Origin of the sequence: Geminicoccus sp., from assembly GCF_036263595.1 — a bacterium.
Classification (GTDB): domain Bacteria; phylum Pseudomonadota; class Alphaproteobacteria; order Geminicoccales; family Geminicoccaceae; genus Geminicoccus.
Window position 1 is genome coordinate 1 of record NZ_DATAGQ010000068.1, and the last position, 57671, is coordinate 57671.

Here is a 57671-nt window from a genome sequence, read left to right on the forward strand (position 1 = left end):
CCCCATCCGAGCTGTTCTACCAGCGTATGCTCGCCGGTGATCCGCTGGAGGCGACGGAGAAGGCGGTGGCCTATCTCAAGGAGCGGTCGTTGACATCGTACTATGACGAGGTAGCGCTTAGGGGCCTGGAGCTTGCCCAGAAGGACTATGCCCGCGGAGCCTTGGACGACGAGCGGGTCACGCGGATCCGGACGAGCCTGGACGAGCTCATCGACGATCTTCTCGATCATGACGACAAGCCGCGGACGCCGCCGCCAACCAACGACCCCGAAGCAGAGGCTGCGGTCGAGTCGTCGGAGCACGACCATCCGGCACAGCTACCCGTCCTGCGACAAGAGGAACTGCAGCCGGCCTGGCAGACGGAAACGCCCATCCTGGTCATCGCGGGACGCGGGCCACTCGACGATGCAGCCGCCCGTATTCTGAGCCAGCTGCTGCTCAAGCACGGCCTGAAGTCCCGCGTGCTCTCCTGGGACGCGTTGAGCACCGCAAATCTGTTCCGCCTGGATTCCGCTGGGGTTGAAATGGTGTGCTTCTCCTACCTCGACCCTGCCAGCGTCATCCCGGCCCGGACCGGCGTGAAGCGGGTGCACCGCAGGATCCCGAATGCCCGCACCCTGGTCGGCTTGTGGCGATCCAGCGCGCCGCCGCAGCAGGTAACCCCGCCCGTCGACATCCTAGCGGATCACTATGCGTCCACCTTCAACGAAGCCCTGAAGATCTGCATCGAGGAGGCGACCGGACAGCCGAACCCACAGGTCCCAAGTCAGGTCCAGCCAGCGCGAGAGCAGGCTGCTTGATCAACAGCGACAAGGGCCCGGCTTTCGCCAGGCCCCGATGAGGCTATCCCGGCGGAACCCTGTTCAGTCCGTCGGGGGCTTCGTACCCTGGTTGTTGTCGTCGCCCTGGTCGGCCAGGCTCGGGAACTCGCCTAGATTCTCCTGGATACGCGACTCCTCGACCGGCTGATCAAGGCCAGCCTCATAGGGGAGCAGCGACGAGCGGTGCCCATCCTCCTCAGCCACGAGCTGGGCGGCGAGGTGCCAATGGTCCTCGGACCGTCCGTGCATGCCGCCCTCGGACTCCCATAGCTCGTACGCCTTTCGGCGCACGCGCTGTTCCCACGGATCCTCGTCGGCGATGTCCTCGGCGGCATGGCGAGCCTCCTCGTCATAGGCGCCGAGCCCATCGACAGTCTCCTCGTACAGGTCGGGCCGCGATGCGTCCGCGACGGCCCAATCCTGTACTGTCGCATCTTCGCTGTTGGCCGTTTCCCCCTGGCTATCATACGAATCCACATCCCGACCAAAGATCGCCAGTGACGGGTCCATGCTTGGAGAACGCCGTTCGGCTTCTGCCAACGCCTCGATTTCCTGCCGCTCAACCGACGACGAGCGCGTCCTTGCCGCCATGTTCCTCTCCTGCCCTGCCCCGGTCATTCGATCAGACGTTGACCGCGGGGCCACCCCTGGCAGAACTGTTCCCGCGGATCTTCGTTCCGGCCGCCCAAAAGGCTGGCAGATGCGCCCCGCGCATCGGATCCCATGGGGAACCACGATATGGTGACTAGTGGGAGCACGGGTGATGAGCTGGACAAGGTGAGGAGGGCGGCGTGAGCGAGCGTGACGCCGCCATATCGTCTGAACCCTCGCTGCTGGCGACGTCGCGCCGTCCTGCGCTGGACCGTGACAACAGCCAGCTTTCGCGTGACATCTTCCTCATCCTGCTCCTGGCAGGCCTGTTCATGGTTGCCCTGCTCGCGATCGGCTGGACTGTCTATGTCGACAATCTTGCGCAGGATCGTGCGGTACTGCTTCGGGAAGAGCAGATTGTCTCGAGCCGGATCGGGGATCTGCGCACCAATCTTTCGCGCAACGTGCTGGACTACGCAAACTGGGACGATGCGGTCGAGAACCTGAGTCTTGCCTTCGACCAAGGCTGGGCGTTGCGGAATGTCGGCACCACGATCTTCTCCGACCTCCACTACGAGCTTAGCCTAGTCATCGCCCCAAACGGCCAGCCCGTTTTTGGGCAGGTCGATGGGGAGGAGGATGTCGAGCGCGTCTTGCAAGAGCTCGGCAACGGGCTGCCGGCCCTGGTGGCCGCAGCCCGAGCAGGCGCCGGATCCCCACCGGACGTCGCTACTGCCATCTTGCGAGGCGGCGAAGGCCTGACAGTCGTCGCGGCGTCGGCGATCGTCCCGGAAGCTGGCTCCCCGCTGCCCCTGCCCAAGGAGGGACCCGGCGTCCTGCTGTTCGCTCGCCGGCTGAGCGATGCCTATCTCAAAGGCCTCGAAACAGCGCTAAGCGTGACAGACCTGCGCATCGTCGCCCCCAACGTGCTACTCGACGGGCTTGCCTCCGTCGATCTGCTGGATCCGCAAGGGAGCGTGGTTGCGCGCCTTGCCTGGACCCTGCACGAGCCTGGCCGCGAACAGCTGACCTGGCTCTTGCCCACGATCATGGCGATGGCGCTCGCCATTGGCGTGTTCACTTTCCTCGCGCTGCGCGGCGTCCAGCATTCTCGGGCATTGCATGCCAGCGAGGCCCGGCTGCGCGACTTCGTCGACATATCGTCGGACTGGCTCTGGGAGGCAGACAAGGATCTGCGCATCACATGGCTCTCATCGGGGTCCACACGTCCTGGAGGCATGGATGTGGCGCGGCTGCTCGGCCAGAGTTTGGCTACACCCAACGCGGATGAAAGTTTCGCGGCAGATTGGCCCGGGTTTCGGGAACTGCTGCGCACCCGCCGGCCGATCCGCGACTTCACCTACGGTGTCGGCAATATCACCACGGGCACGTTGCGCGTCCTGCGGATCAGCGCCCAGCCCAAGCTCGATCAGCAGCGGAGGTTTCAGGGCTATCGCGGCACTGGGCGCGACGTCACGGCTGAATGGGATGCGAGCCAGCTCCTTCGCAGGAGCGAGAGCCGCTTCAAGTCGCTCGTCGAGAACCTTCGTGGCATCGTGTTCATGCACGAGGCTACGAGCGATAGTCCACAAGGCTACGATCCCCGCGGCGTCCGCTTCTTCGGTGCCGACACGTCCTGGATCATCGCCTCCCCGGATGCTCTCACGGGCAACGACCCGGACGGCTGGACCAGCACCATCCATCCCGAGGACCGCCCCCTTCATGCTTCCCTGCAGCGACGCCTGCGCCAGGAGGGCAAGCCGTTTAGCCTGGAGTTCCGCTTCCGCCATTCGATCACCGGCGAGGAACGCTGGGCACGGCAGGAGGCCTGGGCAGTCGGGGACGAGCGGGAAGGCAGGATGTCGCTGGACGGCTTCATCATCGACGTTACCGAACAGCACCGCCGGGAGGATGCGCTGGCGGCGGCCCATGACCAGTTGCGGCGGCAGAACGAGGAGTTGGAGACCGCAAGGCTGGCTGCAGAACAGGCGAACCAAGCCAAGTCGGAGTTTCTGGCTGCCATGAGCCACGAGATCCGCACGCCGATGACAGGCGTGCTAGGCATGGCCGACCTGCTGGTGCCTGAAGGATTGACGCCGACGCAGCGTCACTACGTGGACACGATTCGCCGCTCTGGCGCCCATCTTCTGAGCATCATCAACGACATCCTGGACTTCTCGCGGATCGAGGCAGGACGTCTCGACCTGGAGCAGCTGGACTTCTCGCCACAGGAGATCATGGAGCAGGTCCGCTCGCTGATGTCGCCGCAGGCGGAGGAGCGTGGCCTGTACCTCAAGCTGGACATCCAGCTGCCGCCGGATGCGATCCTGTGCGGTGACCCGACCCGCGTGCGGCAGGTCCTGGTCAATCTTGTGGGCAACGGCTTGAAGTTTACGGCGAAGGGCGGCGTCACGGTCACGGTCACCGACCGCACCCCCGCTGGCGAGAGTGCACGTCTCCTGTTCGAGGTCCAGGACACGGGCATCGGTGTGGCCCAGGAACGGCGGGCGGAGCTGTTCGAGCCTTTCGTCCAGGCGGACCGGTCCACCAGTCGGCACTATGGAGGGAGCGGCCTGGGCCTGGCGATCTGCAAGCGGCTGGTCGACGCGATGGGTGGCGAGATCGGGGTGGAGAGCGAGCCCGACAGCGGCAGCACCTTCTGGTTCGAGCTCTCGCTCGGGCGCGGCTCGCCGGAAAGGGCAGCCAAGCGTAGCAGCTCGGTCTCCAACCATGTGCGATCCCTCAAGGTGCTGGTGGTGGACGATGTAGTGGCCAACCGCGAGCTGCTCGCCGCGATGCTTGGCCGGTACGGCCACCGTATCGATCTTGCCGAGAACGGTGTCTTGGCCGTCGAGCTTGCCCAGCATGCCGAGTACGATCTCATCCTGATGGACATCCAGATGCCCGTCATGGATGGCCTCGAGGCGACAAGGCGCATCCGGCAGCTGCCGGCACCTGCGTGCAACGTGCCGATCTTCGCCCTGACCGCGAACGTCATGGCCAATGAGCGGGCGCGCTACCTGACGGCCGGCATGGACCGCTGCCTCACCAAGCCGGTCATATGGGCCGACCTGCTGGCGGCCCTGGCCCTGGTGGCCAGTGGAGAGCCGCTGGCGCAAGCCGCAGATCAAGTCACGCCGCCGGAGACACGCCCGGACCAGCTGTCGTCCGGTTCGTCGTTCATGCAGCAGCCCCTCCTCGACCGGAGCAGGCTCTCCATGGGCGGCAAGGTGTCGCCTGAGATGTACGCCAATCTCCTGGCCCGCGGCATTCAGGGTGCCGAGGAGAGCTGCCGGCGCCTGCGTGCAGCCTTGGGGGAGCCGGACGCCATGGCCAAGGAAGCGCATCGGCTGCGCGGCACGGCGGGCACGTTCGGCCTGCTCAGGATCTCCGCGTTGGCGGGCGCGATCGAGAAGCAGCTGGAGACCGGCAGATCCCCTGCGGATCTGATCGACCAACTGGAAGAGGCGTTGGCAAGGACCCGGGAAGAGGCGGCGGGCGCCTGAGATCCGTTGGCTGATGCGGCGCCCGCGCCGTGCGAGCAGCCAACCCGCCGGCAAACGCGACCACATGTCGTCGGCAATGGATGGTGGTTCACGCCTGCCGCCGGTGGAATGATCCGTGACTTTCTGCGCAATCTCCGTCTCATTCCACGCACGGTTCGAGGGCAATGATCCGGCGTGCCGGCGGCTTGCTGCGCCCGCCCCATTTCACCCACCGCGAGGTTGATGGTGCCCAACAGGCTTCGACCAAAGAAGAAGAGTCACATCTGCACTGAGCGGCCGCCATTCGAGTGCATCGCCCTCTTGCTACAGGGCGGTGGCGCCCTGGGCTCCTATCAGGCGGGCGTCTACCAGGCACTGGCCGAGGCCCGGCTGCATCCGGATTGGGTCGCGGGCATCTCGATCGGCGCGATCAACTCGGCGCTCATCGCCGGCAACCCACCGGAAAGACGGGTCGAGCGCCTGCGCGAGTTCTGGGAGGCGATTACCTCGCCGCCTTTCGGGATCCCGACCTTCGATCAGGTGGAGATCAAGGGCGACTTCAACCGCACCGTCGTCAACCAGATGCGTGCCTTCGGGATCCTGCTGGGCGGTGCCCCGTCTTTCTTCGTGCCCCGCCCGCTGCCACCGGCCTTCTATCCCGCCGGCTCAGTGGAAGCGCTGAGCTACTATGACGTCGCACCGTTGAAGTCCACGCTTGAGCGCATGGCGGACTTCGACCGGATCAATGCCTGCGACATGCGCTTCAGCGTGGGTGCGGTGAACGTGCGCACCGGCAACTTCGTCTATTTTGACAACACGCGGCAGGCGATCAAGCCCGAGCACATCATGGCGAGCGGCGCCCTGCCCCCTGGCTTCCCAGCCATGGAGATCGAAGGGGAGCACTACTGGGACGGCGGCATCGTGTCCAACACCCCCCTGCAGTGGGTACTGGACAAGCAGCCCAGGCAGGACACGCTGGCCTTCCAGGTGGACCTGTGGAGCGCCCGGGGCGACCTGCCGCGGAACCTGACCGAGGCGGACGTCCGGCAGAAGGAAATACGGTTCTCCAGCCGGACCCGGGCGATGACCGATCGCTTCAAGGAGGCGCAGCATCTGCGTCACGCCCTGAACCGGCTTCTGAAAAGCCTGCCGCCGGAGCGCAAGGATGACCCGGACGTGGCGATGCTGCGCGATGCCGCCGATCACAAGGTCCACAACATCATCCAGCTGATCTACCGCTCCAAGCGCTACGAGGGAGCGGCAAAGGACTACGAGTTCTCCAGGCGCACAATGGAGGAGCACTGGCACGCCGGCTACCATGACGCCGTGCGGACGCTGCGCCATCCGGAAGTGCTGGAGCGCCCGAAGACGCCGGACGGCGTGTTCACCTTCGACTTGGCCATCCAGGGCCGGGAATGACCTGCATCTCCCGCAACGACCTGCACGAGGTGACGATGAACGAGGACGACGTTCGGCGCCGGGCCTATGCCATGCCGCTGACCAGCCCGGCCTTCCCGCTCGGGCCCTATCGCTTCTACAACCGTGAATACCTGATCATCACCTACCGGACAGATCCGGCCAAGCTGCGCGATCTCGTTCCGGAGCCGCTCCAGATCGACGAGCCGCACGTCAAGTTCGAGTTCATCCGCATGGCCGATTCGACTGGCTTCGGTGACTATACCGAGAGCGGCCAGGTCATCCCGGTGTCGTTCGACGGCCGCAAGGGCGGCTATACCCACTGCATGTTCCTGGACGACCACCCGCCCATCGCGGGAGGCCGCGAGCTTTGGGGATTTCCGAAGAAGCTGGCCAAACCGGTGTTGCGCCATGACATCGACACGCTGCTGGGCACGCTGGACTACGGCTCCGTGCGCATCGCGACGGGCACCATGGGCTATAAGCACAAGGTGGCGGACCATGACACCGTGCTGGCGTCGATGCGCACGCCGACCTGGCTGATCAAGATCATCCCGCATGTCGACGGGACAGCCCGCATCTGCGAGCTGGTCGAGTACTATCTCGAGGACATCGACCTGAAGGGTGCATGGACCGGCCCTGCAGCGCTTGACCTGGCCTCGCATGCCCTGGCACCGGTGGCCGAGTTGCCCGTGCTGGAGATCATCTCGGCCACGCATATCGTCGCCGACCTCACGCTCGGACTGGGCAAGGTCGTTCACGATTATCTGGCCTGAACCGGCCCGACCCAATTCTGCGGAGTTCCGATCCATGCGCCTGCAAGACAAGGTCGCCGTCGTCACCGGTGCCGCCAGTGGCATCGGCAAGGAGATTGCCAGGGTCTATGCCCGTGAGGGTGCCAAGGTCGTCATCGCCGATCTGAACTTCGAGGCGGCCGACTCCACCGCCAGGGAATTCGACCCGTCCGGAAAGCGTGCCATGGGCGTGGCCATGGACGTGACCGACGAGGGACAGGTCGACAGCGGCATGCAGAAGGTCATCGACACGTTCGGCTCGCTCGACGTGCTGGTCAGCAATGCCGGGATCCAGATCGTGGCGCCGGTCGTCGAGTTCGAATTCGCGAAGTGGAAGAAGATGCTGGCCATCCACCTGGACGGCGCCTTCCTCACCACGCGCGCGGCACTTCGCCAGATGTACAAGCAGAAGAGCGGCAGCGTCATCTACATGGGTTCGGTCCATTCCAAGGAAGCCTCAGTCCTGAAGGCGCCTTACGTGGCGGCAAAGCACGGGCTGCTGGGCCTGGCCAAGGTGGTTGCCAAGGAGGGTGCCCCTTACGGCGTGCGCTCCAACGTCATCTGCCCGGGCTTCGTGCGCACGCCACTCGTCGACAAGCAGATCCCCGAGCAGGCCAAGGAACTTGGCCTTTCCGAGGAGGACGTGGTCAGGAAGGTGATGCTGAAGGAAACATTGGATGGCGAGTTCACCACGGTCGAGGATGTCGCCAACACCGCTCTGTTCCTGGCCTCGTTTGAATCCAATGCGCTGACCGGTCAGTCGATCGTCGTGAGCCATGGCTGGTACATGAATTGAGCGGATCCGGCGCTCAACAGATCCAGCGGCTCATTGGACGTCCGTCTGCTCATGCCGACCAGGATTCGACCGGTCGGTGGACACCAGGCCGGACACTCCGTGTCCTGGGACCCGTATGCCGCATGGAACATGATGTTCAGCTCTGCCAAGGCATTTCTTGGGAGCGGAGTTCTGACATGTGCCTGTCGCTCTGCCGAGTGTAGCGGGCCTGACGCCGTGCGCATGACTTGGGCAGCCGGTACCGCCACCAAGCCCTGGAGCAGCAGGTCGTTGGGCTCACGCTCTGGCACGATCCGCCCGATCGGGATGTCCTTATCCTGTTTGTTTGCGGGCTTGGTCCCCCGCACGGCGCTAGGTTGAACCACGTAGAACGTGACATTGCTCAGCCGGTGGCCGGCTCCTGAACGGTTGGCTCCTCAAGGCATGAGATGCGCCGATCGACGGCTTGCCGGATGCCGGTGACGAGATGATCGGCCAGGAGGGTGCCGGCAGCGGACAGGCCCGTCGCCCGATGCAGTCGGATGTCCGCCGCTGGCAGGTCCGGCAAGCCGTCGTTCGCAGAGAGCCGACACAGGCGTGCCGGGAGCGTTCCGGCCTTGACCACGGTAACCGCCAGCCCTTCGGCAACGACCGCTTCCACGGCCGCGAGGCTGTGGCTGACGAAGGCCAGCCGCCAGGGCCGCTCGATCCGGTCCAATGCCTCGATTGCCCAGCGGCGCAACAGGCAGCCGGCCGGATAGAGGGCCAGTGGCAGGGGATCCAGCTCTGCCGTCCCGTGAGAGTGGCTACCAGCCCAGATCGCCCGCTCCCGTCGGACGAACGCTCCCGCCCCCTCACCCTTCTCGTGCATGGCCACCACGATGTCGAAGTCCTGCCCTAGCCGCTCGGGCATGTGGGCAGTCAGGCCGGTCTCCATCCCGAGGCGGACGCCAGGATAGGCAGCGGCGAACCCCGCGAGCAGTGGCGGCAGGATGATGGATCCATAGTCGTCCATCATGCCCAGCCTGACATGGCCCTCGATCTCGTGCGCACGCAGACGGCTGACAGCCTCCTGGTTCAGCGCGAGGATCCGGCGCGCATAGCCGACCAAGCCCTCGCCTGCCGGGCTCAATTCCACCTGGACGGTGCTGCGGTGGAACAGCACGACCCCCAAGCGATCCTCGAGCCGACGGATTTGCATGCTGACGGCGGACTGGGTCCGGTTCAAGGCGCAGGCCGCCCGGGTGAATGATCGGTGCTCGGCTACCGCCACGAAGGCCTTCAGCAGATCAGGATCGAGGTCGGGCGTGGTCATCTCGAATCTTGATCAGGTTGATCACATCAATGCCATTCCCTGATAGGAAAGCCTGCTGTCAGCTTGGGCGCAAGCATCGTCATCGAGGAAAAATGGAAGTAGTTGGTGTTGTCGCTGCCGTGCTCTCCAGCACCTTGGGGGGGACCTCCATCGGCGCTACCCGCTATCTGGCCGGTATGCTGGACCCGCTGGCCATCGGCGTGTTTCGCTTCGGGATCGGTGGCGCACTGCTGCTGCCCTTCGCGCTGCTGCAAGGCGCCGGCTGGCCAAGGCGGCAGGACTGGCCGGGCGTGGTGGCGCTGGGCCTGCTGTTCTTCGGGTTGTTCCCGATCCTCTTCAATGCGGCTCTGATCTATACGACTGCCGCGCGTGGTGCGCTGGCCCTCTCCACCCTCCCGCTACTGACCATGCTGACGGCAGCCTTGCTCCGCGTGGAACCGCTTGGCTTGCGCAAGGCGGCGGGCGTTCTGATCGCCATGGCAGGCGTGGCCATCGCGCTGGTTTCCGGCTTAGCCGATGCACCCGTAGGTGCCTGGCGTGGCGACCTGCTGATGGTGACAGCCGCTTTCTGCATGGCCCTCTACAGCGTGTGGTCGCGCCCTTTCATCGCGCGCTCCGGGCCGATCCCGTTCACGACGATGGCCATGGCCGCCGGTGCGGCCGGCCTGACCGTCGTTTCCCTGCAGCAGAACAGCTTCGCGCCGTTGCACGGGTTCGGCCCAGGACCCTGGATCGCCCTGTTCTATCTCGGCCTGTTCGGCGGCGCGCTCGCCTTCTGGCTCTGGGCCTATGCGCTGCGGCACACCACTCCCACCCGCGTGGCTGTCTCCGTCACCGTTAATCCCATCGCGGCTTCCCTGGTCGGAGCGACAATCCTGCGCGAACCGCTGCACTGGCAGGTCGGCCTGGGCTTGCTGGGCGTGTTCGGCGGGATCTGGATTGCCATGAGTGAAGGCGGCGCCCCGCGAAGTCCAGGCGCGGTTCAGAAGGTGCTGGTGACCTTGGACAGCGTACGGGGACGATCAGGATCCCGCTGGCGCGCTTGAGCCGCACGCGCGATGGCTGGATAGGCCAGTTGCAGCGCTGCCAGCGGTGCACTTACCGGATCGACGGTCGGCATCCGCCAGGTATCGTCCGATGCACAGCCCAACATGATCACGGAAGCCCCCTGGGCCGCCAGTTCCGCGGCCGCTGTCCGGACGTCACCCTCCGTGGGCCCGGGCAAGGCCAGGGCAACCACCAGGAAGCCGGGTCCCACCACTTCGCGCGGCCCATGGCGCACCTCCGCGGCCGACAGGGCCTCGGCTGACAGGCCGCAGGTCTCCTTGAGCTTCAAGGCGATCTCGGCACCCGCGGCAAGACCGGCCCCCCTGGCCAGCACAAACGCATGCTCAGCACCTGCAAAGGGGCCGATCTCGAGGCCGCCACCCGCAGCTGCGGTAGCGTGCAGCTCGGACGGCAGTCGCCCCAGCACTCGATGCAGATGGTCATCGTCGCTCAGATCCGCAGCCAGTGCCAGCACGCCCGCCATCGAGCAGATCACCGACTTGGTCGCAGCCACGCTCCGTTCCGGCCCGGCCCGCTGGTCGAGCACGAACTCGGCCGCGGCCGCCAAGGGCGACGCCGGATCATTGACCAGTGCCACGGTCCGGGCACCCGCCGACCGGCCCCAGGCTGTCACGCCAATCACGTCCGCGCCTTGCCCGGACTGCGAGACCGCCAGCATGAGCGCCCGCTCCACCCGTGGCTCGGCTCCGTCTCGTGTCACAAGCGAAGGCTGCAGTGACATGGTCGGCAAGCGAAGACGGCGCAGGAAGGTCCATGCGGCAAACGAGCAGACATGATCGGAGCTTCCGCGGCCGACGGTCACTCCGAGCGCGGGCGGCTCGGCCAGCAGGGCAGCGACAAGAGCGCGCCGCTCGGCCACCCCTTCCTCCAACACAGCCGCGACCCTGTCCGGCGCGGACAGGGCCTCTTCCTCCATCAGGCTGGCGACGGGCACGGGCGGCTCACTCCTAGAGACTTCGGTTGCGCTGGCGCCAGACAGCAGCCAGCTGGTCATTGTGCTCGTCCGAGCCGGCCAGGGCCGAAGCACGCCAGACAGGCGGCGGCAGGCCATGTTCCAGCAGCATTTCGGCCACCCTCGCAGCCAGAACCTGCAAGACGATCGCACCGCTCACGCTGGACAGCGCGCCCACGCGCATATCTTTCCCGAGCGGCACCACCGCATCGCCCTCCGGCGCGCCATTGTCGAGCACATGATCGGCCAGGGCGAACAGAGACGGCTTCTCCGGTCTGGTCCTGGCGCAGGCTGGCGAGCCTAAAGCCAGGACGCTCAGCCCCCGCTCCTTGGCCTGCCGTGCGACCTCGACCGTCAGCGGCGTGGTGCCGCTGGACGAAATTGCGATCAGGACGTCGCCTGTCTGCCAATCATGCCGGTCGATGACGGCCGGCGCGAACTCTGCCATCCGCTCGAGCGCAGTCTCAACCGCCGCCCCTTCCGAAAACGCCAGCACCGGTGAGCTCATCGGAACGAAGCAGGCCGACGTCCCCGCCCGGTGGTGCAGCTCCAGCGCGAGGCACTGCCCATGTCCGGCACCGAAGAGCCAGATCGTCCGGTCTGTCAGGGCGGCCTGGACGCAGGCCGTTGCGGCGGCTTCCAAGGCCGGCCGGCCGGCACCCGACAGTCGCGCCACGAAGGCGGAGACTTCGGCAAGGTAACTATCGACGACGTTGCTCATGAAGACAGCCTATCAGCATCGCACCGGGCCGTCATCGACCGGTGCCCGTCATGGTGCTAGCCGGCCGGCTGGGTCATCAGCAGGATCGAGATCCGTCGATTGGAGGGATCCTGGGGCTGGTCGGGCAGACGCGGTTCAGTGTCGGCCTTGCCGATCACTTCCGCCACCCGGCCCGGTGGCAGCTCCATCTCGACCAGGGCCAAGCGTGTTGCATTGGCACGGTCCGCCGAGAGGCGCCAATTATCCGATCGGGATCCGCTGGCGAAGGGGCGAGAATCGGTATGCCCGCGAATCGACAGCCTGTTCGTACCTTGCGCTACCGCCGCCAGGACGACCTCGAGAAGCCGGCGCGCTTCGGGCGAAAGCTGGTCGCTGCCCGAAGCGAACATCGCCACGCTCTCGCGATCCAGCAGTTCGATCCGCAGGCCGTCCTTGGTCCGAGTCACCTGGACCTGGTTCTTCAGGGCAGCAAGATCTTCGCTCGCACCGAGTGCTGCCTCGATCTGCCGCTCGACCTTGTCAAAGCCTCTGGCTGCATTGTCCGCGTCGGATGCCCAGTCGCTCCGCATGTTCTCGGCGACCTCGTCGCCCACGGGGCCAAAGGCTTCGGCGACCCGGTCGGCGAGTTCGCTCTCAACCTGTTCCCCACGCGGCGGGGTCGGCGACATGTCGAACGGCGAAGACGGCGGCTGCTGGATGAACGTCGGCTCCAGCAGGCTGCTGCCCTGCAGGATTCCGCCCTCGCCCGCGGGCTGCAGCCGGCTGGCCGAGCTAGGGTCGGTGAAATAGTCGGCCAGACCTTCCAGCTTCGCCTTGTTGGTCGTGCCGAGCAGCCAGAGCCTGAGAAAGAACGCCATCATCGCCGTCACGAAGTCGGCATAGGCAACCTTCCAGGCGCCACCGTGATGGCCACCATGGCCGCCCTCGATGATCTTCTTGACGACGATCTTGCCGTCGCGCTTGCGGGCCATGGCCTGTCAGGCCGCCAGCGGGTCGGCGGGGAGCTGCTGGAGGAACTCGTCCACCGCATGGAAATTCGGCTGGAGATGCGTTGGCACGCTGCCGCGAGCCAGTTCGATCGCGACTGGCGCCGAGTGGCCCTGGAGATAGGCTACCAGACAGTCGCGGATGATCGCGTAGAACTGCCCGTCCTCCTCGAAGGTCTGGGCCATGCGTGCGGCCATGGGCCCGAAGATGCCGTAGGACAGGAAGATCCCGAGAAAGGTGCCCACCAGCGCGCCGCCGATCATCTTGCCTAGCACGTCGACCGGCTGATCGATCGCCCCCATCGTCTTCACGATGCCCAGCACCGCAGCCACGATCCCGAGGGCCGGAAAGGCGTCGGACATGGTCTGCAGGGCACCCGAGTTCATGAGCTGCTCGGTGTGGTGCTTCTTCAGCTGTCGGTTCATGCTGTCCTCGACCTGCATCGGGTCGTCCAGGCTCATGGTCATCATCCGGACCGTGTCCGCGATGAAGTCGCAGGCGAAGTGGTCGTGCTGGATCTTGGGATAGCGGCCGAACAGGGCACTCTCGTGGGGCTTGTCCACATGCGGCTCGAGGGCCAGCACGCCCTTGGTCTTCAAGAGCTTCACGATGGTGAACATCAGGCAGAGAAGGTCGCGATAGTCGTCCTTCTTCCACTTGGCGCCGCCGAATACCCGCTTCAGGCCACCCAGCGAGCCCTTGATTACCTGCCCGCCATTGGCCACCAGGAAGGTGCCAGCGCCGCCGCCGCCGATCATCATCAGCTCGAAGGGTGCGGCCTTGATGATCAGACCGAACTTGCCGCCTGCCAGGGCATACCCGCCGAAGATCATCGCGAAGACGAGAACGAGCCCGATTATGGCGAACATGGACGGCCGACGCCTCCGCAAACACTGCCGGAGGCCAATCTAGCCAGTTTCCGTTGAAGAAAGGTTAAGGCAGCTGCGCAGACAGCTATGGCCGGATGGGCATGCTCAGCCCTTGTGGGTCTCGCGCAGGAGGCGCTGCTTGTCGCGCTGCCAGTCGCGCTCTTTCTCGGTGTCCCGCTTGTCCACCAGCTTCTTGCCCCTCGCCAGACCGAGCTCGACTTTCGCCCAGCCTCGCTCGTTGAAATAGATCGACAAGGGGACCACGGTCAGCCCCTTGCGCTGCACGGCACCTTTCAGGCTGTCGATCTGCCGACGACGCATCAGCAGCTTACGGGGCCGCCGGGTCTCGTGATTAAACTGGTTCCCGCCGTGGAACTCGGGGATGTAGGCGTTGAACAGCCACAGATCGCCCTGCATCTCCCCGGCATGGGCGTCACCGATCGTGGAACGCCCCTCCCGCAGCGATTTCACCTCGGTGCCGCTCAACACGAGGCCCGCTTCGTAGCGCTCGTCGATGAAATACTCGTACAGCGCCTTACGGTTCTGCGCGACGACCTTGCGGCCTTCTACCTTCTTGGCCAATGGAGCCTTCTCAGTTCTTCAGCCCGACGGCACGCAAGGCCCCGGCTATCCGCTCCTGCGAGGATGGCAGGGGCTCGACCAGGGGCAGGCGCAGCTCCGCGCCGCAGCGGCCCAGGAGGGAAAGCGCGTACTTGGTCGGGGCGGGGCTGCTTTCACAGAACAGGGCCTGGTGGAGCGGCATGAGCCGGCGATGAATGGCCAGAGCCTGCTCGGCCTGGCCCGCCGCCCACGCAGCGTGCAGCTCGGCACAGAGCTTGGGCGCCACGTTCGCCGTCACGGAGATGCAGCCATGGCCGCCATGGGCCAGGAACGCCAGGATGTTCGCATCCTCGCCCGACAGCTGGAGGAAGTCTGGTCCGCAGGTCTCAGTCGTCAGGAGCGGGCGGACAATGTCGTTCGACGCGTCCTTCACGCCGATGATCCGCGGCAGCTGGGCCAGCCGGCCCATGGTCTCCGGCGTCATGTCGACGATGCTGCGCCCAGGAATGTTGTAGATGATGATCGGAATGCCGGTCGCGTCATGGATGGCCTTGTAGTGAGCATAGAGCCCGGCCTGGGTAGGCTTGTTGTAGTAGGGGGTGACGACGAGTGCCGCGTCGGCGCCGGCCTTCTCGGCGTGCTGCGCAAGGTTGATGGCCTCCCGGGTCGAATTGGAGCCAGCCCCGGCGATCACCGGCCGACGGCCAGCTACAACACGGATGCACTGTTCCACCACCCGCTCGTGCTCTGCATGACTGAGTGTCGGGCTTTCGCCGGTCGTTCCGACGGGAACGAAGCCGTCGGTACCCTCGGCGATGTGCCACTCGATCAGGTCGCCCAGCGCTTTTTCGTCGATCGCACCGTCGCGAAACGGAGTGACTAGCGCGACGATGGAACCACGAAACATAACAATCAACCTTTTGGTTCTTTTGGCTTGGAGCTCAGCCGTGCTTCAAGGATAGTCGCGGGCACGTACCCTGGGCAAGCCGGGGACGACCTTTGCCGGGACGATGACTTGATGCGCAGTGCTTCAGCGTTCAGCTCGAAGTTCCGGTCGAAACTGCTCGACCACCGCCCGCGGATTCGTCTGCACGGCCAAGCCGCTGCCCGTCTCTGTTGCGTCGTCGGCATGCTCGCCCTGGCACTGCCGGCTCCCGTGGAGGCGGAAACGGTCAAGGACGTGCTGCGTGCCGTCGAGAACGGCGATTATGCCTGGGCACGTGCGAAAGCGACGGACGCGGGCGGCACGCTCCTGCGCGAATACGTGGTCTGGCGCGAACTGCGGGATGGCACACCCCTGCCGTCATTCGAACGCTTCCAGGCACATCTCGAGGAGCCTCTGGCTTGGCCGGACGGCCGGCGGATCCAGGCTCGTGCCGAGGAAGCACTGGACAGTTCCAAAGACAACGAGACGGTCCTGGCTTTCTTTGCCGAGCGCGAGCCGCTCACGAGGCAAGGACGTACACGGCTCGCGATGGCACTGCTCGATGAGGGCCAGCGGGACCAGGCACAGAACCTCGCGCGCAAGGCCTGGATCGAGGGGCGGTTCTCTTCGTCCGAGGAGGAATTCTTCCTTGGCAGGCTCGGAGACCTGATCGGTCCCGACGATCATCGCGAGCGGCTGGATGCGGTGCTGGCCGCCGGGCAGTGGGCCGAGGCCCGCCGCCAGGCAAAGCGGGTCGATGCCGGCCACCGGAAGTTGGCGGAGGCTCGCATCCTCCTGCAATCCGGTGCGAAAGGGATTGATCGAGCCGTCGCGGCCGTACCCGATGCTTTGAAGGCCGATCCGGGGCTGACGCTCGATCGGATCACAAGGGCGCGCAAGGATGGGCGCGATGTCCGTGCGAGAGAGTTGCTGCTGCTCACCCGCAGCGCCGCCGACCAGCCTTCGGCCTGGTGGAAGGAGCGGCAAATCCAGATCCGCGACCGCCTGGACGCCCGGGCGTTCAAGGAAGCCTATCGACTGGCCACGGCACATCGACAGCCGGCCACCGATTCCAGTTTTGCCGATGCCGAATGGCTGGCAGGCTGGATCGCGCTCAGCTTCCTGGACCGGCCGAAGGATGCGGCCAAGCATTTCGAGGCCATCGCCGGCACCGTTTCTTCGCCGATCAGCTTAGCGCGGGGCGGCTACTGGGCAGGACGGGCCCGCGCCGAGGCTGGGCAGACGGATGCCGCTGCCGTCCGCTGGCAGGAAGCTTCGCAGCACGGCACGACCTTCTATGGCCAGCTGGCCTGGCTGGAGGGCGGGCATCGGCCTTCGCTGCCTCCCCTGGACTTCCCCGCCGCCGGAAAAGCGCTGCGGGAGACGTTCGACAAGGACAAGCTCGTCCGGCTGGCCCGTCTTCTGTGCGAGCATGGCGGCAACGACCAAGCTGGCAGCCTGCTCGCCTTCCTGGCCGATAGATCACTCGGCCAGTCCTCGACACTTGGCCTGGTGGCGGAACTCGCCGCCGACTGCAAGCGGATGGACACGGTTGTCCAGACGGCACGGCTGGCCCAGCGAACCGGCCGGCTGAATGCGGCAGCGGCCTTCCCGGCGCCACCCTTCGCGTCGCTCACCAAGTCGCTGGGTGTCGATCCGGCCCTCGTGACCGCAGTGGCACGCCAGGAAAGTCAATTCTATGCGCGAGCCCAAAGCCCGGCGGGTGCGCTCGGCCTGCTGCAATTGATGCCGGGTACCGCCAAGGCCATGGCACGCCGCCAGGGCGTGGACTATGCAAAGTCCCGGCTGCTGACGGACCCGGTCTACAACGTGTCGCTCGGTCGGACCTATCTGGAGGAGCAGCTGAACAAGTGGGGAGAGCCGGCCATGGCGATCGCCGCCTACAATGCCGGGCCGCAGCGCGTCTCGACCTGGATCGACCGCTATGGCGACCCGCGCGGCAAAGGCCTCCACGAGCTGATCGACTGGATCGAGATCATTCCCTTCACCGAGACACGCAACTATGTCCAGCGGGTCCTGGAAGGGCGCAATGTCTACCGTGTTCGGTTTGGTTGGGATGCCGAGGTGGCCGGCCATCCGTTCGAGCCGCGGGTGATCAACCCTTCCTGATCCATCATCTTCGGAGATCAGGCGTGCCTCCTGCAGATGCTTCGCTGCTGTCCGTTGAAACGATTCGTGCTGCCGCTTTTCGGCTGGCAGGCCTTGCAGTGCGGACACCTCTCCTCGAGAGCCCGTTGCTGAACGCGAAATTGGGCGGACGGCTGCTGGCAAAGGCCGAATGCCTGCAGCGCACCGGCAGCTTCAAGTTCCGTGGCGCCTACAACGCCGTCAGCATGACCGGCGGACGACCAGTGGTGGCCTTCTCGTCAGGCAATCACGCCCAGGGCGTAGCCCACGCTGCCGAACTGCTGAAGATACGGGCAACCATCGTGATGCCGGCCGACGCGCCGCGCACGAAGATCGAGAACACGCGGGCCTATGGCGCGAATGTCGTGCTCTACGACCGGCGGACGGAGGACCGGGAGGCGATCGGGGCAAGGATCGCGCTTGAGGAGGAGGCAGTGCTGGTCCGGCCCTACGACGACCCGTTCGTGATGGCGGGACAGGGTACGGTGGGGCTCGAGATCGTCGAAGATTGCCAAGCGCGATCCATCGTTCCCGATGCCGTCCTGGCACCGGCCAGCGGTGGCGGGTTGATTGCCGGGGTCGCAACCGCCGTGCTCGATAGCTTTCCGAGTGCCGAGGTCATGACAGCCGAGCCGGCCGGATTCGATGATCATGCCCGTTCGCTCGCAGCCGGGGAACGACTGTCCCATGATGGCGGCGTGACAATCTGCGATGCGCTGATGTCGCCGCGCCCGGGCGAGCTGACATTCCCGATCAATCGCCGCCTGCTCGCGGGGGGCAAGGTGGCCGACGAGGCTGCCGTGCGGCAGGCGATGCGGGTGGCGTTCCAGTACCTCAAGCTGGTGGTCGAGCCTGGCGGCGCGGTGGCGCTCGCGTCCGTCCTGAGCGGCGGCGTGCCGATCCACGGCCGGACGATCGTGGTGGTGCTGTCAGGCGGCAACGTCGATGCCGGACTGTTCGCCGAGATCCTGGGTCAGGAAGCCGATACTTGACCGACAGCCGTGAAACGAGGGTCGACTGGCCTGTCGTGGATGGCATGCGCCTGCGCTGCATCAGCTGGCGCAGCGAGGGGCCGCGCCGCGGCACGGTCGTCATCTGTACGGGCCGGACCGAGTTCGTCGAGAAGTACGACGAGGTCGTTCAGCAGCTGCTGGACAGGGACCTGGACGTGGTCGCATTCGATTGGCGGGGACAGGGCCTGTCCGATCGGTTCCTGCCTGACCGCGCGAAGGGGCATGTCAGAGGGTTCGAGGACTATCTCGCGGATCTGGACACTGTCACTGGCTTGATCGAGGCGCGAAGCTTTCCCCGACCGCGCCTCATGCTCGCGCATTCGATGGGCGGCCAGATCGGCCTGCGCTTCGTCCACGACCGACCAGCCTTTTTCGCAGCGGCCGCGATGACGGCGCCGATGTTCGGCATCCAGTTCAACGGTCTGCCCGGCCCACTTGCAAAAGCGACGGCGGACCTGATGTGCCTTGCCGGCCGCAGCGAAGCCTATGCCTTCGGCCAGGGGCCCCGAGCCTACGCACTTGGTCCGTTCGAGGGCAACCTGCTCACCAGCAGCCCCGATCAATACCACAGGCTACGAACCCTGCTCGAAGCCGATCCCGAGCTGGCCTTGGGCGGGCCGACCTTCAGCTGGCTGAGCGCCGCTCTGGGATCCGTCCATCGGACGCAGCGGGCGTCATTTGCGAGGACGGTAAAGTGCCCCATGCTGCTGGCGGTCGGTGGGCACGAAGGGATCGTCGACGTCAAGGCGATCGAGAGGATCACCGGGTGGCTTCCAAACGCCGAGCTGGTCCACATCCCCCACGCCCGCCATGAGATCCTGATCGAACAGGAGCCTCTCCGAGCCCAGTTCTGGTCGGCGTTCGACCGCTGGCTCAGCCAGCCTGCAGGCGCAGCGCCGCCACCTTCGCCATGACCTGGTCGAACATGGCCCGTGTCAGCCGTCCGGTCTGAATGTTGTAGCGGGACGTGTGGTAGCTGGAGACAAGGCTGGTGGCGTCGTCGATGCGATGGACTGTCGCGTGGCCGAATGGGAAGTCGGACGGCCGACAGCCGAAGCCTCGCAAGGTCGACTCGTGTGCGATGCGACCGAGCGCCAGGACGACCTTTGGCCGGGGCGGCATTGTCAGCTCGTCCATCAGGAAGCGCCGACAGGTTGCGACCTCGGCTGGCGTTGGCTTGTTCTCCGGGGGGACGCACCGCGCGGCATTGGTCACGCGGGCATCCAGGAGCCGGAACCCGTCGGACGGATCGGCCCGATAGACCCCTTCGGCTAAGCCATGCGCCGCCAATGCCTCATAGAGGATGTCGCCTGCGAAGTCGCCGGTGAACGGCCGCCCGGTACGGTTCGCACCCCGCAGCCCGGGAGCCAGGCCCACCACCAGCACCGATGCATCGCTCGCGCCAAACGAGGGAACCGGCGCATGGTGCCAGCCGGGAAGCTTGATCCGGTTGGCTTCACGGAAGGCGGCCAAGCGTGGGCAGAGCTGGCAGTCGGCGGGTGGCGTCGCCCGTGGTGGAAATGTCCCGGTCAGGTTTCGACCTGCTCGTCGTCTTCCTCGTCCTCGCCTAGGCCACGTTCCAGATCATCGGCCACCATGGGCCGCGGGTTCTCGCGTGCGATCAGGGGCATGAGGTCAGCCAGATCGACGAAGAAATCGGCTTGGCGGCGCAGCTCGTCGGCGATCAGCGGCGGCTGGATCTTGATCGTCGAGATTACCGTAACCCGCTTGCCGCGCCGCTGCACGGCGTCGACGAGCCGGCGGAAATCGCCGTCGCCGGAGATCAGGACGATGTGGTCCAGGAAGTGCGACTGCTCCATGATGTCGACGGCGATGTCGACATCCATGTTCCCCTTGAACTTGCGGCGACCGGAGGTCTGAGTGTATTCCTTCAACGGCTTGGTCACCATGGTGTAGCCGTTGTAGTCGAGCCAGTCGACAAGAGGCCGGATCGGCGAATACTCCTGCTCGTCCAAAAGAGCCGTGTAATAATAGGCCCGGATAAACCGACAAGAGAGGTTGAACGTCCGCAGCAACCGCTTGTAGTCGATGTCGAACGCCAACGCACGCGCGGCTTGGTAGAGATTGGCGCCGTCGATGAACAGCGACGTCCGGTCGTCAGGGTGAAGGATATCTGAGGGCAGGAGCCCCATCGGGCCGCTCCGGAAAGCGTTGTTGTGTTGCCGCCACTCGGCGGAGACTTCCGTCTAGATCGATCGCAACGCCGCGGCAACCGCCCTGCGACCAGGAGGCACCAACCTGTCACCTTATGGTTGGGAGGTTCTCCACGACACATGGGCGCCAGATTCTGGAGCAGGTTGTTTGCACCTGCGGCTCCGATGCATTAAATGAGAGAACGACGTCGTATTTCCCGGAGTTTTTCATGGCCCGCATCACCGTCGAGGACTGCGTCGAACGCGTCCCGAGCCGGTTCGAACTCGTCATGCTCGCAGCGCAGCGTGCCCGCGACGTATCGGCCGGCGCCGCCTTGAACGTCGATCGCGACAACGACAAGAACCCGGTCGTGGCGTTGCGCGAGATCGCCGAAGACAAGATTGACCTCGATCATCTCCGCTATGAGTTGATCCACGGCCTGCGCCGTCATGCCGAGATCGGCAGCGAGGAGCCGGAAAGCCTGCAGGATGAGCTCGATGCGCTCATGCCGGCGCCCGATCTCGGGCAGATCGGGCAGATGCCCGAGGACGTATCCTACCAGGATCAGGACATCATCGAGGACGAAGGCTTCGAACGCTGATCCATTGGTTGTAGCGGCCGCCTGGCGGGCAGAGGCGGTCGCGGGGGAGTTCAGGCGACTGTGACGCTGGAGCTTGGTGACGAGAGCCTCACGAAGGTGGCTGCCGAAGCACCGGCGGAACCGGCCAAGCCCGTTTCACGACGCAAGGTCCTCCGCCAGTACGAGCTGGTCGATCTCGTGCGCGCCTATGATCCCAACGTGGACGAGGAACTTCTTGACCGCGCCTACGTGTTCACTATGCGTGCGCACGGGTCCCAGCTCCGGGCGTCCGGCGACCCATATTACCACCATCCGGTAGAGGTTGCTGGCATCCTGGCCGGGCTGAAACTGGACACGGCATCGATCGCGACGGGCCTGCTCCACGACACGGTCGAGGACACCGTCACCACCAATGCCGAGATCGCGCGGCTGTTCGGCAAGGAGGTGGCTCGCCTCGTCGAGGGCGTGACCAAGCTCAACAAGATCGAGCTGCAATCCGCCGAAACCGCCCAGGCCGAAAACTTCCGCAAACTCCTCCTCGCCATGAGCGAGGACATCCGGGTGCTGCTGGTCAAGCTCGCCGACCGGCTCCACAACATGCGCACCCTGCACTTCATCAAGAACGAGCAGCGTCGCAAGCGGATCGCCAGGGAGACGCTCGAGATCTACGCGCCGCTGGCCGAGCGCATCGGCATGGAGGCGATGAAGGAAGAGCTGGAGGACCTGGCGTTCTCCGCGCTGTGGCCCGAGCACCGGGAAGGTGTGCTCCATCGGCTGGACATGCTGCGCCAGGGCGACACCGGGCTCATCGAGCGCGTATGCTCCTCCTTGCGCGAGACGCTGCACAAAGAAGGCATTGAAGCCGAGATCACGGGACGGGTGAAGACCCCGTACTCGATCTGGAAGAAGATGCAGAACAAGAACGTCAGCTTCGAGCAGCTGTCTGACTTGATGGCCTTCCGGGTGATCGTGGGAACGGTCGGCGAGTGCTATGCGTCACTCGGCGTCATCCACGGCAAATGGCAAACGCTGCCAGGCCGGTTCAAGGACTATATCAGCCTGCCCAAGCCGAACGGTTATCGTTCGCTGCATACCACGATCCTTGGTCCTGAGGGTCGCAAGGTCGAGATCCAGATCCGCACCACCGAGATGCACGAGGTGGCGGAGCTCGGGGTAGCCGCGCACTGGGCCTACAAGGATGGTGAGCGTCCGCGCGACGGCCGGCAGTTTCGTTGGCTGCGCTCGCTCCTGGAGATCCTGGAACATACGAATGACCCCGAGGAGTTCCTGGAGCATACTAAGCTCGAGATGTTCCAGGACCAGGCCTTCTGCTTCACGCCAAAGGGCCAGCTGATCAGCCTGCCCAGGGGTGCCACCCCGGTCGATTTCGCCTATGCGGTCCATTCGCAGATCGGCGATTCCTGTGTAGGCGCCAAGATCGATGGCCGGATCGTGCAGCTGCGCACCCAGCTCAAGAACGGCGATCAGGTCCAGATCATCACGGCTAAGGGCGCAACCCCTTCCCCGGCCTGGGAACGATTCGTCGTCACTGGCAAGGCGCGGTCGCGGATCCGGCGCTTCCTGCGGCAGCAGCGTCGTTCCGAGTTCATCGACCAGGGCAAGGACCAGGTGATGAAGCTTGCCGAGCGGGAACACCTTCCGTTCGGCGAAAAGCACCTGGACAAGGCTCGCCAGACACTGTCGCTCAAGAGCGTCGAGGACCTGCTGGTCGCCGTGGGTGACGGTACACTATCCGCCAAGACCGTCATCGACGTCGTCCGCAGCGAATTGCAGCCGGCACCTCCTCCCCCTGAAGAAGAGCTTGTCGCTTATCGTTCCAAGGGCACGCCGGTCGAGCAGACCGAGCATGCCGGGCCGATCCGCGGCCTGCCGCCAGGCGTGGCCTTCCACTTCGCCGGCTGCTGTCATCCAGTGCCGGGCGACCCGATCATAGGTCTTGTCCGGACGGGCAAGGGGATCGCCATCCACCGGCTCGAGTGTCGCAATGTTGCTGCCGAAGAAGCCGCCGGCATGATGACGTTGGGTTGGAACGGCCGGCAGGCAGACGCGACAGCTCCTGCGCGACTGGCGGTGATGGTCATCAACAGGCCGGGCGCGCTAGGCACGGTAAGCACCGTGATCGGCAAGCAGGGCGGGAACATCACCGACGTGAGGATGAACCGCAAGGACGAGGAGCTGTTCGAGATCACCCTGGACGTCGAGGTGAATTCACGCGAACAGCTAGATCAGATCCAGGCGGCGCTACGGTCCAGTGCCATCGTCAACGGGGTCGAGCGCCTGCTGACGGGCTGATCTGACGGCGGCACTGGTCCTTCAGGGCCGATCGAGGTCAGGCAGCCCGCTTGAGTGACAGATTGGACCACACGCTCTGCATAGCTGTGACCAAATGGTCAACCAGTTGGTCGTCGTGAAACGGCGACGGCGTGATGCGCAGACGCTCGGTGCCCCTCGGAACAGTCGGATAGTTGATGGGCTGGATATAGATCCCGTGCTCCTCAAGGAGCAGGTCGCTCGCCTGCTTGCAGAGAACTGGATCACCGACGAAGACTGGAACGATGTGCGAGGGATTGTCCATGACGGGAATGCCGGCCGCGGCGAGGCGGCGACGCACCGCCGATGCGCGTTCCTGGTGCTGGATGCGCTCGGCATCGCTCGCCTTGAGGTGCCGGACGCTGGCCAAGGCGGCACCCGTGACGGCGGGAGGCAGCGAGGTCGTGAAGATGAACCCGGGGGCATAGGAGCGAACTGCATCGATCAGAGCGACAGAACCGGCAATATACCCACCAAGCGCACCGAATGCCTTGGCGAGCGTGCCCTGAATTACCGTCACCCGGTGTTCCTCGCCCAGCATCTGGGCAATGCCGCCGCCACGGTGGCCGTACATTCCGACCGCATGAACTTCGTCAAGGTATGTCATCGCGCTGTGGCGTTCGGCGAGATCCAGGATCTCGCGAACCTTCCCGAAGCTGCCGTCCATGGAGTAGACGCCCTCGAACGCGATCAGCTTCGGGCGGTCCGGTGCGGTCTCCTTCAGCATCTGCTCGAGATGCGCCACATCGTTGTGCCGGAAGATCCGCTTGGACGTTCCACCACTCCGGATGCCGGCAATCATGGAAGCGTGGTTCTTCTCGTCGCTGAAGACGATGCAGTCCGGCAGCAGCTTGGCCACTGTGGAGATTGCTGCCTCGTTGGCCACATAGCCCGACGTGAACACGAGCGCGGCCTCCTTGCCGTGGAGATCGGCAAGTTCGCGCTCAAGGGATACATGAAGGTGGTTGGAGCCGCTGATGTTGCGCGTGCCGCCTGCCCCGGTGCCGTGCTGTGTGACGGCCGCAAGGGCAGCTTCCACCATGAACGGCCGGGTTCCCATGCCGAGATAGTCGTTCGAGCACCAGATCACGATCGGCCTTACGCCACGAGCGGTATGGCGCAGGGCCCGGGGAAACGAGCCCACCTGGCGCTCGATATCGCAGAACACCCGGTAGCGACCCTCCACGCGCACGGCCGTCACCGCGTCGCGGAAGATGCGCTCATAGTCCATGATGTCGTTCCCAAGACCTTGCATGACGTCGACCGCGCCAATGTGCGCATGCTTGACGATGGAATCCAGCCTTTCGCTTCAGCTCAGGCCAGGATGTCGCAATCGGGGTCAGGCCGCCCGCGCATAGGCGAAACGCCGGGCGCCACCATGACCGGCCTGATCGAGGGAGCGGCGGTCGAATGCCTCGTCGTGCAGGAACGCTACGGAACCAGTCTCAAAGCCGTTGAAGTTGGTCCGTAGCGCGTTGCTGTAGGCCCCCATCTGCCCGACCTCGATCCAGTCCCCCTCATCCATGTCGGCGGGGAGCCAGTGTGGCCCCGGCATCGAGTCGATGCTGTCGCAGGTCGGGCCGAACAGGTCGAACGCCATTTGCCTCGCATCGGAACGCCGGCCATCCGGTCGTACGGCACGTAAGGGGAACTGGGGCCCAATCCACTTCAGCTCAGCCAAATTCCCATAGACGCCGTCGTTCAAGTAGAGGGAGGAGCCGCGCCGAAGTTCCACCCGGGCCAGAACCGATGCCCCATCGGCTACGAGGGCGCGACCAGGCTCGCACTGGAGCGGGGTACCCTCCAGGCCATGATCGATGACTGCCTTGCGGATCGTCGCCACGAACTGGTCGAAGAGCGGCTCGTCGCCTTTGTAGCGACCGGGAAAACCCCCACCCACGTCCAGCATGTCGACGGGGCCCGTCTCGCGCACGACCTCGCCACACAAGGCGATCGCACGCCGGAATGCCAGCGGGTCCAGGCACTGCGAGCCCACGTGGAAGGTCAGCCCGACCGTGCGGCCATAGGCGCGCGCCGCGCGCACCAGGGGCGGTGCCTCGTCGACCTCGCAACCAAACTTCCCGGTAAGGGTGAGTACCGCTCCGTCACCCGGCACCGCCAGACGCACGAACAGGTCAAGATCCAGTGCACGCTCCGTCACCTGCACGATCTTGGCAAGCTCCTCCTCATGGTCGAGCACGAAGGAGCGCACGCCATGCTGGAAATAGGCTTCCGCAATCGCCTCGGGCGACTTGACCGGGTGCATGAAGTGGCAGACCGCACCAGGGAACTGGCGCCGGACAGCACGAACCTCTCCAATCGACGCTGTGTCGAAATGGCGGATGCCACCCTTCCAGAGCGCGTCGAGAACGGATGGCGTGTCGTTGCACTTTACGGCGTAGAGGGTGTCGCCAGGAAAGGCGGCAACCATGCGCCGTGCCGTCTGCTCGACCACATGAGGCCGAACGCCGACGATTGGGTGCGAATTTCGGAGATGGGAAAGCAACGCCTCGGCGCTGCCGTAGCTAGGGGTCATTTCCAACCTTCCGAGAGACCACGGGGGTCCAGGGCTGATCAGAAAGCCGCCGCCGCGCGCGCCGCAGTGCATGGGCTTCTTTTCGTCGACCCGGTAGATAGGGTCAGACCCCCCGGGGTGCAAGGGCAAATTGACCTCAGGGAAGGTATCGCGCAGCCCTACGGTGCTGCCACGCCCAGGATTTCAGCGCCGAGCCTCAAGATCGGCGCATCGCCGTTGTCAGTCAGTGGCACGGCATTCCAGCCGAACAGGGGCTTTCCCCCAGGATCGGCGTGCAGCATGCGCAAGGTCCGGATGGGCTCGTTGCTGTCCCTGGCGCCGGTGATCTGGTCGGTGGTCGTGACAATGCAGCGCTCGCACGGCGTGACAAGGCGAAGATGCAAGCCGCCGATCCTGATCTCGCAAAGTCTGTCCTCCGCCCATGCGGGAAGCCCTTCGACCACGATGTTCGGCCGAAATCGGTCCATGGGCACGGGTTCCTGGCCGTGCTCCATCAGAACGTCGTTGAGCCGGCCCAGGGAGGCGGTGCTGGTGACGAGGAGCGGGAATTCGTCGGCAAAGGCTGCATGGGCGCCAGGCGGCGAGACCTCCGGACTACACGGCCGATGAACCGTCGGGTCGAACTTCACCAGCCGGACCGGACGCTCGAGAAAGCGGGACAGTGCCTGATCGACGGCTGCAGGCTGCGTAAAGGCGGAAAACCGATCCCGCCAGATCGCGACCTCGATCGGTTCGCCAGCCTGATCCAGATCGATGGCATAGGGCTCTGCGTCCAGCCTGAGCACGAGCTGCCCGCTACTGAACTGCGGGACGATCCTTGCAAGGGCGGGCGCCTCGCGCTGGGTGATGAAGCGGCCATCGGGTCGAACGATCAACCAGCGCCGGTCGAAGGCCAACCCCATCGGCTCGACCTTGACCTCGTCCAGGGTGATCCCCCGGCAGCCCTTGACCGGGTAGACGAACAGCCCCGCTATCCTTCCACGCTCCATCAGCCGATCCTCGTGGCGGCGAGCTTGTCCTCGTCCAACTCGATCCCGAGACCGGGAGTCTCGTCCAGGTTCATGCAGGCCTGCCCGTCGACCTCAATCGTCCGGGCCAGACCGTGGTCTCGCCTTGCCGTGGTCCATTCCGGTGGATCGTAGGGGAACTCCAGCGGCAGCATGGGACCAAGCCCCGCCACCAGATGAGCGTTGCCCAGGAGACCGATGCCATTGCCCCAGGTGTGCGGCGTAAACGCGATCCCGGCTGCCCTCGCCTCACGGAAGACATCCGCCAGGCCGGAGATGCCGCCGCCGCACACCACATCCGTCTGCAGGACATCCACGCAGCCGGCGCGGATGAAGGTGCGCATGCTTTCCAGATCGCGCGCGAGTTCTCCGGCGGCGACGCGAATCGGCGTGGCGTCGCGCAGCGCCTTCATACCCTGCACGTCCGATCGATGCAGCGGCTCCTCCAGCCAGAAAACGCCGAGTGGCTCCAGCGCCTTCGCCACCGCCAGGGCATCCTTGAGTGTCCATGAGGGTGAGGCATCCCACGGCATCCGCCAGCCCTGGTTGCAGTCGACCATCAACTCCATGCGGTCGCCGATGGCGGTCCGCACCGCCTCGATCTTCGCGACGTCCTTTCTCCAGTGTTCCTCGTGGAAGCGTATCTTCATATGGCGGTAGCCGCGCTCGGCGAAGGCGGCCGCCTGCTCGGCCATGGCCCCGGGGTCTCGCAAGGTGCCGGACGAGGCATAGCATAGGATCCGGCCGGAACTGCCACCCAACAGGCGCCAGACGGGCTGGCCGGTGATCTTGCCGAACAGGTCCCATAGGGCCAGATCGAGCGGCCAAATCCGGCCGTAGAAGAACGAGAGGTTGTCGATGATTCGGGCGTGACGGGACAGGTCGCGCGGGTCATGGCCGATGAACAGATGTTCGTTGCCGGCGAGGCCAGGCATCGGATCGCCAGAACCGATGCCGACCAGCCCTTCGTCCGTGGCGACCCGGACGATATCGACCACGAAACGACGACGAGGAACAGGGTCCCAGGATGCAGGGAACGGCGGATCGAGATCGATCGCGTGATGCGTCAATTCGATCTTGGTGATTTTCATCCTGGTTGCTTCTCCGATGCCACTTGCGGCGCTGCCTGTCGTGCGGATAGCACGGGAAGAAGGTGCAGTCGGAGGATTTGCATGTCGTCAAGCTTCGGCCTTGAACGGGGTACACCGGTCGCCTTCGGTGAAGACCGGGTATTGGCGGTGGCTGAGGACGTGACCGCCATGCTGGGATCGGCAGCACGGATCCTCCTCGTCACCGACCGGGCGATTGCATCGCTGGATCGAGTCGTGGCGCTGCGCGAACGGTTGGCGATGGCCGGACACCACGCGCTGATGTATGCGGAGATCGTGGGCGATCCTGACAGCGGCAAGATCGAGGCGGCGGCCGAGATGGGACGACGCCACGCTGCGAGGCTTGTGATCGCAGTGGGTGGGGGATCCGCGATCGACGCCGGCAAGCTTGCGGCCGTCGCGCTCGCCGGCCGGCAGCATCCCGACACCTACGCCCTGTGCGCCGTTCCCCTACCCCGCGACACGCTTCCGATCATCGCGGTACCGACTACGGCCGGCACCGGGGCGGAAATGACCCGCACCGCCGTCTTCACGAACAGCCATGGCCATAAGGTCTGGGCCTGGGGTGAAGAACTGCGCCCGGCGCTGGCCGTGCTCGACCCTGCCCTTTCGGTGTCATTGCCGGCCAAGCTGACGGCGTGGACGGGGTTGGATGCACTTGTGCACGCCATCGAGGCTGCGACAAACCGGCGGGCGAACCCGCTGGTGGCGGCCTCGGCCCTGCACGCCATCCGCCTGGTCTGCCGCCACCTCGGCACCGCGTTGGACGAGCCGGGCAACCTGGAGGCGCGTGGCGGCATGCTGATTGCGGCAGCGCTCGCCGGCACGGCCATCGACAATGCCGGAACCGGCATCGCACATGCCATCGGTCATGCGATGGGGACCTTGGCCCATGTCCATCATGGGCGGGCCGTGGCCCTGGCACTCAGTGCAGCGCTGGAGGCCAATCAGGAAGAGACGCCGCGGCTTCATGCCGACGTCGCCACGGCGATGGGCGTGCTGCCGCAGGACCTCGTCGCCAGCTACGATCGGCTGCTCGACGAGGTGGAGGTAGGTCGAGATCTCTCCGATGTCGACCTGGGCCCAGACCAGATCGACGAGCTCTATGCCACCACCCTGTCTCCTGAGAACATGCCGATGCTGCAGGCGAATTGCCGGCACTTCACCGAGGAAGAATTGCGCGAGCTGATCAGCGCAGTGCTGACAGGCTGACGTTTGGACAGAGGGTCAAGGCGGCAAGGCTACAGCCGTTACTGGACCTCCGTCTCCTCCAGTTCCCGGAGATGGGTAAGCGCCAACCCGTCGGTATCCGGACTGGCCGCCGCAACCTTCAACAGTTCCCTCGCGCGGACGCGTCCCACCTCGCTCACCGAGGCTGGACCAGTCATCAGCAGCTCAGCCAATCGCAGTGACGCCAGCGGATCGCCCTGGCTCGCGGCACGTTCCAGCCAGCTGCGCCCGACCGCTTGGTTCTCCGGCGGTTCACTCGGACGGGTCAGCAGGATCCCCAGCCGCGCCATCGCAATGACGTCACCGCGCTCCGCCGCGTCTCGATAGTTGATCGCCGCTTCCTTCGTGTCTTTCGGCCATTCGGGGAGCGACCTGAAGGCCGGGTCCGCGATCATGCCGGCAAGGCGCAGGGCTTCCGGCTCAGACTGCCGGAGCCGCCGCATGAAACTGGCCATGCTGCCCATCTCCGGCAGCGGCTCGGGCGGCTGGCGGAGCATGGCCTGGCGGTGAAGCGCGACCATATCGCTCGGGCTCAACCGACCTGTGGCAGGCTGTCCGAGGCTGCGCTGGTATCCGCTCACCGTGTCCAGGAGCCACTCCGACGGCTGCCCATCAATGGGACCCTGCCACCAGCCCATCAAGTTCAACGACCGCTGGACAGCCTTCAGTTCGCTCGGTGTCAGGGCCACCAGTTCGATGCCGGCCACCTCCAGCTCCACCGGCATGAGATAGATCTTCTCGCCGTCCAGAGACCCCTGGAAGTCCGGCTGCTGCTTGCCGTCAGTCTCCTGCTTGACCTCGTCATGCACCTTTCTCACGAGGTCGACCACCTCGAGGCCCGGTGTCTTGAGGTAGCGCATCAGCGCCATGGCATAGGGGCTGTTGGTTCCGTCACCGTCATAGGCCACCGTACCGGCCTTGGTGGCAAAGGAAATCAGAGTCTGGGGCGGCACCTCGCTCGGGCTCGCCCAGCCGGTCTCGGAAGTACCGATGCCGCTGGACCGGGACGGCCCGAGACTTCGGGCCAGACGACCGAACGGATTGTCACGACAGGCGTCGATGAACACCATGGCGATCTTCTCGGCATGGCTGGCATCCTCGATCAGCTCGTCCAGGCGCGGAAGCCGGCGCAGGGTCCGCTCCGTCTTCACTTCCGCGTCGATCGGCACGATGTAGTTCTTGCCACCGTGCTGGAATCCATGCCCGGCATAATACACAAGAGCCAGGTCAGCCGATTCGGCCTCCTCCGCGAACTCCTCGGTCCGCTCGTCCATCCCGGTGCCGTCGAGGTTGATACCACGGATGACCTTGTCAAATCCGATCTCCTCCAAGGCATCCGCAATGCCTTCGGCATCCCGTTCCGGATTCACCAGCGGATTGGCATGCTCGTAGTCAGCGTTGCCGATCACGAGCGCCACCCGGCGCAAGTCCGACGTTCCGGCTGCAGCCTGTTCGAACATCTCGTCGTAGATCGCAGGTGAAGGGTCGGCCGCGTTGGCCTCGGCCTCCGGCTCAATGGCGGGAGGCGCCTGCTCGTCCGGCTTGGCGACGGCAGGCTCCTCGGAGAGGCTGACGACCACAGTCGTGGCTGCCGGCACAGCCTGGGTCGTGGGGACAGCAGGTGTCGGAGCCGCGGGTGCAGCAACGTCGGCTGCGGGGGCCTCGGCGACTAACGGTTCGGGCGGCGCGGCGACCGGCGTCTGAACTACGTCTAACGGAGCCTGGCTCGTCGCCTGCTCTGTCTGCCTCGATGCGACTACCTTCTCGAGCCAAGCTACGATCTCGCCGTCAACCTGCTCACGTGCCGGCTGGCCTTGGCTCGCGAGCCAGCTGGTCAAGGCCTGCCTGGAACGAGCCCCCCAGATACCGTCGACATAGCCGATGTCGTAGCCCAGGTCGGCCAAGCTCTGCTGGGCCCGCTGGATCAGCGCCCGCCGCTCTTCCGCGGCCTGCGCCTGCCGTTCCCGTACGACTTCCTGGACAGCCGCGAACATCTGCTCGTCCGGCTCGTCCCAGGGCTCCATCCCTTCACCGTCCGCGAATGCTTCCATGGCTTGTCGGGTCTGCGTGCCGACACGCCCGTTGATGGGCCCAGCGTAATAGCCCAGTTCGCGCAGCCCGACCTGGATCTGCCGGACCAACGCCTCCGGATCGACAGGCTCGGCTGCGGCACCAGTACCTGGAGGCAGGCCATCGATGGCAGCCGGCAGCGTGCTCCTGGTGGCGACTTCGATGGCGGGCTCGACGGCTGGCACGACAGCGGGCTCGGCGACGACGGGTTTCGGAGGCCGCGGGGCCACGAGCGTTCCCAGGTCCTCCAGCGCTACGCGCCAGCGCGTATCCGGACTGATCTCGTCCAGGCGCAGATAGTCGCTACGGGCCAGGTCCAGTTGTCCCATCGCCTTGTGGACCTGTGCGCGACCCTGAAGCGACCACTGGTCGCCCGGATTGATCGCGAGAGCCTGATTGTAGTCGGCAAGCGCGGCGGGCAAGGCCCCTTTGCCCTCCAGGGCCCAACCACGATAGCGGTGGAATAGCTGCTTATCCCTGGCCGTGGCCGCGATCGGCAGCACGCGGGTGCAAGCTTCAATGATCTCGTCCAGGGCAGCGGGAGGCGCGGAGATCGCGGTCACGCATAGCTTTGCATCGGGATTGGCCAGAACAGCCGTGCTGCTCAGCAGCACCATTCCGACGGCAGCAACGACGCCCCGTACCATCCCTGTGTCCACCATGCTGCGGCTGGCGTCCGAACAATTACTGGCGCCGAGCGGCGCGAGTATAACCGGCTTTTTGCCGAATGTCTTCAACATCTATGGTGCCGGCTCAAGTCCGGCGCCCTCAGCCGCTTCAACTAGTCGATCACAGTCCTACGACCGATGACCTGGATATGCCTATTGATAGAAATTGCAGTTACGCCATCGGCTGACAAAGAACGTGCGAGGAATTAGCCGCAACATTCCCAGGAAAGCCTCCGGCCACCACCCAATCTCCCCCTGGCATGTACTCAGCTCGATAGCTTCATCCCTTCTCTATCCCTCTCTCAACTTCGCACATATCCGCCAGCGTCATAAAAAATGACAACATCGACTGAGCAGGCCGAGACGCCGGCCCATGATGGTTCGGCAGTGTCAGGCGTTCTTGATCCACCAGCTGTCCGGCCGGTAGATGCCAAAATGAGCGCCCGGCTCCCAGTTGTAGATACCCTCCGCGGGGATGTTCTGCAGACTGGTCTTGGCGACCACAGGCTGCATGACCCCGGTGATCAGGCCGATCGTCCAGACATTGCGGGCATGGTTTTGCAGGATTGACTGCCAGATCGCGGTGCGCGCGCCGTCGTCCTCGGCAAAACGCCATTCCTTGAAGAGCTTCATGAGCTCCTGCGCCTCAGGCATGTCCGGCGCCTCGCCCGCCTTGCCCTTGGTCTCCAAGTACTGACCCCATTTGGGCCACTGCGCCTGGTCCTGTGCTGTCGGAATGAACTCGTTCGGAGGCGTCTCGGCACGTGGGATGCCATTCTCCATACCGTACCAGATCGACATCAGGCACTCGCCGGAGAAGATGCGGTTGCGAAGCACGTCCCGCTGGGACGGCTTCACGTCGATACCAAAGCCAATTTCCTTCCAGTTCGTAGCGACAAGTTCCAGCACGTCGCTCTGCTCGCTGTCCTCGCCCGCCGTCTCGACGACCAGCCGCATCGGCCCACCGTTGGGCAGCTTGCGGAAGCCGTCGTCGCCCAAGGGCAGACCGATCTCGTCGAGCAGTGCACTGGCCTTGGCGGCGTCGTACTGGGTGTGGGCCGTGCCGACCTCGTCAGTCCAAAGCGGGCTCTCCGGTAGGATCGTGTTGTTGCAGGGAACCGCCAGCCCAAAGTAAAGGAACTGGTTGATGGCATCCCGATCGATGGAGATCGCCAATGCCTCGCGCAGGCGCTGGTCCCGGAACAGCGTGCGCCAGGTTTCGTCGGCCGCGTTCAAGTTGGGAAACAGCGCCAGATGCGCACCGCGTGCCTGCTTCCACAGATAAGTCGCAAGGTGATTGCGCTCCTCGCTTTCCTTCAGGAACGTGTAGTCCTTGAAGAAGAGGCCACGTGCCTGCAGATCGGTTTCGCCGGCCCCGGCCTTGATCGGAATGAGCTTGCTATCGACGACTTCGAGCACGACCCGATCCAGATAGGGTAGCTGAACGCCGTTCTGGTCGACCCGGTGGAAGTGAGGATTGCGGATCGCGATGAACCGCTCTGCCGGTGGCGGGGTCTGCAGGATCCAGGGCTGCACATCCGGCATGTTCGGATCGTCGATCTTGTTCATGCGGTCATGGCGACCGTAGAGGTCGGCCCAGTCCCGTGACTTCTCCGCCTTGATCTTGGGAGCCAGTTCCTCGGCCGTGGCGTACTTTTCGTGATACGGCTTCAGGTAGTGGGCGGGCCGGTAGATGAACAAGGGTGCCGCCGCGGCTAGAGACGGCAGGAAGAAGGGGTTGGGTTTCTTCCAGGCATAGCGCACGGTCAGCTCGTCGGGGAAGCTCACCTCGGGCGGTTCGCCGTCCAGGATCAGCTCCATGTCCGGCCCGGTCGGCATCAATGTCTGGTTGTTGGCCACGTCCTCCCAGTAGAAGCGGAAGTCCTCCGACGTGAATGGATGGCCGTCGGACCATTTGTGGCCCTTGCGGAGATGGAGGGTGAAGATCCGCCCTTGCTCGATCTCGTAGGACTTCAGGAGATCCGCCACGAACTGGTAGTCGAGGTCATAGCCGACCAGACGCGCGTAGCCGTAGGTCGTCAGGAGGCGCGTATCACGAGCACGACCGATCAGCGTGCGCAACTCGCCGCCGCGCTGGCCAGGTTCGGGAATATTGTCCAGAACCCGCGGCTCGTCGGGTGGTCCGCCAGCGACCTCTGCCATGGACAGGCGGGGCAGCATGGCCGTGCCGCCCGCCAGCGCGATCGTCTCGACGAAGTTCCTGCGAGTAATCATGGCTCAGCACATCCATCGAACAGAAATGTCAGACCATCGAATGGCCATCGGATAACATCCGGACGTAGTGGGCCGGTTCCACTTCCATCAGCTGCGTCGGCCGCTCGCCTACCGTGTAGGGTGCTTTCCAGGCGCCGGGCTTGCCGGTGCCGGCTGCCATCAGCGTCTCCAGGTCGAGCGGCCGGTCCGGATCGGGCTCAGGCACGGCCGCCAGAAGCGCCTTCGTGTAGGGGTGCTGCGGATTCGCGAACAACTGGTCAGTGGGCGCGATTTCGACGATGCGGCCGCCGCTCATCACCGCGACGCGGTCGGCCACATAGCGGACCACCGCCAAGTTATGCGCGACGAACAGGTAGGTCAGGTGCAACGCATCCTGCAGGTCGCGCAGGAGGTTGAGAACCTGCGCCTGCACCGAGACATCCAGCGCGGAGACCGGCTCGTCGCATAAGAGCAGGTCCGGCTGGAGTGCCAGGGCGCGGGCGATGCCGATGCGCTGGCGCTGTCCGCCGGAGAAACTGTGCGGATAGCGCCGCAGGTGCCGATTGCCATCCAGCCCTACGGCCGCCAGCAACTGGCGGACGCGCGCCTCCCGCTCCCGCGCATTGCCCACACTATGGATGACCAACGGCTCGGCCACGATGTCCAATACGGTCATCCGCGGGTCGAGCGAGGCATACGGATCCTGGAAGACGTACTGCACCTTACGGCGGAAGATGCGGAGTTCGTCGGCGCTGAGCCTGGTGACATCGAAGGGACCGTCGTCGCTATGGAAAAGGATCCTGCCGCTGTCGGGAGTGAGCCCGCGCATGATCATCTTGCTGACGGTGGTCTTGCCCGAGCCGCTCTCGCCTACCAGTGCGAAGCTCTCTCCCTTGGCGATCGTGAAGGTGATGTCGTCAGCCGCCACAATCTCCAGCCAGTTACCTGAAAAGGGACCACCGCGCCTCGCCATGAACCGCTTGTTCAGCCCCTGGACTTCCAGCAGCGGGGCGCCGCGCGGCACCTTGGACGGTGGCAGGCCAGACTCCAGTGCCCGTGCCTCGCCGACATCGATGCTCCGCAGGCCCTTGAGACGGACATGGCGGTCGGTGGTCAGGCGAGGAACCGCGCCGATCAGGCCCTTGAGGTAGGGATGCCGCGGGTCCTTCAGTAGTTCTCGCGCAGGCCCCCGCTCCACGACCTTGCCGCGGTAGAGCACCACGACGTCGTCCGCCATGTTGGCGACCACGCCAAGGTCGTGGGTGATGAACAGGATCGCCATGCCCAGCGTCGCCTGCAGGTCCTTGAGCAGCTTCAGGACCTGGGCCTGGACCGTCACGTCGAGAGCCGTGGTGGGCTCGTCCGCAATGACCAAGTCCGGGCGGCAGACCAGTGCCATCGCGATCACCGCCCGCTGCCGCAGGCCGCCGGACAGCTCGAACGGATAGGCTGCATAGGCGCGCTCGGCATCTGGAAAGCCGACCAAGCCCAGCATCTCCAAGGTCCTGCCCTTGGCCTCCTGGTCGCTGAGGCCCTCATGGAGGGTCAGGACTTCGTCGATCTGATTGCCGATGCGGTGCAGGGGCGAGAGCGAGCTCATCGGCTCCTGGAACACCATCGACATGCGCTGCCCGCGCATCCGGCGTCGTTCGGACCCGTCCTGGTCCAACTTGGTGAGGTCGACGACCTTACCCCGGTTGAGGAAGCGGATGGAGCCGCGCTCGACCCGCGCCCGGTCGGGCAGGATGCCCAGGATCGCCTGGGAGATCACCGTCTTTCCGGACCCGCTTTCGCCAACCAGCGCCACAGTTTTATGCTGCGGTACGGCGAAGGAGGTTCCACGCACGGCTTCCACACGCCCTTCATCGGCGAGGAAGGTGACCACGAGGTCGTCGACGTCCAGGAGGGGAAGGGTCAAGCGCCGCCTACTCCGCGAACAGGTCGCTTCCGGATACGAATCGAGCCTTATGTCGATCTTGGAGCAGACCGATCGCGCGGTCGAGAGCCACAAAGCCGTCTTCATCGGTAACGGCATGGTGGGTGAGCAGCCCGATCGGACCGTCGGCGCGGACAGACTCGTCCTGGCAGGCGCTGACGATCGCTTCGGCATTGAGCGGTTGCTTGCCATTGCGCCAGCAGATGGCATCGACATGCGTGTCGACCAACCGGAGGTTCGGGATCCGCGGCGCTGCGCGGCGGCCCGCGAACGTCGAGAGGCCGAGATAGCCAAGCGACGGAAGACGAGCGCGCAGGCCGGGCTCGATCCGGTTCCAGGGCGGCGCCATCACTGGCTGGAAGCGGTCACCAAAAAGAATGGCCAGGCTTTCCCGCGCCGCTATTAGCGCTTCATCCTGGTCAACCCGGTCGACCAGCTCACATTTTCGCCCATCCTCGCTGCGATGGTCGGTATGGGCGAGGCCGTGCTGGACCACGCTGGCGAATGGACAGGCCAGGATCTTGCGAATGGTCGCCCCATCCAGGCGTGCCGGGACAACAGCCAGGACAACCGGCACGGATCGCCTTTTGGCGATGGCCAGGAGCTGGTCGAGGCGCGGATCATCGATTTCGGCATCGTCATCGCGCCACCATAGGTTCAAGCGTGCAGCTCCTGGATCAATCTGGCGCTGACCGTAGCACCATCAAACGACCAGTTGCAGCCGATCCGCCGGTCCTGCCGATCCGCACGCTCGATCGCGGCTGCCAAATCCGCTGAGCCAAGTCCGTCTGCCGTCAACGTCACGGCCCGCCCAAGGTCGGCCAGCCGCCGCGCACGCCGCGGCTGCTCGCTCTCACCCCCGTCGGCGAACGGTACGAGCACCATGCCAGCCGCTCCCATCAAAGCCTCGGCGACCGTGTTGTAGCCCGCCTGTGAGACGGACACGCGACAGTTGGCCAGTCGTTCCGGCAGGTCGTCCAGGTGCCTGTCCACCCTTCCGTTCGGGCCCAGCTTTTCGCGCAGCAGACATTGATCAGTCTCGGACAGGGCAGCGCCGCCTATGATGTGCCAAGGCTCGCCGGCTAGTGACGAGTGAACGCGCGCGGATGCGGCAACCTGGAGCAGGTCGCGCCCTACCCTGCCCCCGCCCGCCGAGATCAGCACGCCCGAGCGCATGGCCGCAGGCGTGACCGGTCGATCAAGCACGAAGCCGGTATGGACGAGTCTGCCGGCCAACGCATCCGCATGAGGAAAGGTCGCAGCGAAGGGAAGGAAGTCCGGGTCGCCATGAACAAGGATGCAGTCATACCAAGCTAATGCCAGATCGCGCATGGCCAGAAGCTTCCCAGGATCGGGCTTGTCGACCAGCACGTCGCGCACAGAGCAGGCGATGCGGCCGCCCCGGCTGCGCACCTTGTCGAGTAGTGGCAGCAGCTCGGCACGAAACGCACGCCGGCCGAAGGGAAACATCTCGGTCACGAGCACATCCGGCCGTAGCCGATCCGCCAGATCGAGCAGGACAGCGGCCCGCTCCCGGCGCGCCCGATCATCCCAGGAGCGGCCGTCGGCCTGCCGCAGGTCGGTAAAGTCGCCGGCCTGCGCATGCACCGGGGGAAGCTGCACGACCCGCACGCCTTCCGGCTCGGCGAACCGAGCCGGCGGGCCTCCGGTGACTAGCGTGACCGCAACGGAACGTGCCGCCAAGGCCCCGGCAACAGCCAGTGCACGGCGTAGATGGCCAGTTCCGAGCAGATGCTGGCACCAGATCAGGACGCTCATGCGTGAACGGGCGCGGCCGCAGCGCCCGGCGGCGCCAGCGGAACGATGCGGACATCGTGGCCGTCGATCAGGAGGGCATCGGAATGCTCGAAGGTGACGGGCGGCGGGCCCTTCATGGCCCAACCGGTGCGCACCGCCAGCGCGGCCAGCATCATCCCGCGGTGGGTGACAAGGATGGAGGTCTTGCCCAGCAACGGAGCAATCCGGTAGGCCGCGTCACGATAGGATTCTCCGCCTGGAGCACAAAAGTCCAGGCCCAGCGCTTCACGACGGGCGACTTCGGATGGATCGCCCAGCCGGAGTTCGGCCAACGACCGGCCCTCCCACTCGCCCCAGTCTATCTCGACTAGGTCCGGCTCCGTGACCGCCGGGAGGCCCAACATGGCCGCTGTGGCACTTGCTCGTACCAGCGGGCTCGTGCGCGCCGGCCAGGCACGAAAGCTTTCGGGCAAGCGCCAATTGGCCACGGCATTGATGCCGGCCGGCGACAGAGGAATGTCTGCCCGGCCCTGCAGCCGTCGGTCCGAGTTCCAGATGGTGGGGCCATGCCGTATCAGCAGCAGGCTCAACGCTCGCCCGTTTCCTCGCGGCGCACCCGGCGCGCAGCCGCCAGACCCAGGGCCGCGTCCAGCGCATGGGCAGCGGCCGCCTCACTGTGAACCCGCTCGACATGGCGCAAGCCCGCCTGCCCCATGATCGCGCGCCGTTCAGGCTCGTCAAGCAGGGTCATCACGCTGTTGGCGAACGCCACGGCGTTGCCGCCCGTCGCCAGCAGCCCTGTACGGCGGTGAAGGACCACGTCCGCCACGCCGATGCCGCGTCCGGCCACAACCGGCAACCCCGCCGCCTGCGCCTCAAGGAAAACCATGCCGTAGGCCTCATTCAGCGCCGGCCAGACGAACATGTCTGAAGCGGCATAGACCGGCGGCAGACGTTCTTCAGGCAAGGTGCCCAGAAACCGGATGCGATCCTTGTCGAACCTGGCAAAGGCCGAACGCACCAACGTGCCGGCCGGCCCGTCACCGACGATCAGGAGCTGCCATGGCCAATGCGTGAGGCGGTCCAGCGCGTCGGCCAGCTGAAGATAGGAGCTTCGCTTGGCATCGTCATCGCGCATCATGGCGACGGTGAGCAGCCAGACCGAGGAAGGATCCAGGCCATAAGCGGCTGCGATGTCCGTGCGGTGGGCAAAGCGCCGGGCCGCGGCGGCACGAAACGGGCTCGTGTCGAGAAAGGGCGGCAGGCGCTGGACGACCCCTTTGATCCGGCTGCCCGCTGCCTGCAGCCCCCGTGCATCCACCTTGGTCATGGGCAGGAGCAGATCGGCACGCGATAGGGCACGGATCGAGCCTGCCTGCCCTACCGCCCAGGCCCCCTCGGCCCGCCGGCGCGCGAACGACGGCTCCGCCACGACATAAGGGATACCCAGCCGCTCCGACACGGTCGGCCCCAGGAGATCGGGCGCCTTGTGGTAGCAGTGATAGGTGAACCAGATGTCGGGAACCCAACCCCGGGCGAGCCGGTCGGAAAGTCGTTGTGACAGCTTGGCGGCAGTATGCGCCAGACGAAGTTGGTGGATCTGGTCGCCCTTCCGGTCATAGCTGCGCAGGCGACAGGCCAGATGCACATCGTGACCCAGGCGTTCCAGCACCCGGACGAAGCTGCGGCCCATGCGCCGGTCTCCGGAGGGAACCGGGTGATCAGGCGGCTTCATCGGCGCATAGAACGCGATTTTCACCTTGGTTTCCTTCCACGTTCCTTCATTGGAACGGATGAACGCTCTGGTTTCTACAGTTTGCGGCCAACTCGAGCAGCGCAGCGACACGATCGATACCACGATCTGCATCGAACGCGAGCAACACCTTTTCCCGAGCAGCTCGCCCGAAGACCTCGCGGCTAGCCGGATCACCGATCAGGACGGCCAGTGCTCCGGCCAAGCTGACGGCATCGTCGGGCGGCACCAGGCGTCCGGTTACGCCGTCGGCCACCAGTTCGTCCACAGAGGCGGCGGTGGTGGAGAGAACCGGAAGGCCCGCGGCCGCGGCCTCCACCACGACGTTGGGCAGGCCATCGCGGTCGCCATCCTCGGCCACCCTGACCGGAAGCACGAACAGGTCGGCACGCCGATAAGCGTCCCGAACTGCGTCCGCCGGCTGAGGGCCACGCCAGTCGATCCGGCGATCGAGCCCAAGTCGCTCCGCCTTCGTCCGCAGGTCTGGAAGGAGCGGCCCACCACCAATATGTTCAAGGCGCCAGTGCAGATCTGTTGGCAGTAGTTCCAGGCATTCCAGCAGCAGATGAAGACCCTTCTTCGGCACGGCGCGGGCCACCGCCAGGAGGCGGACCGGGTGAACAGGGTCCGAGCCGTTCAGTACGGAGCGCTTGACCGGAGCGGCGAAGCGGGCGGCATCGACGCCATGGTGAACCAGATGGACCCGACCGGGCGGTGACAGTTCCTGAAGGTGTCGGCTTCCGAGCAACGTGCAGGTCACGCAGAAGCGGGCCTCAGCCAATTTCTCGGCCTTCTCCCAGGACGGCGTCGTCCAGATGTCCTTAGCGTGCGCCGATACGCTGAAAGGAAGCTCGTGCATCAGGGCGGCATAGCGAGCCACCGAGGCCGGCGTGTGCAGGAAATGGGCGTAGATCATGTCCGTGTCGGCCTCAAGTTCGGCGGCCAGAACGCAGGCTTGGCCGAAACGGCGGATCCGGTTCTCGCTGGCGTCGCGGCGATAGTCAGCCAGATAGGTCCGCAGGGCCCTGGGATAGCCTCGCAGCTGGCTGGCTCTGCGTTGAGCTGTCGCGACGCGGGCCGGCTCATCCTCCAGGTACTCGGGGAGATAACGGATAGGCGCTCGCACCGCGCGATGGAGGTCGTGCACCGCCCGGTCGGTCGGATGGCGCAGCGAGATGATCCGAATGTTGAAACCTCTCCGCTCCAGGCCCAGCACCTCCTGGGCGACGAAGGTCTCGGACAGGCGTGGCCATCCCTTGAGGACGACAGCGATCTTAAGCAGGGGCAACCTCGGGTTCAGGCGCGCCGGCGGCTGGGCAGGCGATGGACCACGGCATCCCGCTCCAGCCAGGGGCGCATGAAGTCGGTGATTCGCCCGAGCCCATCCAGCATTCCCTCAGTGGCATCGGCCTTGGGAGCTGGCCAGCCCCCAATGGCATGGAGCCGAGCAGCCATCGTTCTGGGGTCCCGCACGCCATCATCGGGCAGCATGCCGAGCAGGCCCAGTTCCTCCGCCCGCTCGGCACGGATCGCCTGCTCCAGGCGCGGCGTCGTACGCGGTACGATCAGCGACGGCTTGCCGAAGGACAGGATCTCACAGAACGTATTGTACCCGCCCATGGCGACAATGCCGATCGCGCGGTCGAACAGCGGCTCGGTGCGGGCAGCGAAAGTCAGCATGGTCAGCTTGGGCAGACGCTGCGCGCGTTCCAGGAAGGCCGCTCGCGTGTCCCGATTCATGAATGGGCCCATCAGCACGACGGCCGGATTCGGCAGGCTGGGATCCGTCTCATACGCGCTGACGACCCAGTCGATCAATTCTTCACCGTCGCCTCCACCCCCGGTAGTCACCAGGATGTACGGCTCGTCCGGGATCTCGATCGTCGGCTCCAGGCCGACACTCTCGGACACGTGACGACGGAGGTATCCCGTGAATCGGGTCTTGCCGGTCAGCATCCGGGTGCCGGGAATCTGGGCAAGCGGGTTGCCCATCTCGGGCGTCCCATAGATCCAGATCTCGTCATAGAGCTGCTTGAGCGCCGGCACGACATTCTTGCGCCGCCATTCCTCTTCCAGGCTGGCCGGATCGTCCATCACGTCGCGCAAGCCGAGCACCAGGTGCGAGCCCCGGTCCTTCAGCATGCGCAAGGTGCACTCCACCTCGCCCCGCAGTCCCAGTGGCTCCTTGTCGACCAAGAACACGTGCGGATCGAAGATCTCGGCCGCATGCTCAATGATCGAGCGGCGCATTTCCAGAGTCTTGTCCAGGTCGATGTGAAGGCCGAGCGGTGTGTAGTCGCCGTTGCGCAGCTTGATGACGCCGGGAATACGGATGAAGTCGACCCGTGTTTTGAAGTCAAAGCTTCCGATGATCGGCGACCCCGACAGGATGAGTACGGACAGGTCCTTGATCTGCTCCACCAGATGGTGCGCGATCGTCCGACAGCGCCGCAGATGGCCCAGGCCGAAGCTGTCGTGACTATAGATCAGCAGTCGTGCGTTGTCGGTCATGAGGCGTAGGTCCAAGGTCGGCCCGTTGCGACCATGGCAGATTTCCCCGGCGGCGGATACCGGGGGACGTTCATCTGCCAGTCCGGCACGACCGCGGGCCATGACAGCAGACAGTGGTAGAAATGTGGCTGTCGCGCCGCGGCTGGCCGGCCCAGGCGTGATGACAGCCTACATGAAAGGATGCTTGGGCAGGTCGAAAGGCGTGAAGAGGAAACGGCGGAAGACCTCCCAGTAGCCACCGTCATAGACGTAGTGCCCGTTCTCCTGGCGCAGCAGGGCACGGTGCTCACGGTAGTAGCGCGGGATCGCGTACCAGGGCAGGTCGGGGCGCTTGTGGTGAACGTAGTGCAGGTTGTTGTTCAGAAACAGAAAGCTCATCACGGGACCGGCCTCGACCAGAGCCGTACGCTCCTCCGGCGTCTCATGGGCTACATGCTCGCAGTAGGATCGCACCATGCTGAGCGAGGTGCCGGGCAGCACGAACAGGAGGAAGTACTGCCAAAACGGGATGCCACAGACGGCGATCACCCAGAACAGGACCAGACCGGCCATCAATGGATGACACAGCCACGCTATGAGATGGCCGTGATCACCGGACCTGATCGCCTTCGCCTCGTGCAACAGGAACTGCGAAACGTTCAGGAACGGGCCGATGGTCAGCCGACCGAACAGCGTGTGGTTGAAGATCAGCACGGAGCGCCACCATGGAGCCAGCGTCGCCCATTGCTCGGCCGGAACGTAGAAGCTCTCCGGATCCCGATACGGGTCGGTCAGATGGTGGAGCTTACGGTGGTGCGCCAGGTGCAGAGAGCGGTAGACCGGATAAGGCAGCCAGAGCGTCAGGGGCGGATAAACGAACAGGTGATTTGCCCAGCGCCTGGTCGCCATCAGTTCGTGGAGCGCCTCGTGCTGCAACGAACTATAGAGCGCCACGGTGAACGCGCCGACCGGGAGGATGATCCACCATGGAAGACTCTCGTAGAACCATGTGAGGGCCAGCCAGGAACACCAGACACCGGTCAGGCTCACCCAGGAAACCCAACCCTCAGAGACAATCAACTCGGACTTAATCAACCTTGACGTAGAACTTTTCCGCAGGGTGCTCGCCATAGAGGAACCTTTTTCCGAGAGCATGCCTGTTCTACCGACTTCCGTGTCGCTGTCAAAGAGACAGCTGTGGCTCAAAGCGCGCAGAGTCGGCGCGTTGACACGCTCCCTGGAACCGATACGGTTCGCAGGGGAAGAGTCGGGTCGTCGATCCGAAATAGTGCAACTGAACGCATACGGGGGATCTCATGGCGGATCGCGAGAGCAGCATTCATCCGTACATCCCGAAGCTGGTCGATCAGTACGAGCGTCGCCGGGTGGATCGCCGCGAGTTCCTGAGAACGTCGACCCTGCTGGGCCTGTCGGCCGCGACCGCCTATGGCATTGTCGGCAGGATCGACGGGTCTCGGTTCGTGCCGCAGGCGCGAGCCCAGGAGACCCCCAAGAAGGGAGGCATCCTCCGGATCTCGATCCGCGTGCCGGACCTGTCGACACCCCCGACCTTCTCCTGGGTGTACGACAGCATCTCCGTCCGGCAGTGCAACGACTACCTGACCCGCACCGGCGTGGACAACATTACGGTGCCTTGGCTCCTGGAGAAGTGGCAGGCGTCGGAGGACCTGAAGACCTGGACCTTGAGCCTGCGCAAGGACATCAAGTGGTCGAACGGTCAGCCGCTGGTCGCCGATCACGTGATCTGGAACCTGAACCACTGGCTCGACCCGAACACCGGGTCGTCCGTGCTCGGGCTGTTCAAGGGCTTCCTGGTTGAGGACCGGGACACGGGCACCACGGATGCCGACGGCAACCCTGTCATGGCCACAGGCTTCTGGGACGCGAACGCCATCGAGAAGAAGGACGACTTCACGATCGTCCTGAACGGCAAGTCCCCGCAGATGGCCGTGCCGGAGAATCTGTTCCACTATCCGGCTGCCATCCTCTGGCCGGAGGACAACGGCAAGTGGGGCGTGGGCTCCCCAGGTACCGGCGCATTTGATCCGGAAGTGATCGAGGTCGGCAAGCGCGTGGTGTTCAAGCCTCGGGCTGACTACTGGGGTGACGGCCCGTATCTGGACGAACTCCATTTCATCGACCATGGCGACGATCCCTCGGCGCAGGTCGCTGCCCTGGCATCCCGGCAGGCCGACGGCATGTACGAGGCGTCGGTGACCCAGTACGAGGTGCTAAAGCAGATGCCGCACCTGGAACTCTACCAGGGCGTATCGGCACAGACCGCGGTTGCGCGCGTGCATCCAAACAAGCCGTTCGACGATGCGCGCGTCCGCAAGGCGCTTCGTCTGGCCGTTGATACCGAGAAGCTCCTGCAGCTGGCCCATCTCAACATCGGCGCTCCGGGCGAACATCATCACGTCGCACCGGTGCATCCGGAATATGCCGATATCGGCTTGATGAAGCAGGACATCGAGGGAGCGAAGAAGCTCCTGGCGGATGCCGGCTATCCCGACGGCATCGAGGCCGAGATTTCCTGCAAGCAGGACCCGGCCTGGGAGCTGATCGCCGTGCAGGCGATGACCGAGATGTGGAAGCAGGCCGGCATCAACGTGAAAATCAACGTGATGCCGTCCGCTGCCTACTGGGACAATTGGACGAAGGTGCCGTTCGGGTTCACCGCCTGGACCCATCGGCCGCTGGGCGTGATGGTGCTTGGGCTGGCCTACCGGTCCGGCGTGCCGTGGAACGAGTCGCACTGGTCCAACCCAAAGTTCGATGAACTCCTTTCAAAGGCCGAAGGTATCCTCGACGTCGAAGACCGGCGCCAGGCCATGGTACCAATCGAGGAGCTGATGAACGAGGAAGGTCCGGCGGTGATCCCGCTCTGGCGCGGCATGTTCACCTTCTGGGACAAGAAGGTGGGCGGCTTCCAGCAGCATCCGACCAGCTACATCTTTGCCGAGCAACTCTGGGTGAAGGAGGCCTGAGCCTCCCTGCCGGGACGGTGGTGCCGCCACCGTCCCGCGCTCCTTCCGCCAGTCCCAGTCCACTCGAAAATGGCCGACGATGATGAGCTTCGTCCTGCGCCGGCTCGGTCAGATGGCGTTCACGGTCATCGTCGCGTCGTTCCTGATCTTCGCCGTGTCCGAGTGGACGCCCGGCAGTGCTGCCCGGAAGATGCTGGGACCCTACGCCCTGCCAGAGCAGGTAGAATCGCTCAGCCGTGAGCTTGGCCTCGATCGGCCGGTGCTGGTTCGCTACGTCGAATGGGCGGGCAATGTGCTTCAGGGCGATCTCGGCTACTCGACGCTCTACAAGCAGCCCGTGGCCCCCGTCTTCGCTGATCGCCTCAAGAACACTGCCATGCTAGCGGCGATCGCCTTCGCGATCATCGTACCGGTGTCAATCCTGTTCGGCATCATGGCCGGTATGCGAGAAGGATCACTGTTTGACCGGGGCATTTCGGTGGCGGCGATCCTGTGCACCTCGCTTCCCGAGTTCGCCCTGGGCGCCTTCCTGTCATCGATCTTCGTGATCTGGCTGGGCATCCTGCCAGGAACCTCCACCCTGCAGGATAGCGGTGGCTGGAGCGTCGCCAGCCAGCTCGTCCTCCCGGTCGCCGTCATGGTGCTCTATGACGCCGGCTACGTGATCCGCATGGTCCGCGCCTCGATGATCGAGGTGATGCTGGCACCCTATATCCGCACCGCGATCCTCAAGGGCATGAGCTTTAGACAGGTCATCACCAGGCATGCCCTGCGCAACGCGCTGATCGCGCCGTTCACGGTGATTCTCCTGCAGATCAACTACCTGATCACGGGGGTGGTCGTGGTGGAGGCGGTGTTCGCCTATCCCGGTTTCGGTCGCATGATGCTTGATGCAGCACTGAACAAGGACGTGGCCCTGATCGAGGCAGGTGCCCTCGTGGCGGTCGGCATCGCGGTCACTACCCAGGTCGCCGGCGATATCGGCTACATGCTCCTCAACCCACGCATCAGGATCGCGTGATGGCGAGCCTTCCCGAAGAACTCGACACGCGAGCGCCCGCCGACCAGCCGGGCCTCCTCACGACGCTGCTGTCGATCCGCCATTCCTGGGTGGCGACGCTAGGCTTCTGCCTCGTGCTATTCTGGGTCGTCATCGCCCTGATCGCACCCTATGCGGCTCCCTACGATCCGAATGCGCAAGACTTCCTGGCGCTCGCCAACCCACGGCCGAGCAGTACCCATCTCCTTGGCACCGACATGCTCGGCCGGGACATGCTGTCCAGGGTGATGTGGGGTGCGCGAACCGTGCTGACGGTGGCGCCGATCGCGGTGGTCGTAGCCTACCTGATCGGGGCGGTGATGGGCCTCCTAGCCGGCTACTATGGCGGCTGGACCGACGCGGTGATCTCGCGGATCTCCGACATCGTGCTGAGCTTCCCGGTCATCATCCTGTACCTGATCATCATCGCGAACTTTGGCGCCTCGGCCCTGAACATCATCATCGCCGTCACTTTCACAGCAGCGCCTCAGATCATGCGGATCGTCCGCGGCCTGACGCTCGACATCAAGAACCGCGAGTATGTCACCGCAGCACAGATTCGCGGTGAGTCGGCCGTCTACATCATGGCGGTCGAGATTCTGCCGAACGCGCGCGGACCGCTGATCGTCGATGCCTGCCTGCGGATGGGCTACACTACGATTGCCATTGGCGTCTTAGGCTTCCTCGGCCTTGGCCTGCCGCCGCCAGACCCTGACTGGGGCGGCATGGTGAAGGACTCTGTCGGGCTCATGTCCATCTACCCGCATATGTCGCTGATCCCGGCGGCGGCGATCTCCTCGCTGGTGATCGGCTTCAACCTCTTGGCCGATGGCATCCGGGAACTGGCACTACGGGACTGATCGCAAAAGGAATATTATCTTAGATCCATTGCGGATCAATCATTATAGGACTATGATCCAGGACATCTGCATGGGCTTGTCAGCAAGCTTGTGCGAACCAAGATCGAGGTCCTACTGCCATGGCGACGCTCCTGCCGCTCGACGACAACAGCCATCCGATCGGCATCCTCGCATTCCGCCCGAACGGGACCCAAAAGCTGGCAGTCGGCACGACTTCGGTCCGCAGCACGGCGCTGCCGCAGAACGTACGGGTGGTCACCCTGTTCGCGACCGGTCCATGCCGGTTCGAGGTGGGTGGGGCCTCCGTCGTCGCCAGCGCTGCCGACAGTCCGTTCATCGCGGCCGGCTATTATCTGGACCTGCCGCTCGACAAGGATGAGCGGCACGTCGCCTTCATCGCCGAGAGCGGCTCCTGTTCCGCCTATGTGATCGGCAGGACCTGACATGGCGTTGCGCCTTGGACTCTCGGCCCGGCTGAGACTCCAGGCGCCGGCGCCGCCGATCGACACGCCGCCGTCGCCTCCTCCCCCGCCGCCACCTCCGCCGCCACTCAACCTGCTCGTCACCACCGAGGGTGACGTAGTGGTGACCGAGACCGGCGACTTCCTCGTTTGGGAGACCCAGTGACATGGCCAGCCGCCAGATCCACGAACTGCCCTCGACCACGAGCCTGTCCGGCACCGACCGCATTGTCGTCTCGACCGCGTCGGGCAACCTCACGCGTGCCGCCACGATCGACGACCTGCCGTTTCGTTCCAACAGAGCCGGTGCCGTGCCACGCACCCTCGCAGCCAAGCTACAGGAACACGTATCGGTCAGGGATTTTGGCGCGGTAGGCGACGGTGTCGCGGACGACAGCGCCGCATTCCAGGCTGCGGTGGACAGTGCGCTGTTTGTTTACGTGCCGCACGGTCGCTATCGCTTGGCCTCCCGGATCAAGGTGAAGCCGAACCGGACGATCACGGGTGCCGGTCGAGAATGCACGACGATCCTAGCGGAGGCGGCCCTCGCCTTCGAGTTCTTCCGCAACCGGGGAGCGTATCAGATCGACATCGGCGCCACGACCGACTGGAATCGGTCATCGATCGCCGCCATGACGATCCAGATGAGCTCTGGCGGCATCCTGGTGCATGGCCATGAGTTCCGCGCCGAAGACCTGCAGTTCCGCCAGGGCGCGCCCGGCTCCTGGTGCGTCCAGTTGCACGCATCGAACGAATGCTACCTCCACAAGCTTTCGGGCGGCTACGGCGGTGGCGCCCATGGCCTCGCCGCGTCCGCGATCCGCTGGTACGCGGGCTGGGCGGTGACGGACCCGGACGACCCGGCGTTTGCGTCGGACCTGTCGGAAGACGACACGGCCGCCCTGCGCCAGGCCGAGAACACCGTGAACTATGGTGACGGCACGCTGGCGGAGATCGCCTTTAAGGGCAACGCCGTGGGCTGGACAGGGCTGAAGCTGGAGCATCTCTCGCCGAGCACGAGTTCAGGCGTCATCAACAACCTCCACGTCAACCGCTGCCAGTTCCAGGCACCCGGCTCCTCCTCGGAAGAGGCAGCAAGTACCAGCGTCGCCGCGGGCTCGGTCTGGGCGAAGACCGGCTCGATCGGGCTCCACCTCCACAAGGTGTTGCGCTGCACCTTCACCGTCTGCGACATGGAAGGTACGGATACCGCGATCAAGGCGTCCGGCAATGTCAGCGGGCTGGGTGGTGGCGCCACCAAGTTCAACACCTTCATTGGCTGCCAGTCCTTCAACGCGCGCAGCCCGTGGCTCGATTCCAATGCCGAGGTGGAAGGGTCGGTCGGCCGGAACGGCTTTTACGGCGGTCAGTTGACCGGTCCCTTGCAGCCGCGCGGCGACAGCGCCGACGACAGCACGATCAGGGCGGGTCAAGCCGACTTCTTCTTTCCGATGGCGGCGTGGTTCTCGAACATCAACCGGGGCGAGCCTCGCATCAACATCCGTGTCCCGGACGCGGCCACGGGCTTTTCCGACAACCAACTCCTGATCACCTCTCCCGGCACCGACCCCGCCCGGCTGGACGGCTCGGCCCTGGACGACGCTCATCCCAAGCAGCGCCACCCTTCCCGGGGCGTGCGGATCTATACGGGCGGCGTCGACGATGCTGTGATCGGTCGGCCAATCGGCCAGACAATCAAGCAGAACGCACGGCTGGAACTTGGCAACGGCCCGAACACCAGCGACACCATGGGGATCAACGGTCCGCTCAAGGCTGTGGTGGTGCGCGACCCGCTATACCTTACCCCCTGGACGGCCGAGCCCGTCGCACCCTACGACAACAGTGTGTTCTTCGCGTCCACCCGCTCCGCCCTGCCCAACACGGTCGATTGGCGGGGTGCCGGCTGGTACATGAGCTTCGACGACCGGGTCGACGGCGGTACCACTGCCAAAGCCTGGCTGCCCGTGGCGACCCGGCCGGGAATCATGCGGCTGCGAGAGGTCAACGCGTCCGCCACCATCGGGCGCAGCGACTTCGGCTCGATGATCCTCGGCAATCACGCCACCACCACCATCGATCTTGCCATCCCCAGCAATCTGCTGCGCGAGGACGAAGTGGGGGTGAACCTTTGGCAGCCGGTCCCACCCGCAGCGGCGGCGAACTCTGTCCAGATGCGCGCTGCCGCTCACTTTTGGGTCGAGCGTATCGGCGATGCTCGGGTGCGATTCGTGGCCGGCAGCGGCACGACGCTGGTGGCACAGGATGGTGGCGCCGAGGTGCCGATGAAGGGCGGCCTGTCGCTCGTAGTGCTGAAACGGACCGGGATCGGCGCACTCACAGCATACATTGCTCATTTTGGCGCCCGTCTGCCGGGCGCCAGCTACGCCAATCCACAGCGCACCACGGCCTTCGTCATCGCAGCAAGTGACTTCAACAGCTTCATCCAGGTCAACGCCACAGGAACCATCGACGTCACCGTGCCGACCGGATTGTTGGCCGCAGGTACCAAGGCGGCCAGGCTGACGCTGGCGCAGGAGGGGGCAGGCGGGATCAACCTCGTGGCCGGTGCCGGTATGACCGCCAAGGGCGAGACATCGATCGCCGCACAAGGGTCAGTTCGCACGCTCTGGATCACCGAGCGTAACGAGTTCTGTCTGCAATAACCGGCGCTGGATGTTCCAGGAGGTCCAGAAGCGACCTAGAACCAACCACCTGCCCCGGGGCAGGCGGTTGGTTCTAGGCATGCGGGGTGGATCGATGTCGGAGGCGGAGCAGGATGCAGGTCCAGCAATCGTCTGGCTCCACGGAGCGGGAATGGACCGCATGGTCTGGGCAATCGCATCCCGCGATCCGGCTCTCGCCTTCGCTCGCACCTTCCATCCGAAGCTGGACGGCGCCGCCTCGATCGAGGCCTATGCCCGGAAGGTGACCGAGCAGCTTACGGCAGCAGGCATAGAACGGGCTGCGTTCGTCGGTCATTCGATGGGCGCGCTCATCGCCCTCACGATCGTTCAGCAACGACTGCTGGCTACAACGGCACTCGTGCTGACCGGCGCTGCGGCGCGCATGCCGGTCAATCCAGCCCTGCTGGAACAGGCGGAGAACGACCTGCCACGGGCAGCGAGGATGATCGCGGGATTTGCCATCGCACCCAGTCAACGGCGCGCGGCCCCGGCGACGCCCGCCGTCAGCCTGGCCGGGGCTGCCGTGGCCCTGCTGGAGCGGTCGCCGCCGGGCAGGCTGGCGAGCGACCTCAGAGCCTGTGACGACTTCGCGTTCGAGATCCAGCCTGCCCTTGCACCCACGCTGGTGGTTACGGGCTCTGCCGACCGGATGACCTCGCCGCGCAAAGGCCGGGAGCTTGCGGGACTGCTCGGGGCGGGATTGGTAGAGATCGCAGATGCCGGCCACATGATGATGCTGGAGCGGCCACAGGATTTTGCGGACGCAGTGGTCCCGTTCCTGCGCTCCATCATACTGACGAAGACGTGAGGCTGCGAGATTAGCCGAATGATGCGGCCCGCTCGCGAAGTTCGGTCTTCTGCACCTTGCCCGTGGACGTCTTCGGCAGCGGTCCGAACACGAAGCGTCGCGGCAGCTTGTAGCTGGCCAAGTTCTGCTTGAGCCAAAGAGTGAGTTCGGCCGGCGTAGGCTCGGTTGCATCGGGCTTGAGTGTTAGAAAGGCGCAAGGCACCTCGCCCCAATGCGAATCCGGGCAGGCGACGACGGCGGCTTCCAGTACTGCCGGATGACGGTAGAGAACCTCTTCGACCTCCAGCGAGCTAATGTTCTCGCCACCGGAGATGATGATGTCCTTCGCACGGTCCTTGACCTCGACGTAGCCGTCCGGATGGACCACGGCGAGATCGCCTGTATGGTACCAGTCACCGGCGAAGGCGGCTGCCGTGGCCTTCGGGTTCTTCAGATAGCCTGCCATCACCGTGTGGCCTCGCAGCATGATCTCGCCCATCGTGGCACTGTCATGCGGGACGGGGCGCATGGTCACCGGGTCTGCGACCTGCATCTCGGGCATCGACGGCGTGCGGACACCCTGGCGAGCGATCTTGGCGGCCCGGTCCTGCACCGGCAGGCTGGCCCAGTCCGCCTGCGGCACGCCGTAGGTCGCTGGTCCGTAGACCTCGGTGAGGCCGTAGGCGTGATGAACCTCGAAGCCCTTCGCTTCCATGGCCTCGATAATGGCCGACGGCGGTGCGGCACCACCTGTCAGAACGCGTACGGGGCGACCGAGCTTTTCCGAAGCACCGTTGGCGAGCATGTTCAGGACGATCGGGGCACCGCACAGGTGGGTGACCTTTTCAGCCACGATCTGGGGGAAGATCCTGGCTGGCTCCACCTTGCGCAGACACACATGGGTGCCGCCCACCGCGGTTACCGCCCAGGTGAATGTCCAACCGTTGCAATGGAACATGGGCAGCGTCCAGAGATAGACGCTGTCTGACCGCACTCCGAAGAGCAGCGCGTTGCTGAGCGCATTCAGGTAAGCGCCACGGTGGTGGTAGACGACGCCCTTCGGATTGCCGGTGGTACCGGAGGTGTAGCACAGGGAGATCGGTTGCCACTCGTCGGCTGGCAGGATGGGTGACGCATCCGGGTCGCCCTGGTCCAGCAGTTCCTCATAGGTCAGGTGGCCCAGCGGGTCGCCCGGTGGCTCAGGCCCGTCCTCCTCCGCATCGACCGCATCCACGACCAGGACATGTCGGCCGAGCTTGGCCAACGCGGGCCGGACCACCGGCGCGAACGCATTGTCGGTGATCAGCACCTTGCTCTCGGCATGGTCGAGAATGAACGCCACCGTGGCCGCATCCAGGCGATAGTTGATCGCGTTCAGTACAGCACCGGCCATCGGGACACCAAAATGGGCCTCCAACATGGCGGGCACGTTCGGCAGCAGCACCGAGACAGTCTCGCCGGGCCGCACACCGACACGGCGGAGGGCGGAAGCGAGACGGCGGCAGCGGGCACGGATCTGCCTCCAGGTCAAGCGCCTCTCGCCGTACACGCAGCCGACCCGATCTCCGAACACATCGGCCGCCCAGTCGAGAAACGACAAGGGGCTGAGCGACTGATGATTCGCACGTACCCTTTCGAGATCGCGTGCATAGATCGAGGGCGCGTCCTGAACGCTCACCATGACCTGCCTCCCCATCGGCCATTGCTGGCAGCCATGATCCTAGACGGCAGTCGGCTGCGGTGTCAGGCCGCTTGATGCAGCAGTTTGCCGGTTCGTTGACGACCGCCAAAGGACACAAACCACAAGCACCCCAAAGGTTGCGTGATAGACGCTGTTCAGCCAGTTCTGGAACATGCTCTGAGTGATGGCGTCCGCTGCAACGACCACTGCCAATCCCCGGATGGCCTTGTCCGGGTGATCACGACACAGGCGCAGCGCACGGGCAGTTATGGTGCCCAGGAGCACGAGGAGGAAGGCCAGCCCGAACGGGCCGGCTTCCACCCAGAGCCGGATCATCTCGTTGTGAGGCCAGTCAAGAATCGCCTCTCCATCCAGGGCAGGCTTGCCGTCACCTAGCGCCTCCCGCACTGCCCCCAGGCCGAGACCGAGCGGGTGATCGAGGGCACTCGTCAGCCAATGGTCGATCGCAACCGCGCGGCCCGTGGACCATTCCGTCTGGCCGTCACTCCACAGGCGCCGCCAGAGCGAGACGTCGATCGTGGCAGAATAGACTGTCAGGAAGACAACTGCGACCACGCTCCCCGCGACCATGCGCCGCCACCACCAGCTGCGGTCCGGAGCGACACCCAGAAGCAGGCAGCCCGCCAAAATCAGGGTGAGGAACGGCGTGCGTGTCGCCGCAGCGATCAACATGACCAGGGCGCACCCACCGGCTAGCAACCGCATCAAGCGGCCCGGCGCCGAAGCCTCCTGGAATGTTACCACGGACAGGACAAGCTGCATCGAGCAGAAGGCGGTATGGGTGACGAGTGACCCGGAGGCGTCGATCCGCACGATCCCGCCGGCCCCCCTGGCCAGTTCATCAAGGTTGCTCGTCATGACGTTCAGGGCGGTCACCGACACGTAGGAGGAGAGCACCCACCAGTGCCACGTGGGCAGGTCGAGATGCCGCAGCAAGGCAGCGATCGGTCCGGCCGCGAACAGGACCGCCACTGGTAGCAGGAGCTTGTAGTCGATGGGATCGACGGTCCCTCGCAGGTCGAGCAAGGCAATCGCACCGACGAGCAGGGCCAGGAGCATGGCGATGCCTGCGTCCGCCTCTTCCGGCACTGGGCAGCACGCAAGAGCGAGGCTGATCAGGCCGCCAGTGACCAACACGAAGGCCGGCATGCGGAGGCCGACCAAACCAAGGCGTTCTGCCTGATCCGAGCTTAGCGTGGCCAGCACGACCAGGAGGATCAGGAGGAGGCGCGCCACGGCGCGTATGAGAGGAACTGCTTCGGCCATGACGACGCCACTATGAGCGGGCTGGACAGAATTTCAACTTATGGTAGATCAATGGCATGGACCACTCAATCATCTCTCGGCCTAAGCACAAGCACTTCCCGCTGCGACCAGCCTTCGCCAAGCTCGACCGCCTGCTGCAGAGCTGCCTTGCGATCCTCCTGATCAACTGGGTGTTCCAGGGCATGCGAGGGATGCAGGGCAAGGAGTTGAGCTTCCGGCTGCTGTTCGGCCTTGTGGTCGCGGGCATCGCCGGATCGATCTGCTGGTCTGCTGGTGCAGGGCCCTTGCTGTCGCCTTGCATGGGCTTGCTCGTCGGCCACAGCGCCAACTTCCTGGTCAATGGCCAATTCTGGGTCTGCGCCCGTTACTGTCCCAGCTACCGGGGAAATGCGGACGCGGTGGCCTTGGCGACTACGGGTTTGGCAGGACGTCTGGCACGACTGGCATGGCTGTCCGAAGCGGCGTTCATCGGTTCACGCGCCCGCGGCGGTGCACCGTCCGACAGATCGGACATCGACCTGCGCCTGATCTTTCCGCCTGGGCCTGCAGCATGGCGGCGAATGAACCTGCTCGTGCTGCAGCTGCGCGCCTGGGCACTCTGGAAGCATGTGCCGCTCGACCTCTACGCCTATGATCGGCCCGATGCGCTCCGCCGCTTCGACCAGAGTGAGCCGCTGCTCATCGTGAAGGATGACGATGGCCGCCTCCGAGACATGTTCCCAATGCGCTGCGTGCCATTCGGACGGTCGCCGTGACGACCCCAAGGTTCGTGGAGCGGCGCAAGACCTGCTGGGTGTACTCGCCGGGAGGACACCTCACCGAACTGGAGCGGGCTACCCAAGGTATCCACTTCGAGGATCTCTACCACGTCACCTTCCCATCTGGTCGCATGACCGAGCTGCCGGGCCGCCGCGTGCATCATGTCTGCCACCCGCGCCGGGCCGTCGTCAGGACGCTGTGGAACGCGGTGCAGTCCGCCTTCATCCTGCTGCGTGAGCGGCCACGCCTGATCATCTCGACTGGCGCAGACGTTGCCGTGCCGACGCTTGTGCTGGGGCGACTGGTCGGCGCGCGCATCTTGTTCATCGAGACCGGCGGAACGCTGCAACCGTCCTTGGCGGGCCGCCTCGCCTATCCCTTCAGCCACCTGTTCGTCGTGCCCTGGCCGGAAAAGCTGCGCGCCTTCCCGAAGGCGGTCCTGGCCGATGGGCCGCTGCTCTGATGCTGGTGGCAGCCGTCGGAACATTCGTCGCAGGATTTGACCAGCTCGTGGCCGCTGCCGATCATGCTTGTGCGAAGCTCGGCCTCGATGGCTTCGCCCAGATCGGCCAGTCATCGATCACGCCGACGACCATGCGCTGGGAACGCTTCTTGCCGCAGGAACGGCTGATAGCCACTTTCCAGCAGGCACGCGTGGTGGTCTGCCATGCCGGAATGGGCATCGTCGGGGAAGCGCTCCGGGCGAACGTCCCGATCGTGCTGTTTCCGCGCCAGGGGCCTACGCGGCGAGGGCATCCAGCCAATGACCAGACTGAGTTCGCCTGCCGGATTGCCGAGCGGCATGGATTGCTCGTCTGCAGTGACGGTGATGCACTGCCTGACCTAGTGACAGGCCTGCTGCGCGAGCCGGCCAAGCGGAACTACCGCCTGGGCTCGGACATCCCAGCCATCCTCGGCACGTGGCTGTCCACCCATGGCGGCACCTCCCCGAACCACCGCAGCCGTACCGGTACCGTTTAGGCAGCTGCCTGGTCCGATGGACTATTGCCACGCCACCGGTCGGGCAGCAGCCGGAACACGTGTTCGTCCTGAAAGCGGCCACGGACCGCCTGCTCGCCGAGATCTTCGACCTGCCCTTCGCTATGTGCCGCCGCCACCGTCGATTGGGTGAGCAGGACGACGATCTCGTCGGGCCGGGCGTGGTCGTGGCCCAGTTCCACCAGCCGCGATGCAACGTTCACGGCATCACCGATGATCGTGTAGTTCAAACGTTCGGGACCGCCGATATCACCGACCAGGACGACGCCCGTGTGGATGCCGATGCGCAGGCCCAAACCATGGATTCGACGCATCGGATCGTCCGCAAAGGCACGTTCCATCGCTGCCGCGGCACGCACGGCCCGGGCCGCATGATCCGGTTGCCTGCCGGGTGCTCCCCAGAATGCCATCACAGCGTCGCCCAGGTACTTGTCGACCGTGCCACCCTCGGCGTCGATGCACGCCGTCATGCGGGAGAAGTGATCGTTGAGGAGCCGGGCAGTCTCCTCGGCCGTCCGATGTTCGGCCATGCTCGAGAACCCAGACAGGTCCGTGAACAGCACCGTGAGCTCGCGCTGCTCCGAGGCGGGTCCCGCCGTCCGGCCAGCGGCGAGCAGCCGGCGGACCAACTGGCGCGGCACATAGGTCGCGAACGCAGCCATGGCGTGCAGCATGTTCGTGAACGTCTGCGCCAGGTCGTCCAGCTCACGCACGCGTGACCGCTCTGCTTGCCGGGCAGGATCGAGTTCGAGCCGCGCCACCGCGGCCGCGATCTGCGCCAGGTTGCGGATGGCGGCCGTGAGACGCCTGGCGAGCAGCGCCGCCATCACGGCTGCCGCGGCCACGATCGACAGGCCGACCACTGCGATCATCTGGTACCAGCTGGTGGCCGGCCCTACCGCGTCCAGGTCGACATAGGCGCCCACCCATAGCTGCTCCGGCGCAAAGCCCACCAGATTGCGGCGGAGATAGAGGATGCTGCTTCCCTCGACCTCGCGGGTGGTCAGCCGCGTCGTCCCGACGCTGTCCTTGAAGAACTGCTCCCTGGGGTCGTTCCCGAGCAGGGCGCGCATAGCCGGATCCGGCATCTCGGCGAGGTCAGGCAGGTTGGAAGCGCCGGCACCATCGAAGCTCGGATGAGCCAGGACGCGGCTTTCGCCATAGAGGATGAAGGCGGAGCGGATCGGCGGCAGGGCCAACTCGCGCATGAAGCGGGACAGCCGATCCGAACGCATGCTGACCACGACCAGACCCGTCGGTTTCGAATCGACCGCGCGCCGGACCGGGACCCGATAATTCAGGAAAGTGTAATCCGGCCGTGAAGGGTCGGTGAACGGCGCTTCCCAACTTGCATTGCCGGAGGCCAGGATCCGGTGGACATCGGCTTGCGCCTGAGGAGTGTCCGAGTAGTCACCGATGGAGACGACAGCACGACCGCTCGGCAGGCGGATGGCCTGGATCGCCGTGAGGTCCGGCCGGACGTAGAGTGCGCCGGCGACCTGCGGAGCCGCAGCCAGGGATGCCACCAGCAGGTCGGCTATCCGTTCGGCCTGCATCTCGGCCGCCGGCTCGCTCTCGATCAGGTCGGCGACATAGTTACTCTGCTCGCTGGCTGCCAGCAGGTGATCCCGCGTGCGCTCGGCCAGCGAGTTCACGACAATATGGGTCGCCTGGCGCAACGTCTCGGTCGACGCTTCGCGTGCGTTCACCAGTCCGAACAGGACGAGGATCACCGTCACGACCGATACGAAGGCTACCGAGCCTCCAACCAGCAGCGGTCCCAGACCGAGGCTGAACCGCGGCCGGCGATGGTTCACTTGCGTGCTCAC

General features: G+C 65.0%; 49 protein-coding genes and 1 pseudogene (1 of these 50 running past the window's edge). 22 read left to right on the plus strand and 28 right to left on the minus strand.

All coding sequences use genetic code 11. The features are described 5' to 3' along the window. Positions 1-800: pseudogene (locus VHL31_RS05535) on the plus strand (AI-2E family transporter); the annotation flags it as partial. A 63-nt stretch (positions 801-863) separates the two neighbouring features. Here VHL31_RS05535 and VHL31_RS05540 read toward each other — a convergent pair. Then, complete coding sequence (locus tag VHL31_RS05540) at positions 864-1412, minus strand: DUF2934 domain-containing protein (protein ID WP_329660209.1); 549 nt, start codon at positions 1410-1412, stop codon at positions 864-866. Between the two features lie 200 nt (positions 1413-1612). Here VHL31_RS05540 and VHL31_RS05545 point away from each other — a divergent pair, with 200 nt between their 5' ends. The 4 genes from VHL31_RS05545 to VHL31_RS05560 all read left to right on the plus strand — a co-directional run bounded on the left by VHL31_RS05545 (position 1613) and on the right by VHL31_RS05560 (position 7903). Further along, the gene (locus VHL31_RS05545; protein WP_329660210.1) at positions 1613-4918 is read left to right on the plus strand and encodes an ATP-binding protein; all 3306 of its coding nucleotides are present in this window, start codon (positions 1613-1615) and stop codon (positions 4916-4918) included. A 222-nt stretch (positions 4919-5140) separates the two neighbouring features. After that, complete coding sequence (locus tag VHL31_RS05550) at positions 5141-6316, plus strand: patatin-like phospholipase family protein (RefSeq protein WP_349262368.1); 1176 nt, start codon at positions 5141-5143, stop codon at positions 6314-6316. A 35-nt stretch (positions 6317-6351) separates the two neighbouring features. Continuing rightward, a complete protein-coding gene (locus VHL31_RS05555; RefSeq protein ID WP_349262369.1) occupies positions 6352-7089 on the plus strand; it encodes an acetoacetate decarboxylase in 738 nt (245 codons plus the stop codon). 34 nt (positions 7090-7123) lie between these two features. Further along, positions 7124-7903 carry a 3-hydroxybutyrate dehydrogenase gene (locus VHL31_RS05560; RefSeq protein WP_329660213.1) on the plus strand — a complete coding sequence of 260 codons (780 nt, stop codon included), beginning with the start codon at positions 7124-7126 and terminating at the stop codon, positions 7901-7903. A gap of 382 nt (positions 7904-8285) precedes the next feature. On the opposite strand, the gene VHL31_RS05565 is transcribed toward VHL31_RS05560, so the two are convergent. Then, a complete protein-coding gene (locus VHL31_RS05565; protein WP_329660214.1) occupies positions 8286-9197 on the minus strand; it encodes a LysR family transcriptional regulator in 912 nt (303 codons plus the stop codon). 92 nt (positions 9198-9289) lie between these two features. Here VHL31_RS05565 and VHL31_RS05570 point away from each other — a divergent pair, with 92 nt between their 5' ends. Further along, a complete protein-coding gene (locus VHL31_RS05570) occupies positions 9290-10243 on the plus strand; it encodes a DMT family transporter (protein ID WP_329660215.1) in 954 nt (317 codons plus the stop codon). On the opposite strand, the gene VHL31_RS05575 is transcribed toward VHL31_RS05570, so the two are convergent. The 6 genes from VHL31_RS05575 to dapA all read right to left on the minus strand — a co-directional run bounded on the left by VHL31_RS05575 (position 10180) and on the right by dapA (position 15262). Further along, positions 10180-11199: an SIS domain-containing protein gene (locus VHL31_RS05575; RefSeq protein WP_329660216.1), complete on the minus strand. Its 1020-nt coding sequence runs from the start codon at positions 11197-11199 to the stop codon at positions 10180-10182. The two genes, VHL31_RS05570 and VHL31_RS05575, sit on opposite strands and share 64 nt — an antisense overlap. Before the next feature lie 13 nt (positions 11200-11212). Further along, entirely contained in the window at positions 11213-11938 is a 726-nt protein-coding gene (locus tag VHL31_RS05580) for a sugar isomerase domain-containing protein (RefSeq protein ID WP_329660217.1), read from the minus strand. A 56-nt stretch (positions 11939-11994) separates the two neighbouring features. After that, the gene (locus tag VHL31_RS05585; RefSeq protein WP_329660218.1) at positions 11995-12909 is read right to left on the minus strand and encodes a flagellar motor protein MotB; all 915 of its coding nucleotides are present in this window, start codon (positions 12907-12909) and stop codon (positions 11995-11997) included. A 6-nt stretch (positions 12910-12915) separates the two neighbouring features. After that, positions 12916-13794 (minus strand): flagellar motor stator protein MotA, encoded by an 879-nt coding sequence (motA, locus tag VHL31_RS05590; RefSeq protein ID WP_329660219.1) that lies wholly within the window; start codon positions 13792-13794, stop codon positions 12916-12918. 105 nt (positions 13795-13899) lie between these two features. Then, positions 13900-14376 carry an SsrA-binding protein SmpB gene (smpB, locus tag VHL31_RS05595; RefSeq protein WP_329660220.1) on the minus strand — a complete coding sequence of 159 codons (477 nt, stop codon included), beginning with the start codon at positions 14374-14376 and terminating at the stop codon, positions 13900-13902. 10 nt (positions 14377-14386) lie between these two features. Then, positions 14387-15262: a 4-hydroxy-tetrahydrodipicolinate synthase gene (gene dapA, locus VHL31_RS05600; protein ID WP_329660221.1), complete on the minus strand. Its 876-nt coding sequence runs from the start codon at positions 15260-15262 to the stop codon at positions 14387-14389. A 111-nt stretch (positions 15263-15373) separates the two neighbouring features. On the opposite strand from dapA, the gene VHL31_RS05605 reads away from it, so the two are divergent. From VHL31_RS05605 to VHL31_RS05615, 3 genes are read left to right on the plus strand one after another with little or no spacing between them, the layout of a single operon-like run. Then, positions 15374-17410 (plus strand): lytic transglycosylase domain-containing protein, encoded by a 2037-nt coding sequence (locus VHL31_RS05605; protein WP_329660222.1) that lies wholly within the window; start codon positions 15374-15376, stop codon positions 17408-17410. 23 nt (positions 17411-17433) lie between these two features. Further along, entirely contained in the window at positions 17434-18420 is a 987-nt protein-coding gene (locus VHL31_RS05610) for a threonine/serine dehydratase (protein ID WP_329660223.1), read from the plus strand. Then, positions 18417-19355 (plus strand): alpha/beta hydrolase, encoded by a 939-nt coding sequence (locus VHL31_RS05615; protein ID WP_329660224.1) that lies wholly within the window; start codon positions 18417-18419, stop codon positions 19353-19355. The genes VHL31_RS05610 and VHL31_RS05615 overlap by 4 nt, the downstream gene beginning before the upstream one ends. Here the strand turns inward: VHL31_RS05615 and VHL31_RS05620 are convergent. Together VHL31_RS05620 and VHL31_RS05625 are read right to left on the minus strand one after the other, a co-directional pair. After that, positions 19315-19914 carry a uracil-DNA glycosylase gene (locus VHL31_RS05620; protein WP_329660225.1) on the minus strand — a complete coding sequence of 200 codons (600 nt, stop codon included), beginning with the start codon at positions 19912-19914 and terminating at the stop codon, positions 19315-19317. The two genes, VHL31_RS05615 and VHL31_RS05620, sit on opposite strands and share 41 nt — an antisense overlap. Positions 19915-19970: 56 nt before the next feature. Further along, on the minus strand, positions 19971-20594 hold the full coding sequence (locus tag VHL31_RS05625) for an NYN domain-containing protein (RefSeq protein WP_329660226.1): 624 nt from the start codon (positions 20592-20594) through the stop codon (positions 19971-19973). Positions 20595-20824: 230 nt separating this feature from the next. Here VHL31_RS05625 and rpoZ point away from each other — a divergent pair, with 230 nt between their 5' ends. Both rpoZ and VHL31_RS05635 read left to right on the plus strand, forming a co-directional pair. Then, on the plus strand, positions 20825-21196 hold the full coding sequence (gene rpoZ, locus VHL31_RS05630; protein WP_329660227.1) for a DNA-directed RNA polymerase subunit omega: 372 nt from the start codon (positions 20825-20827) through the stop codon (positions 21194-21196). Between the two features lie 96 nt (positions 21197-21292). Beyond that, positions 21293-23488 (plus strand): RelA/SpoT family protein, encoded by a 2196-nt coding sequence (locus tag VHL31_RS05635; protein WP_414653644.1) that lies wholly within the window; start codon positions 21293-21295, stop codon positions 23486-23488. Between the two features lie 37 nt (positions 23489-23525). On the opposite strand, the gene hemA is transcribed toward VHL31_RS05635, so the two are convergent. The 4 genes from hemA to VHL31_RS05655 form a co-directional block, all read right to left on the minus strand. Beyond that, positions 23526-24737 (minus strand): 5-aminolevulinate synthase, encoded by a 1212-nt coding sequence (gene hemA / locus VHL31_RS05640; protein ID WP_329660229.1) that lies wholly within the window; start codon positions 24735-24737, stop codon positions 23526-23528. A 108-nt stretch (positions 24738-24845) separates the two neighbouring features. Beyond that, positions 24846-26042, minus strand: a complete 1197-nt coding sequence (locus VHL31_RS05645; protein ID WP_329660230.1) for a type III PLP-dependent enzyme — start codon at positions 26040-26042, stop codon at positions 24846-24848. Between the two features lie 158 nt (positions 26043-26200). Next, the gene (locus tag VHL31_RS05650; protein WP_329660231.1) at positions 26201-27031 is read right to left on the minus strand and encodes an MOSC domain-containing protein; all 831 of its coding nucleotides are present in this window, start codon (positions 27029-27031) and stop codon (positions 26201-26203) included. Next, positions 27031-28140, minus strand: a complete 1110-nt coding sequence (locus VHL31_RS05655) for a mandelate racemase/muconate lactonizing enzyme family protein (RefSeq protein WP_329660232.1) — start codon at positions 28138-28140, stop codon at positions 27031-27033. The genes VHL31_RS05650 and VHL31_RS05655 overlap by 1 nt, the downstream gene beginning before the upstream one ends. Before the next feature lie 81 nt (positions 28141-28221). On the opposite strand from VHL31_RS05655, the gene VHL31_RS05660 reads away from it, so the two are divergent. Continuing rightward, positions 28222-29370 carry an iron-containing alcohol dehydrogenase gene (locus VHL31_RS05660; protein WP_329660233.1) on the plus strand — a complete coding sequence of 383 codons (1149 nt, stop codon included), beginning with the start codon at positions 28222-28224 and terminating at the stop codon, positions 29368-29370. 38 nt (positions 29371-29408) lie between these two features. Here the strand turns inward: VHL31_RS05660 and VHL31_RS05665 are convergent, their stop codons facing one another. The 10 genes from VHL31_RS05665 to VHL31_RS05710 all read right to left on the minus strand — a co-directional run bounded on the left by VHL31_RS05665 (position 29409) and on the right by VHL31_RS05710 (position 43327). Next, entirely contained in the window at positions 29409-32105 is a 2697-nt protein-coding gene (locus tag VHL31_RS05665) for a caspase family protein (protein ID WP_329660234.1), read from the minus strand. A 411-nt stretch (positions 32106-32516) separates the two neighbouring features. Next, positions 32517-34361, minus strand: a complete 1845-nt coding sequence (locus VHL31_RS05670; protein ID WP_329660235.1) for an ABC transporter substrate-binding protein — start codon at positions 34359-34361, stop codon at positions 32517-32519. A gap of 28 nt (positions 34362-34389) precedes the next feature. Further along, complete coding sequence (locus VHL31_RS05675; RefSeq protein ID WP_329660236.1) at positions 34390-36258, minus strand: ABC transporter ATP-binding protein; 1869 nt, start codon at positions 36256-36258, stop codon at positions 34390-34392. A 7-nt stretch (positions 36259-36265) separates the two neighbouring features. Further along, positions 36266-36937 (minus strand): hypothetical protein, encoded by a 672-nt coding sequence (locus tag VHL31_RS05680; protein WP_329660237.1) that lies wholly within the window; start codon positions 36935-36937, stop codon positions 36266-36268. Further along, on the minus strand, positions 36934-38055 hold the full coding sequence (locus VHL31_RS05685) for a glycosyltransferase family protein (protein ID WP_329660238.1): 1122 nt from the start codon (positions 38053-38055) through the stop codon (positions 36934-36936). The genes VHL31_RS05680 and VHL31_RS05685 overlap by 4 nt, the downstream gene beginning before the upstream one ends. Beyond that, positions 38052-38624, minus strand: a complete 573-nt coding sequence (locus VHL31_RS05690) for a histidine phosphatase family protein (RefSeq protein WP_329660239.1) — start codon at positions 38622-38624, stop codon at positions 38052-38054. The genes VHL31_RS05685 and VHL31_RS05690 overlap by 4 nt, the downstream gene beginning before the upstream one ends. After that, positions 38621-39793, minus strand: coding sequence for a glycosyltransferase family 4 protein (locus tag VHL31_RS05695; protein WP_329660240.1), 1173 nt, complete (start codon positions 39791-39793; stop codon positions 38621-38623). The genes VHL31_RS05690 and VHL31_RS05695 overlap by 4 nt, the downstream gene beginning before the upstream one ends. A gap of 22 nt (positions 39794-39815) precedes the next feature. Beyond that, complete coding sequence (locus VHL31_RS05700) at positions 39816-41069, minus strand: glycosyltransferase family 4 protein (protein ID WP_414653645.1); 1254 nt, start codon at positions 41067-41069, stop codon at positions 39816-39818. Between the two features lie 14 nt (positions 41070-41083). Further along, on the minus strand, positions 41084-42298 hold the full coding sequence (locus VHL31_RS05705; protein WP_329660242.1) for a hypothetical protein: 1215 nt from the start codon (positions 42296-42298) through the stop codon (positions 41084-41086). A 168-nt stretch (positions 42299-42466) separates the two neighbouring features. Next, positions 42467-43327, minus strand: a complete 861-nt coding sequence (locus tag VHL31_RS05710; RefSeq protein WP_329660243.1) for a fatty acid desaturase — start codon at positions 43325-43327, stop codon at positions 42467-42469. Positions 43328-43593: 266 nt separating this feature from the next. On the opposite strand from VHL31_RS05710, the gene VHL31_RS05715 reads away from it, so the two are divergent. The 7 genes from VHL31_RS05715 to VHL31_RS05745 all read left to right on the plus strand — a co-directional run bounded on the left by VHL31_RS05715 (position 43594) and on the right by VHL31_RS05745 (position 51137). Further along, positions 43594-45285 carry an ABC transporter substrate-binding protein gene (locus tag VHL31_RS05715; protein WP_329660244.1) on the plus strand — a complete coding sequence of 564 codons (1692 nt, stop codon included), beginning with the start codon at positions 43594-43596 and terminating at the stop codon, positions 45283-45285. 79 nt (positions 45286-45364) lie between these two features. Beyond that, positions 45365-46306, plus strand: coding sequence for an ABC transporter permease (locus VHL31_RS05720; protein ID WP_329660245.1), 942 nt, complete (start codon positions 45365-45367; stop codon positions 46304-46306). Further along, positions 46306-47184, plus strand: coding sequence for an ABC transporter permease (locus tag VHL31_RS05725; RefSeq protein WP_329660246.1), 879 nt, complete (start codon positions 46306-46308; stop codon positions 47182-47184). The genes VHL31_RS05720 and VHL31_RS05725 overlap by 1 nt, the downstream gene beginning before the upstream one ends. Positions 47185-47303: 119 nt before the next feature. Next, positions 47304-47627, plus strand: a complete 324-nt coding sequence (locus VHL31_RS05730; protein ID WP_329660247.1) for a hypothetical protein — start codon at positions 47304-47306, stop codon at positions 47625-47627. Between the two features lies 1 nt (position 47628). Continuing rightward, positions 47629-47811, plus strand: a complete 183-nt coding sequence (locus VHL31_RS05735; RefSeq protein ID WP_329660248.1) for a hypothetical protein — start codon at positions 47629-47631, stop codon at positions 47809-47811. 1 nt (position 47812) lies between these two features. Next, positions 47813-50308: a glycosyl hydrolase family 28-related protein gene (locus tag VHL31_RS05740; protein ID WP_329660249.1), complete on the plus strand. Its 2496-nt coding sequence runs from the start codon at positions 47813-47815 to the stop codon at positions 50306-50308. Positions 50309-50402: 94 nt separating this feature from the next. Next, on the plus strand, positions 50403-51137 hold the full coding sequence (locus tag VHL31_RS05745) for an alpha/beta hydrolase (protein WP_329660250.1): 735 nt from the start codon (positions 50403-50405) through the stop codon (positions 51135-51137). A gap of 10 nt (positions 51138-51147) precedes the next feature. Here the strand turns inward: VHL31_RS05745 and VHL31_RS05750 are convergent, their stop codons facing one another. Together VHL31_RS05750 and VHL31_RS05755 are read right to left on the minus strand one after the other, a co-directional pair. Further along, positions 51148-52797 carry an AMP-binding protein gene (locus VHL31_RS05750; RefSeq protein WP_329660251.1) on the minus strand — a complete coding sequence of 550 codons (1650 nt, stop codon included), beginning with the start codon at positions 52795-52797 and terminating at the stop codon, positions 51148-51150. A gap of 39 nt (positions 52798-52836) precedes the next feature. Continuing rightward, positions 52837-54054 carry an O-antigen ligase family protein gene (locus tag VHL31_RS05755; protein ID WP_329660252.1) on the minus strand — a complete coding sequence of 406 codons (1218 nt, stop codon included), beginning with the start codon at positions 54052-54054 and terminating at the stop codon, positions 52837-52839. An 86-nt stretch (positions 54055-54140) separates the two neighbouring features. On the opposite strand from VHL31_RS05755, the gene VHL31_RS05760 reads away from it, so the two are divergent. Genes VHL31_RS05760 through VHL31_RS05770 form a run of 3 tightly spaced genes read left to right on the plus strand, consistent with a single transcriptional unit; the run spans position 54141 to position 55824 of the window. Next, the gene (locus VHL31_RS05760; RefSeq protein WP_329660253.1) at positions 54141-54839 is read left to right on the plus strand and encodes a nucleotidyltransferase domain-containing protein; all 699 of its coding nucleotides are present in this window, start codon (positions 54141-54143) and stop codon (positions 54837-54839) included. Then, a complete protein-coding gene (locus tag VHL31_RS05765; RefSeq protein ID WP_329660254.1) occupies positions 54836-55306 on the plus strand; it encodes a hypothetical protein in 471 nt (156 codons plus the stop codon). The genes VHL31_RS05760 and VHL31_RS05765 overlap by 4 nt, the downstream gene beginning before the upstream one ends. After that, a complete protein-coding gene (locus tag VHL31_RS05770) occupies positions 55306-55824 on the plus strand; it encodes a glycosyltransferase (protein ID WP_329660255.1) in 519 nt (172 codons plus the stop codon). The genes VHL31_RS05765 and VHL31_RS05770 overlap by 1 nt, the downstream gene beginning before the upstream one ends. On the opposite strand, the gene VHL31_RS05775 is transcribed toward VHL31_RS05770, so the two are convergent. Continuing rightward, on the minus strand, positions 55821-57671 hold the full coding sequence (locus VHL31_RS05775; protein ID WP_329660256.1) for an adenylate/guanylate cyclase domain-containing protein: 1851 nt from the start codon (positions 57669-57671) through the stop codon (positions 55821-55823). The two genes, VHL31_RS05770 and VHL31_RS05775, sit on opposite strands and share 4 nt — an antisense overlap. Beyond that, positions 57668-57671: the 3' portion of a CRTAC1 family protein gene (locus VHL31_RS05780; RefSeq protein ID WP_329660257.1), read on the minus strand. The gene runs 1439 nt beyond the window's last position; 4 of the gene's 1443 nt are visible here — the last part of the coding sequence; the start codon falls outside the window, past its right edge; its stop codon occupies positions 57668-57670. Before VHL31_RS05780 ends, VHL31_RS05775 begins: the two co-directional genes overlap by 4 nt.

Excerpts from the sequence above, each read along its gene's own strand:
- VHL31_RS05560 (WP_329660213.1), top strand. The coding sequence starts at position 7,124 with ATGCGCCTGCAAGACAAGGTCGCCGTCGTCACCGGTGCCGCCAGTGGC.
- VHL31_RS05565 (WP_329660214.1), bottom strand. The coding sequence starts at position 9,197 with ATGACCACGCCCGACCTCGATCCTGATCTGCTGAAGGCCTTCGTGGCG.
- dapA (WP_329660221.1), bottom strand. The coding sequence starts at position 15,262 with ATGTTTCGTGGTTCCATCGTCGCGCTAGTCACTCCGTTTCGCGACGGT.
- VHL31_RS05670 (WP_329660235.1), bottom strand. The coding sequence starts at position 34,361 with ATGATTACTCGCAGGAACTTCGTCGAGACGATCGCGCTGGCGGGCGGC.
- VHL31_RS05655 (WP_329660232.1), bottom strand. The coding sequence starts at position 28,140 with ATGAAAATCACCAAGATCGAATTGACGCATCACGCGATCGATCTCGAT.
- VHL31_RS05735 (WP_329660248.1), top strand. The coding sequence starts at position 47,629 with ATGGCGTTGCGCCTTGGACTCTCGGCCCGGCTGAGACTCCAGGCGCCG.
- VHL31_RS05715 (WP_329660244.1), top strand. The coding sequence starts at position 43,594 with ATGGCGGATCGCGAGAGCAGCATTCATCCGTACATCCCGAAGCTGGTC.
- VHL31_RS05570 (WP_329660215.1), top strand. The coding sequence starts at position 9,290 with ATGGAAGTAGTTGGTGTTGTCGCTGCCGTGCTCTCCAGCACCTTGGGG.
- VHL31_RS05555 (WP_349262369.1), top strand. The coding sequence starts at position 6,352 with ATGAACGAGGACGACGTTCGGCGCCGGGCCTATGCCATGCCGCTGACC.
- VHL31_RS05540 (WP_329660209.1), bottom strand. The coding sequence starts at position 1,412 with ATGGCGGCAAGGACGCGCTCGTCGTCGGTTGAGCGGCAGGAAATCGAG.
- VHL31_RS05650 (WP_329660231.1), bottom strand. The coding sequence starts at position 27,031 with ATGGAGCGTGGAAGGATAGCGGGGCTGTTCGTCTACCCGGTCAAGGGC.
- VHL31_RS05725 (WP_329660246.1), top strand. The coding sequence starts at position 46,306 with ATGGCGAGCCTTCCCGAAGAACTCGACACGCGAGCGCCCGCCGACCAG.
- VHL31_RS05760 (WP_329660253.1), top strand. The coding sequence starts at position 54,141 with ATGGACCACTCAATCATCTCTCGGCCTAAGCACAAGCACTTCCCGCTG.
- VHL31_RS05605 (WP_329660222.1), top strand. The coding sequence starts at position 15,374 with ATGCGCAGTGCTTCAGCGTTCAGCTCGAAGTTCCGGTCGAAACTGCTC.
- motA (WP_329660219.1), bottom strand. The coding sequence starts at position 13,794 with ATGTTCGCCATAATCGGGCTCGTTCTCGTCTTCGCGATGATCTTCGGC.
- VHL31_RS05645 (WP_329660230.1), bottom strand. The coding sequence starts at position 26,042 with ATGACCCCTAGCTACGGCAGCGCCGAGGCGTTGCTTTCCCATCTCCGA.
- VHL31_RS05745 (WP_329660250.1), top strand. The coding sequence starts at position 50,403 with ATGTCGGAGGCGGAGCAGGATGCAGGTCCAGCAATCGTCTGGCTCCAC.
- VHL31_RS05585 (WP_329660218.1), bottom strand. The coding sequence starts at position 12,909 with ATGGCCCGCAAGCGCGACGGCAAGATCGTCGTCAAGAAGATCATCGAG.
- VHL31_RS05550 (WP_349262368.1), top strand. The coding sequence starts at position 5,141 with ATGGTGCCCAACAGGCTTCGACCAAAGAAGAAGAGTCACATCTGCACT.
- VHL31_RS05665 (WP_329660234.1), bottom strand. The coding sequence starts at position 32,105 with ATGGTACGGGGCGTCGTTGCTGCCGTCGGAATGGTGCTGCTGAGCAGC.
- VHL31_RS05625 (WP_329660226.1), bottom strand. The coding sequence starts at position 20,594 with ATGGGGCTCCTGCCCTCAGATATCCTTCACCCTGACGACCGGACGTCG.
- VHL31_RS05730 (WP_329660247.1), top strand. The coding sequence starts at position 47,304 with ATGGCGACGCTCCTGCCGCTCGACGACAACAGCCATCCGATCGGCATC.
- VHL31_RS05770 (WP_329660255.1), top strand. The coding sequence starts at position 55,306 with ATGCTGGTGGCAGCCGTCGGAACATTCGTCGCAGGATTTGACCAGCTC.
- VHL31_RS05660 (WP_329660233.1), top strand. The coding sequence starts at position 28,222 with ATGTCGTCAAGCTTCGGCCTTGAACGGGGTACACCGGTCGCCTTCGGT.
- VHL31_RS05750 (WP_329660251.1), bottom strand. The coding sequence starts at position 52,797 with ATGGTGAGCGTTCAGGACGCGCCCTCGATCTATGCACGCGATCTCGAA.
- VHL31_RS05740 (WP_329660249.1), top strand. The coding sequence starts at position 47,813 with ATGGCCAGCCGCCAGATCCACGAACTGCCCTCGACCACGAGCCTGTCC.
- VHL31_RS05705 (WP_329660242.1), bottom strand. The coding sequence starts at position 42,298 with ATGACCGACAACGCACGACTGCTGATCTATAGTCACGACAGCTTCGGC.
- VHL31_RS05720 (WP_329660245.1), top strand. The coding sequence starts at position 45,365 with ATGATGAGCTTCGTCCTGCGCCGGCTCGGTCAGATGGCGTTCACGGTC.
- rpoZ (WP_329660227.1), top strand. The coding sequence starts at position 20,825 with ATGGCCCGCATCACCGTCGAGGACTGCGTCGAACGCGTCCCGAGCCGG.
- hemA (WP_329660229.1), bottom strand. The coding sequence starts at position 24,737 with ATGGACTATGAGCGCATCTTCCGCGACGCGGTGACGGCCGTGCGCGTG.
- VHL31_RS05685 (WP_329660238.1), bottom strand. The coding sequence starts at position 38,055 with ATGAGCGTCCTGATCTGGTGCCAGCATCTGCTCGGAACTGGCCATCTA.
- VHL31_RS05580 (WP_329660217.1), bottom strand. The coding sequence starts at position 11,938 with ATGAGCAACGTCGTCGATAGTTACCTTGCCGAAGTCTCCGCCTTCGTG.